The sequence below is a fragment of the Pseudonocardia sp. GCM10023141 genome (assembly GCF_042653605.1).
This window is the reverse complement of sequence record NZ_JBHSIR010000002.1, coordinates 1-56385: the sequence shown is the minus strand read 5'-3', so window position 1 is coordinate 56385 and position 56385 is coordinate 1. Positions and strand designations below refer to the sequence as shown.

Sequence of the window (56385 nt, the reverse complement as noted above, 5' to 3'; positions counted from 1 at the left end):
GCGCGCCGCCGACGCCGCGGACATGCCGGCGGCACCTCCGCCGACCACCACGAGTCTCCTGGGCACCTGAGGAAAGCTAGGGCCCGTGCTGTGGCGCCGGACACATCCGCGACAGCCAAAGATCTGCCGGCTCTTTGGCTGTCCGGGACGAGGCCCGCAGAGCCGCCCGGCTCGTAGCGTCTGCGGAATGTGGGATTGTCCGAGCTTCCTGCGACTGCCGGCCCGTACCTCGAAGCCGAGGTCGACCGGGCTCACCCATGTGCTCGACAAGGGCATACCGCCGGCCGCTCTGGAGGGGGTGCTCTCCTCGGGCGGCGCGTACATCGACATCGTCAAGATCGGCTGGGGCATCGGCTACGTCGATCGGGGCCTCAAACAGCGCATGGCCGTGTACCAGGACGCCGGGGTGCGGGTCTGCCTCGGCGGCACCCTGCTCGAGATCGCCGTCGCCCAGGGGAAGCTGCCCGCGCTGACCGCATGGGCGACCGGTGCCGGCATCGAGGCGCTCGAGGTGTCCAACGGGCTCGGCTGGCTCGAACCCGATCACAAGCAGCGGCTGGTCGCGGAGCTGTCGCGCGACTTCGTGGTGCTCGCGGAGGCCGGGATGAAGGACGCCGCGCTCCCGGTCGCCGCGGCCGAATGGACCCGCGAGATGACCGGCGATCTCGCGGGCGGGGCCGTCTGGGTGATCGCGGAGGGGCGCGAGTCCGGCACCGTCGGGCTCTACGAGCCGAACGGCACCGTCCGGGTCGGACTCGTCGAGGAGCTCGTCGGCGCGGTACCGGTCGAGCGGATCATCTTCGAGGCGCCGACCAAGGCCCAGCAGACGTGGTTCGTGAAGCGGTTCGGGGCCGACGTCAACCTCGGCAACATCGCGATGGACGACGTGCTGGCGCTGGAGACCCTGCGCGTGGGCCTGCGCGCCGACACCGCCCGGCTCCCGTGATCAGGGGGCTGGCGTGATCGCGGGCCTGATCCCCGAGCCGCCGCCGAACACCCGCGCGCACCCGTACCGGGGACTGTCGCTGCAAGAGGTCGACATCCCGCTCACCGAGCGGTCGATCCTGTCCTATCTGGACGGTCGGGAGGTCTACCGCCGCACCGACTTCCTGGCCCTGCGCAACGGTGCCGACGTCGCGCTCGTGGAGGTCCGCAAGGCCAGCCTGGAGCCGCTGTTCGCACCCGTCGTCGACGCACGCGTGGTCTCCGGACCCGCCGAGACGGCGTGGGTCCACGACGCGGACGTCGACGTCGGCAACGCCACCGCGCTCGCGGGCGCCTGCGTGCCCGGCGCGCTGACCACCGTCGTGCTGGGCCGGTTCGAGCACGTGAACTTCCTCCACCGGCCGCAGCCGATCCCGGTGCGGGTCACCGAGGTCGTCCCGCCGGAGCCGCCGAAGCTGCTGGAACAGGCCCGCCAGGCCGTCGCGTTCGACGAGGACCTACCGCCGGTCGAGCTGCTGCTCGACGCGGTGCGGGTCGAGGAACTCGCGGCCGCACACCCGTCGGCGCAGTACCTCCTGCCGTGCCGCGGCTCCGGCGTCGAGCTGGGAGCGGCCGAACTGTCGTTCCTCGACACCCGCCCCGCCGAGCGGGCCGACTGGCTGCTCATCGGGTGCGAGCGCTCCCTGCAGTTCCACCGCCACTTCTACGGTGACGAACCGCAGCGCGTCGACCTGTGCCCGCGGTCGCGGCCGGCCGCGGCTGGCCGCGCGCTGATGAAGTGCTGCCTGCTGGAGCGCGGCCTCGAGCTGGGGGAGCAGACGGCGGTGGTGCCGTGGGGGGCCAACCTCGACGAGGTCCGTGAAGGCCTGCGGAAGCTGCTGCTGTGACTCGCACCGGGACGGGCGCACATCTCGCCGACTCGGTGATCTACGGGCACCTGTGGACCACCCCTGAGCTGCACGGGATGTTCGACGACGAGGGGCGGACCCGCTCCTGGCTGCACATCCTCGCCGAGCTCGCCGCTGCGCAGGCGCAGGTAGGGCTCCTACCGGTCGAAGCGGCAGCAGCGATCCGCGAGCACGCCGTGGTGGAGCGCCTCGATCTCGCTGCGGTCGGCGCCGGCACCCGTGCGTCGGGGCACTCGACGCTGGGCCTGATCCGGTGCCTGCGCGAGATCCTGCCGGAGTCCGCGCGCGAGTGGGTCTACTACGGCGCCACCGTGCAGGACCTCACCGACACCTGGTTCGGGCTCGTCATGCGCCAGGTCGCCGACATCGTCGACGCCGGGCTGGCGCGGTGCGAGGCGGCCGCCGTGGAGCTGGCCGTCCGACACCGCGACACGCTGATGTGCGGTCGGACGCACGGCCAGCCGGGGCTCCCGATCACGTTCGGCTTCAAGGCGGCGGTCTGGGTGGCGGAGCTGCGCCGCCACCGCGCCCGGCTGGCACAGGTCCGGCCGCGGTGCGAGGTCGTGCAGCTCGGTGGCGCGCTGGGCACGATGGAGTTCTGGGGCGATCCGGCGCTGGACCTGCTCGCGGCGTTCGCCGCCAACCTGGGGCTCGGCGTCCCCGAGACGCCGTGGATCACCGCTCGGGACGGCGTCGTGGAGTTCGTGGCGCTGCTGGCCATGACGGCCGGCACCCTCGCCAAGATCGGCAACGAGATCTTCGAGCTGCAGCGCCCGGAGATCGGCGAGGTCGGGGAGCCGATCATCGAGGGCACCGTCGGCAGCATCACGATGCCGCACAAGCGCAATCCCGAGCTGTCGGAGCACCTGGACACGCTCGCCCGGATCGTCCGCGCCGATGCCGGCGTCGCGCTGGAGGGCATGGTCGCGCTGCACGAGCGCGACGGGCGCAGCTGGAAGGCGGAGTGGCTCGTGCTGCCGGAGGCCAGCCAGCTCACGGGCGCGGCGCTGGAGTTCGCCGCCCGGCTGCTGGAGGGCCTGCGCGTCGATGCCGTCCGGATGCGCGCGAACCTCGACGCCCACCGCGGCTACCTGGTCTCCGAGCCGATGATGCGGGTGCTCGCCGGGCGGATCGGCAAGCACGCCGCGCACGAGGCGGTCTACGGCGCCGCGATGGCCGCGCTGGCCGACGGTGTCGACCTCGGCGACCGCCTGGTCGCCGACGGCCTGCTGGACGCGTCCGAGGTGGCGGCCGTGTCGGACCCGGCGGCGGCACTGGGCGCGGCGACGGTGTTCGTGGACCGGGTCGTCGGCGCGTGAGGGCCAGCCTGCTCGCACAGCCGCGCGTCGCGCTCGCCACGCTGCCGACGCCGCTGCTCCCGGCCACGCGGCTCTCGGCCGCGGTGGGCGCGGAGATCTGGTTCAAGCGCGACGACATGACCGGGCTCGGCCTGGGCGGCAACAAGGTCCGCGGCCTGGAGTTCCTCATCGCCGACGCGCAGCGACAGGGGTGCGACTGCGTGGTGACGGGCGGCGGCCCCGGGTCGAACTGGGCGATGCTCGCCGCGGTCGCGGCGCGCCTGCACGGCATGGACACCGTGCTCGCCTGCTACGGCGATCCGGTGCCGGCCGTCGGCAACATGGCGCTGGCCCGGGCCGTCGGTGCCGAGATCCGGTTCACCCGCGACACCGACCGGGCCTCGGTCGACACCGCCGTCGCCGCCATTGCCGACGAGTTGCGCGCCGCCGGCAGGCGGCCCTACCCGCTGGGCCGCGGCGGGGCCACCGCCGTCGGCGCGCTGGGCTACGCCGCGGCGAGCGTCGAGCTCGCCGAGCAGCTCCGCGCGGCCGGGCTCGCCGCCACCGAGCTGTGGACGGCGACCGGCTCGTGCGGCACGCAGGCCGGGCTGCACGCCGGTGCTGCCTGGCTGCGCGCCGCGTACCGCGTCGTTGGCGTGACGGTGAGCAGGCCCGCCGCCGAGTGCACGGCGCGGGTTCTGGAGGTGGCCGCCGAAGCAGGGCGCCTGCTCGGCTCGGCGGCGCCCGTGCCCACCCCGGTCGTCGTCGACGGCTGGATCGGCCCGGGCTACGGCTACCGGAGCGCGGCGGGCGAGGCCGCCGCGGCGCTCGTGGCGCGCACCGAGGGGGTGTTCCTCGACCCCGTCTTCGGGGCCAAGGCGATGGCAGCGCTGCTCGCTGCCGCCGGTTGTGATGCTGGTCCGGTCGTGTTCCTCGTGACCGGCGGCGCACCGACCCTCTTCACGACGGCACCCCTTTGTCCGCCGGGGATCAATTCGGGAGCCGAACCTATCTCGCCGAGACACACTGCCGGCGGGGACGGGAGCGGTATCGTCGTCGACGACGAAAGGGCTCAAGGATGAGCGTCCACGCCGACACCGCTGATCGCTACGTCGAGCTGGCGCTCGAATCCGCACTGCTGCGCGTCGCCGACCATGTCGGCGTGTTCTACCGTGGCGACGCCGAACGCGATGCCTTCGTCGTCCCGCTCGTCTCCGCGGCGCTCGCCGCCGACTGTGGCGTGATCTATGCCTGCGACGGTCCCACCCCCAAGCGGGTGGCCGCGCAGCTCGCCGGATCGAGCCCCGGCCTCCAGGCTGCGCTGGCCCGCGAGCAGGTGCGGATCGTGGCCTCGGGCGAGGTGTACCTCGCCGGCGGGAGCTTCGACCCCTCCCACACCGTCGGCTTCTACACCGATGCGCTCAACGGCAGCGTCGCTCGCGGCTATCCCGTCACCTGCGTGATCGGCGAGATGAGCTGGAGCCTGCGCGGCTGCCCCGGCACCGAGCGGCTGCTCGAGTACGAGGCGCGCTACGCCGAGGAGTTCGACGCTGCACCCGCGATCACGCTCTGTCTCTACGATCTGGAGAAGACCAGGGGCGAGCAGCTGTTCGACCTGCTCCGTTTGCACAACCGCGTCGTGCTCAACGGCATCGAGATGCAGAACCCCTGCGTCGACCCGCGGCTGCTGCTCGGCGGTTCCGGTCCGCGTCCCTGATCGGCCGTGCCCTCGATGAGACCCGACACGCTCGCCGCCGCCGGCACGCCGTCCGGTGCGCTGATGTCCGCGACGTTGATGCAGGAGACTGTCTCGGGGCTCAATGCCGTCGTCATGCTCGGGTCGTTCATGCATGCGGCCCCGACCGCCGAGCACACCGCGGAGCTCGCAGCGGGTGGTCTCGCGGCCGTCACCAGGCTGCCGCTGGCCGCCGTCGCGTGGTACGCCGAGGGTCCGGACGGGCCGCTGACGGTGGCCGGCCGCTGCGCGGGCGAGCCGGGGATCTCCGCACAGGTCGCCACCACCCTGCGCCGGCTCGGCCCGCAGCTCAACGTGTTCCGCCCCAGCCGGCGCGACGGCGACGACATGCCACGGGCGCTGCGCCGCAACGGCGTGGAGTCGCTGCTGGCGCTGCCCTTGCGGGTGTCGACGGAGTCGCTCGGGTTCCTCCTCGTCGGGGGTCGCCGCGACGCGATCCCCGAGGACCTCACGCTCGTGCAGGCGCTGGGCGCGCAGACCTCCACCGCCCTCTACGTCGCTCGCATCCGCGAGTCGGAGGAGCGTCGGGTACGGGAGCTGGGCGACCTCGCCGCGGAGCTGCGCACGCAGGGCGAGCTGCTGGCGCGGGCCCTGCACCTGCAGGAGGAGCTCATCGCGCTGGTGCTGCGCGGCAAGGACGCCCGCACGATCGTCGAGCATCTCGCCGAGCGGCTCGGTGCCCCGGTCTGGCTGCTGGACGCCGAGCGGCGCGCGATCGCCCATGCGAGCGGCGGCCCGGAGCAGGCGGCGGCACCGCTGCGCGAGTCCGAGCTCGACCGGGTGCTCGGGGGCAACCACCCCGACCACGACCCTCGTTCCGTCGAGGTCGCCACGGCCGCGGGAGTGGCCAGGTTCCTGGTGCAGAGCGTCGCGACCGACCGCGAGATCTTCGGCTACCTCATGGTCGGGTCGACCGCGCTGGGCCCCGTGGACCGCACGACGTTCCAGGGCGGCCGGCTGGTGCTGGCGTTGCGGCTGCTGATCGAGCGCAGCGTCGCCGAGGCCGAGGAGCGCCTGGGCCGTGACCTCATCCAGGACGCGATGCTGCGCAGCGGCGACGGCGCGACGCGAGCCGGGCTGGCCGTCCGGCTCGGCTACGAGGACGACGGTCCTGCGGTCGTGCTCGTCATGCGGGTCGAGCCCGGGGGGACCACGGCCACCGAACGCGGCAGGCGGCGGGGGTTCGCGCTGCTGCGCGAGGAGCTGCGCGGCAGCAGCCGCGGGCTGGCCGGGATGATCGGCAGCGACATCGTCGCGGTCATGCGCCCGGCGACCGTCCACGGATGCGCCAAGCGTTTTCTCGAACGGGTGACGGCCGCCGTGCCCGGGATGGACGTCGCGGTCGGGCTCAGCGATGTCCGTCCGGGGCTCGGCGAGCTCGAACCCGCCTTCCGCGAGGCGCAGGTCGCGGTCACGATGGCGCAGCGTTGCCCGGCCCGGCTGCTGCGCTTCGCCGATCTCGGGCTGCACCGGATCCTGTTCGACGTCGGTCACGTCGATCGCGTCGACGACCACATCGAGCGCTGGATCGGGCCGCTGCTGCGTTACGACGCGGACAACAGGGCGCGCCTTGTCGAGACGCTCGGCTGCTTCCTCTCCGGCGACGGGCACCAGGGCACTGCCAAGCGGCTGGCGATCCACCCGTCCACGCTGAAGTACCGGCTGGGCCGGATCCGCGAGGTGCTCGGCGTCGACTTCGCCCACCCCGAGGTGCGGTTCAACATCGAGCTGGCGCTGCGGCTGGCCGACGGCCTGCGCACCTTGGAGGAGACCTGAGCGCGATCCGGCACCGGCCCTGCGATCCCCGGACGCGGCGGCACGCGCACGCGACATGAGGCCAGCACCCCGGATCCACCCCTACCCCGGATCCATTCGCCCCTCGCGGATCGCCAGGATCTTGAGGGCGAGCTGCGCGTTGAAGCGGTCGGCCTGGCGGGCCACCGCGATGCCGCTCAGCGTCTCGATCCGGCCCAGCCGGTAGCTCATCGTCTTGGGGTGCACGCACATCGCCTCGGCGGCTCGCTGCACGTGGCCGTCGCAGCGCAGGTAGGCCGCCAGCGTCTCGACGAGGTCGGCGTCGTGCTCGCGATCGTAGGCGATCAGCACGCCGAGCTGCTGCTCGACGAACCGGTCGAGGTCCTCGCCGCTGGCCGGTTCCAGCAGGAACTGGACCGCGCCGAGATCCTCGAAGACGGCAACCGGAGCGTCCGGGGGGCGGGTCGCCGCCATCGCATACCGGGCCTGCCGGCCGGCCACCGGGTAGCCGGCGATCGAGCGCACTGCCGCGCTCACCCCGAGGGAGAGCTCGCGGTCGAGGTCGGCGCCGAGCCCGCACAGCTGGGAGCCCAGGCGGCGCAGCCGCGCCGCCGGTCCGTCGGGCACCAGCACCGCCAGCGTCTCGCCTCGCCAGCCCATCGGTGGCCGGGTGCGTCCGGACGCGAGCAGGCCGACCGCGCGCCGGACCAGCTCTGTGCGCACGTGGTCGACGTGTTCGGGCGTGCTCGCGCGCCGTCCCCGCGACGTGGCGGCCGCGGACAGCAGGATCACCCTGGCCGTGGGGGGCAGTTCCCGGCCGAGCTGACGGCTGCGCACCATCGCGTCGGTACGGTCGACGATCCGCCCGTCGAGCAGGTCCCAGACGAACTCCGACTCCAGCCTGCGGCCCGCGCCCGCCACGGCGTCCTGGCGCGAGAGCAGCAGCGCGCACGCCACGGCGGCCTGCTCGGCCGCCACCACGTCCCGCGTCGCGGCCGGGAGCCGCGTCGCGACCGCCAGCTCGCCCCACGTCAGCCCGACCGACCGCACGGCCGTGGCGATGGCGTGCCGGCCGGCGTCGTCCGGCCCGAGCAGGACGGCCTCCGCGCCGAGCGCCTCAGTCGACGTGCGGTCGGCCGCCATCAACCCCGCCAGCCAGCCACCCGCGCCGACGACGGTACCTTCCGTACCGACGAATCGGACCTCCTGGTCGGTGATGCTGTGCAGCACCTCCACGATGGACTCGAGGTCGGCCCCGTCGGTGACGACCGTCACGAGCCGCTGGTGGATCTCCAGCGCCTGCCGGGCCTCCTCGTAGCGCTGCGACAGCTCGGCGTTGGCCGCGAGCAGCTGCGTGGACAGGTCGCGCAACCGTTCGTCGTCGACGGCCCGTTGCACGCCGAGCGCGGCGAGGTCGGCGAGCGTCGCGATGAGGTCGACGTCGTCGTCGGTGAACAGCGACCGGCGCCGGCGCCACGCGGCGATCACCCCGGTGCGGTCCTCGCCCACCCGGATCGGAGCGCCGATGCACGCCTGGCTGCCCTCCGCCGACCCGATCGGCAACAGCGCCGGGCTCACCACCGGGTCGGTGGTCCAGTCCTCGGATCGGTAGATCTCGCCGGTCGCGAAGACGTGCCCGACCATGCTCTCGCCCCTGGCCAGCCGCAACCGGGCGGTGCCGACGGACCGGTGCCCCACGACGGCCTTGGTCTCCACGTGCTCACCGTCGGGCGTCGCGAGGAACACCGCCGCGATCTCGGCGCGCAGCACGTCGGCCGTCGCCGTGGCGAGGCCGAGCAGCATCTCCTCGCGATCGCCCGCGGCGAGCAGCCTGCGCGCGACCGCGTAGAGCGCCGAGAGCGTGTCGGCGGCGCGCCGGGAGGCCGTCGCGGCCAGCGCGGCGAGCACGCGCAGCTCCTCGAGCTGATCGGCCGATGGCCCGTCACCGTCCCACCAAACGACCAGATCGACCTCGCCCTGCACTACCAGCGACGCGATCGAGAGCAGGCCCGAGCGCGTGACGCCCTCGGCGAAGCGCCGGTCCGGCAGGTCCAGCTCCGGCCCGCTCACGGCCAGCGCGAGCGCGCCTGCCGGCTGCCAGCCCACCACCGCGGCCCCGCCGGCCCCGGTGAGCGCCCTCGCCGTGCGGGTCAGCACGGCGAAGACGCGGTCGGTGCCCCCGGCCCCCGCCTCCAGGATGCGCAGGCAGGAGTCCGCCAGGTTCGCGTGGCGCTTTGCGGACATCCCGCCATCTTCGTGCACGCAAGGGGCGATCGGGGCGCGATCCTCGATCAGAGGTGCACGAGCTTCGCCTTGCCGGCCCGCAACCGGGACAGCTGGACGAAGTGCTCGGGGTTGAGGAACAGCTCGTTCATCCACCCCAGCGAGTCGATCGTGAGACCCTCCGGGCGGTGGATCAGGTGGTCGAGGTACTGGAACGCGTCCTTCGCCCCGTAGCCGACGTGGTGAGCGCCCAGCACCTTGCGCGTCTCGCCGTCGACGACGAGCTTCTGGAAGCCTGAGAGCTCCGGCTTGCTGAAGGCGTAGAGCATCGTGCCCTCGGCGCACGGCAGCGGGAGGTTCGGGGTGTCGAGCCCCTCGACGTAGGGCGGCATCTGGATGATGATCACTTCGTCATGGGCGGCGCGCGCCTCGGCCTCGGTGAGCCCCACCCAGGTCACCTCGTAGGTGGTGTGCAGGAAGTCGGGGAACTCGGTGAAGTCGAACTCCAGGTCCTCGCCCATGATGTTGCGGGCGGCCGTCACGCCGGACTTGCGGGCCTTGAACATCTCCATCGGGCCGTCGATCATGTCGCCGATCGCGTAGACGCCGGGCACGTTCGTCTGCATCCGCTTGTTCGCGACGACCCGACCGGTCGGGCCGACCTCGATCCCGAGCGCCTCCTGCGCCTGGGCGAAGTTGGGCCGCTCCCCGGTGCCGAGAAACACGAAGTCGGTCTCCAGGTCGACCTGCTCGCCGCTCGCCAGCCGCACGGTCACGCTGCTGACGGTGCCGTTCGTGCCGTTCACCGAGATCGGCACGGCTTCCTCGAGGATGGTCATCCCGCGCTTGCGCATGCCGCCGACGACGTACTGCCGCAGGTCCTCGTCGACGTGGTGCAGCGCCTTGGTGCGCATCAGCGGCGAGCGCGAGACGATCGTGGTGTCGCAGCCGGTGGCCTGGAAGAACGAGCCGTACTCCATCGCGACCTTGCTACCACCGATGATCACGCACTTGGTGGGCTCGTAGTCGAGATCCTCGACGAGGCTCACGAAGTCGTAGACGCCGCGCAGGTCGAGGCCGGGAATGTCGGGGTTGACGGGGCGAGCGCCCATCCCGAGCACCAGGTTGCGGGCCCTGAACGTGCGCCCCGCCGCCGTCACCGTGTTCTTGTCGATGATCGTGGCGCGGGCGTTGAGGATGTACTCGACGTCGAGCTGCTCCTTGGTCTGCCAGTTCATGAACGCGTGCGCGCTGCCGCGTCCGGCGAGGAACAGCTTGACCAGGTCGAGGATGTTGGCCCGCGACGCGTCGAACTTGGGGAAGAACAGCTCGTCGGAGAACCACCGCATCCGGTCGAGCTCCTCGGCCGCCTCGGAGAACAGGTGATGCGGGACGCAGGCCTGGTGGGGGCACGAGCCGCCGAGGAAGGGCCACGCGTCGATGATGAGCGGCCGTCCGCCCATGGCCTTCATGTAGGCCGAGCCGAACCGGCCACCGGCACCGCCCCCGACGAAGATCGCGTCATAGACCGGGTTCTCGTCGCGTTCGAGGTTGAACAGCGGCTCCGAGTCGGGGTCGGCGAGGGACTGCTCAATCAGCTCGTTCCACTCGCCGAGGTTGAGGTGCTGGTCACGGATGTCCATGAGTCCACCGTTCTGGCCGTCAATGAGTCCCTTCGACGGTAGACACGGCGGCCGCAGCTGGCTTCACGTCTGCGGATGACATCTGACGGATACGTTGTCCGTCCCGGATATGCTCCGCCCGCCCGCCCAGTGCGAGGATCTTGCAGGCCAGCTGGATGCGGAAGCGATCTTCTTGATCATCCAGGCGTAGCCCGGTCAGATCGGTCATGCGCTGTATCCGGTAGGACACCGTGCGGTGGTGGATGCACAGCAGCGCCGCGGTGCGGCGTGTGCTGCAGCCGGCGTCGAGATGCGCCGACAGCGTCGCGAGCAGCACACTGCCGTGCTCGGCGTCGTACTCGATCAGCGGGCCCAGCTGGCGGTGGGCGAACTCGTCGAGGTCCGCGCGAGAGGTCGGGGCGAGGAGGAACTGCAGCACCCCGAGATCCTCGAAGACGCCAGGCTCGCCGTCCGGGCCGACGGCGGAGCGGGCCAGCTGCGCCTCCCGCCAGCCATCGGGGAACCCGATCATCCGCTCGACGTTGCCGCCCACGCCGACGGCGGCGCCCAGCCCGTCCGGCCAGCGGATCCCGGACAGCGTCGCGGCGAGCCGGCGCGTACCGGCGAGGCCGTCGCCGCGTCCGTCGGGGACCACAGCGGCGAAGACGTCGGCCCGCCGGGCGAGCACGGTACCGCCGAAGCCGGCGGCGTCGAGCCGCTGGGCGATGAGCCGCCCGCAGGCGGCGCGGGTGCGCTCGAGCAGCTCGGGATTCCAGCCCCGCGACGTCGACGGGTCGGCGAGCCCGTCGATCTGGATCGCGACGACCCGTGCGGGCAGGGCGAAGCCGAGCCCGAGGTGCCGGGCCCGCACCACGGCCTGCGCGGCGTCGGGCAGCCGTCCGTCGAGCAGGTCCCACACGAACTCCGACTGCACCCGCCGGTTCGCCGCCACCGCTGCCTCGGCCCTTGCCAGCAGCAGCGCGCACACCACCGCTGCCTGCTCGGCGGCAAGGGTGTCGGCGTCCGTCGGCGGGGCATCGAGGCAGAGCGCGAGGTGGCCGAAGGTGATCCCGGCCGTGCGGACGCGCGTCAGCAGGAGCGGTGATCCGGCATCGCCCCGGGGGACCGCGGCCACCACCTGCGCGGCCAGCTGTGCCCCACGCGGGTCGGCCGCGCCGCGGCCGGCCGCCGCGAGCAGCCGCCCCTCATCGGTGACGAGGGCGGCACGGCATCCGATCAGCTCGCTGACGGCGCGCACGACGGCACCGACGTCCTCGCCCTCCATCGCGATGCGGGTGAGCTCGGAGTACACGTGCAGGGTCTGCTCGGCGGCCTCGTGGCGGGCCTGCGCCGCCCACCGCGCCTGCTCGGACCGCTCCAGCCGGCCCCGCAGTTCCTGGTGCGCGCCGGCGTTGTGGATCGCTCCCGCACTCAGCTCGGCCACCGCGGCGAACAGGCTCTCGTCCGCGTCGGTGAACGCGGCCCGGCGCCGGCGCCACGCGCACAGCACGCCGATGGCCTCGCCGTCCCACCGCAGCGGGGTGGCGATGGCGGCGCAAGTTCCCTCCACATCGGACAGTGCCATGAACTCCGGGGCCGACCGGGGATCGGTCGAGTAGTCGTCGATGCGCTCCGGCCGGCCCGACGCGAACACCCGGCCGGCAAGGCCCTGGCCGATCTTGATCCGCAACCGGCCCGTGTCGAGCTTGGTGTTGCCGATGGCGCAGCGCATCTCGATCGCGGCGCCGCTCGCGTCGCGCAGCAGGACCCCCGCGATCTCGGCGTGCAGCAGGTGCGACACGGCATCGGCGACCGCGACGAGCACCTCGTCGGGCTCGAGGCTGGTGACGACGCGGGCGGCGAACCGGCGCAGCGCCGTGTCCGGGGCCCGATCGCTGCCGGCCCAGCCGATCAGATCGGCCAGCGCGTGCAGCGACTCGAGGTCGGAGCTCTCGAACCCGATCGGCGCGTCCCGCGCGACGACCAGGTCGGTGCGCGGATCCACCGAGACCGCGGCAAGCTGGCAACCGCCGGCGCGGCTGGCTCCTTCCGGTGGTCGCGACAACAGGATGCTCCCGATGTCGCCGCATTCGGCGAGCACCCCGGCGCAGCCGTCCTGCCAGCGCACCAGCGCCGCGGCGTCGGCGCCGAGGATGGGCCGGGCGGCCGTGACGGCGACCTCGGCCACCGCCCGCGACCCCGTCGGCACGGCCGCGGCGAGATCGACGATCAACCGCGACCAGCGCACCCTGGCGCGCTCGGACCGCGCGCCTTCTCGTGCCGTCGCGCTCCGCATGGCAGCCATGCAAGCACCGCCGAGTGCCCCCGCGGGACGTCTCGGATGGACAGACTTCCCCGTCCTGTGTGTCCGGGTGGCGCAACCCCGGGGCCATTGGGCCACCCGGGCAACGGTGGGCCGTCAGGATTTCCCGTCTGCACATGGGCCGGCGAAATCCGGGCTGCTTGCATGGCCCGCATGACCGCTTCGATTCTCGACATCAGCGTGGACTTCCCGGGGACGGGCCTGCTGCGCCCGATCTCCGACGCCGAACGTGCGGCTTACGCGCGAGACGGCGCCGCCATCGTCAAGGATGTGATCCCGCAGGACTGGGTGGTGTTCATGCGTGACGCCGTGACGCGGCTGATCGAGCAGTCCGACCCGTCCTCGCAGAACTACGCCGACGACGGCGACCCGCGCTTCTTCTCGCTCACCTTCCCGTGGATGTTCGACGACGCCTTCAAGGCGTGGGCGATCCACGGTCCACTGAAGGACGTCGCCCGGCAGGTCATGACCGACGCCCGCAGCGTCAACTTCTTCTACGACCAGATCTTCGCCAAGGAGCCGGGCGCGACCAAGGCCACGCCATGGCATCAGGACCTGCCCTTCCTGCCGGTGAAAGGGGACCAGCAGATCCGGATCTGGGTGCCCTTCGACACCGTGACCGCAGAAGGCGGCGCGGTGCACTACCTGCGCGGTTCGCACCAGTGGGGCGTGATCTACCACCCGGTCGGCTTCAAGAACATCCCGATCATCACCGACACGTACAAGAACTCACCGTATGAGGACATGCCCGACTTCCAGGCCGACTACGACAAGTACGACTGGCTCGTCGCGGAGGCCGAGCCGGGCGACCTGCTGCTGCACCACCCCCGCACGGTGCACGGCTCGCTGGGCAACCGCACGCAGAACTACCGGCGCGCGATCACCAGCTTCTACGTCGGTGACCAGGCCACCTGGAACCCGCACGTGGCGAACATGTTCAACAACAAGAGCCTCACCGGTCACGTCACCGCGCCCGACCTGGAGCCCGGCGGACCGATCGACTGTGCCATGTTCCCGCGCGTCTGGCCCTGACCGGGGCCACATCCGGGCAACAGGAGTGCGGCCGATTTGGTCGGACGGACATTCCCCTCGTCGGCGGCCGATGGTTCTGTGCACCGGCCGGATGCACCGAAGCAAGGAGGCGATATGCGCGTCGGAAACCAGGAGATGTTGCTGCCGACCACGATGGTCGGGAAGTATCCCGAGCCGCGGTGGTGGAAGGGGCAGGCGTTCGCACGCTATCCGGGGCGGCCGGGGAAGGTCGTGTTCGACGCCATCTCCGAAGAGTCCTACAACGACGTCATCCAGTGCATCGCCCGTGACCAGGAACGGGTGGGCCTCGACGTCGTCGCCGACGGGCGCGTCTTCGACGGCGAGGACTCCTACGGCCAGCTGCTCTACCACTACATCGAGCGCCTCACCGGCTACGAGCTCGACGGTCCCAACCTCGCGGTGCCGATCTACAGCATGCTCTACGCGCCGACGTGCGTCGGTGAGGTGCGGCGCCGCTACCCGTTCCACGTCGAGACGCTCAAGGCGATGCGCCGCTCCACCGACCGGCCGATCAAGATCTCCTACACCGGGGTCGGTGCCATGACCGCCGCGACCAACAACCTGTACTACGCCGACATCAAGGAGCTCGGGCTGGCGCTCGCCAAGGCGATCAACGAGGACCTCAAGGAGCTGGCCGGGATCGGCGTCGACGTCATCCAGCTCGATGAGTTCGTCTGGCCCTACGGGATGGGTGACTGGGAGATCGACTGCCTCAACGCCGCGATCAAGGACGTCGACGCGCAGATCTGGCTGCACGTCTGCTGGGGCAACCTCGGCCCGTCACCGGCCTACCTGCCCTACGAGGGCGACGATGCGCACAAGGAGCTCGGTGTCTACGACGTGGCCAGGCGCCCTCGCCACGCCACCGACACCACCGAGCGGGCCCGCAACATCTTCCCGAAGGTACTCGGCGCCGACATCGACGTCCTCAATTACGAGGTCGGCCGCGTCGGGCCCGACGACCTGAAGCCGTTGGCCGACAACAACTGGACCAAGCCGTTCGTGGCGGGCGTGATCGACGTCAAGAGCGTGGTCGCCGAGACCGCAGAGGAGGTGGCAGACCGGATCCGGGCGGTCATGGAGTACGTCCCGATCGAGCAGCTGGGCGTCACCACCGACTGCGGTCTGCCGAACCTCAAGCGGTGGATCGCGCAGACGAAGCTCACTGCGCTCGTGGAGGGTGCGGAGATCGTCAGGGCCGAGCACTCGGGCAGCTGATCGTGCCGGTGGTCAGGGCCGGACCAGGCCGTCCGCCCTGGCCACCACCTCCGCCTCGGCGGCGGTGAAGGCGGCGAGCCGCTGCGCCGCCGCAGCCGCCGCCGCCTCGGCAACGCCGATGCTCTCCTTCGCCATGGTGCGCACCACCTCGGGTGCGGCCCCGCCCTGTACGACCCTCGTCCGCACGATCGACCGCGGGTCCAGCACCTCGGCGAGGTCGGTCCCGGTCAGCCCCAGCGTCGCGCCGGTGAGCCGCTGCGCCTCCGCGTCGAGCATGGCCCCCGTGATGTCGATGCCGCGCAGCCCGGCATCGGCCGCCCGCTGCACGCAGGCTCCGACCAGCTCGTACGCGGTGCGGTAGTCGACACCGTGCTGGGTCATGACGTACTCGGCGAGGTCGGCGGCCTGCGAGAACCCCGACTCCAGCACCTCCTGCATGCGCTCGGCGTGCACGTCCAGGCCGCCGACGACGCCCGCCATCAGCCGGGTGGCCCGCGTGGCCATGTCGAGCGCGCGCGGCACCTCGCCGTAGGCGAAGATCAGGTTGTCGCTGCGCGCGGACGGGGTCCGCGACACCGTCAGCATGCCGGTGAGCCTGCCGATGAGGATGCCGGCCTCGCCGCGCACCATCGTCAGCGCATAGGGGTTGCGCTTCTGCGGCATCAGCACGCTCGTGCGGGTGTGCCGGTCGGCGAGGCTGACATAGCCGAACTCGCTGCTGCTCCAGATCTCGAGGTCCTCCGCGAGCTTCGACAGCAGCGTCACCAGGCCGGTCGCGGAGCTGAGGAGCCCGATCAGCCCGTCGGTCTGCCACATCGCGTCGCGGGTGTGCTCGATGACCCCGTCGAAGCCCAGCACCCCGGCCATCCCGACCCGGTCGCGCGTGAGCATGCTGCCGTTCACCCCGCCCGCACCGGCCGGGCTCCGGTTGACCCAGTCCAGGTGCGTGGTCAGCCGGTCGATCTCGCGCAGCACGGGAGGGACGAACGACAGCACGTAGTGGCCGAAGGTGGACGGCTGGGCGTGCTGCAGGTAGGTCTGGTCGGCCATGAACGTCTCGGCGTGGTCACCGGCCAGCTCGCCGGCCGCCTCCGCGAACCCGGTCGCGGCGTCGATCAGTGCGACCGCGTCGCGGCGCAGCCGCAACCGCATGGCGATCCGCACGGCCTCGCGCCGCGGCCGTCCCGCATGCAGCCAGCCGGCCTCGCGCCCGATCTGCGCGGCGAAGCGCCGCTCACGGCAGTTGTACATCTCTCCGTTCGTGGGGTCGTAGCCGAAGTCCTCGGCCGGGGTGCGCGTCGCCTCCAGCAGCACGCCGAGCAGGCGACGGGCCGCGACATCGGGGATGACCCCGTCCTCGCGCAGCATGAGGACGTGCGCGAGATCGGCGATGTTGAGGCCGTCGTGCAGCAGCGGGGCATCGGCGACCTCGACGGCGAACCCCGCGTCGATCAGTTCCTGCGCGTAGCGGCCGCTCACAGTTCGGCAGCCAGCTTCGCGAGCAGCGAGCGGGTCCGGGCCCTGCTGGCGGCGGGATCGTCCCCCGCGGGGAACACCACCGGCCACAGCTCGGTGACGCCGGCGTCGGCGTAACGGCGCAGCTGCTGCTCGACGGTCGACTCGTCCCCGATGATCGCGAGCTCGCCGACCGCGGACACGCCCTCGCGGGCATACACGCGCTGGTAGTTCTCGAGGCCGTTGTAGCGGCCGAACCGGTCCTCCGTGGCCCGCCGGGCGTCCCCGACGTCGTCGGTGACCGCGACAGGCAGGCCCGCGACCAGCCGGGGGGCCGGCCGGCCGGCGGTCTCGGCCGCCGCTCGCAGGGTCGGCGCGATCACCTCGGCGATGGTGCGGGGTCCGGCGAGCCAGGTGACGACGCCGTCGGCGAGCTCGCCCGCCGCCCGCACCATCTGCGGCGACAAGCCTCCCACCAGCACCGACACCGCCGAGGTGCCGGGCACGGTGAAGCCGCCGTGCACCCGGTAGTGCTCGCCGTCGAAGTCGACGGCATCGCCGTTCAGGAGCGGGACGAGCACCGAGAGGTACTCGCGCATGTGGGCCGCCGGTCTGGCGAACGCCATCCCGTGCAGGCCCTCGATCACCGGCCGGTGCGACACCCCGACCCCGAGCGTCAGCCGGCCACCGCAGAACGCCTGGGCGGTGGCCGCCTGCTGCGCGAGCGCGAGCGGATGCCGCGGATAGGTGGGGACGACGCCGACCCCGAGCTCGATCCGCTCGGTGGCCTGACCGGCGACGGCCAGCGTGGTCAGTGCGTCGACGGCGCGGGAGAAATGCACGGTCCACGCCGACCGGAAGCCCTCGCGCTCCCCCTCCACGGCCTCGGTCACAACCCCCGCCGGCGAGCTCGGGTTGCCGAGTACGTCGCCACCGATGTTCACAGCGATGCGCATGGTCCTCAGGGTCGGCCAGCCGCGAGGCCGCGGGCTATGTCCGGTGGGGACGAACCCGCGCCGATCTGTTGGCCCGCCGGGTGATGCCCCGGCGGGCCTGCCGTGGCGCAGGAGGTTGACGGTTCTCGTCGCCCGATCTGCTGCCCGACCAGCACCCTGCACCTCGTCGAGTGCGGCGACGCACCGGGCCGGTGACTACGCCCACCCGCCCATGCGGGCGATCTGCTCCAGGATCGGCACCGTGGTCGGTCGCGGCGCGGCGATCGTTGCCGATGCCCGTTCCGCCGGCGCTCCACTCGGCGGGGCGCTCTCGGCACTGATCGCGGGCAGCGCCCCGTACCACCGTTCGATCTGCACGAGCGTGCGACTGCCGGTGCAGCCCTGCGCGAGCCGGGACGTCCCGACGTCGCGGGTGAGGACGTTGACGTTGCCCGCCGCGCACAGCACGGGGTCGACGCCGTCGACGGGGGAGAACCACGCCCCGGTCGACATCTGCACGACGCCCGGCACCAGCCCGGCGTCGATCCGCACGCCGGCGAGGCAGGCGCCGCGGTCGTTGAACACCCGCACCACCTCCCCGTCGGTCAGGCCGCGCTGCCGGGCGTCCTGCTGGTGCATGCGCACGGGTTCCCGGCCCGCGACCTTGCCGGCGCGGCTGTGCGGGCCGAAGTCGAGCTGGCTGTGCAGCCGCGTCGCGGGGTTGTTGGCCAGCAGGACCAGCGGGAACGCGGCGACGCGGGCGGACCCGTGCCACTCCTGCGGCGGCAGCCAGACCGGGTGACCGGGACAGTCCGGGTAGCCGAACGCGGCGACGGTCGGTGAGTGCAGCTCGATGCGGCCGCTCGGTGTGGCCAGCGGATGACCGGCCGGGTCGGCGCGGAAGTCGCCGAGCAGCACCGCGGGCGGCGGGACGTCGATCGCGATCCGGCCGGCCCGCCAGAAGCTGTCGAAGTCCGGAGCGCGGTGCGGGCCGTAGGCCTCCCGCCAGCCCTCGTAGAGGTGGCGCAGCCAGCCCTCGGGGTCGCGGCCATCGGTGAACGTCTTTCCGACGCCGAGGCGGTCCGCGAGGTCGGAGAAGATGGCGTAGTCGTCGCGGGCCTGCGCGTACGGGACCGAGGTGTGCTGCATCGCCGTCAGGTACGGGTCGGTGCGGGAGGCGCCGATGTCGTCTCGCTCGAGCGTGACGGTGGCCGGCAGGACGACGTCGGCGTGCCGCGCGGACGCGGTCCAGTACGTCTCGTGCACCACGATCGTCGCTGCCGCGCGCCACGCCGAGCGCAGCCGCGCCAGGTCCTGATGGTGGTGGAACGGGTTGCCGCCGCACCAGTAGACGAGCTCGATCCGTGGGTAGCGCAGCCGGCTGCCGTTGTAGTCGTACTCGCCACCGGGGTCGAGCAGCATGTCCGCGATCCGTGCGACCGGGATGAACTCGCGCACCGGGTTCGTCAGCTGCGGCAAGGCGGGCGTGGGGATCGAGTGCGAGGGGAAGCCGTTGTCACCGATCGAGCCGTAGCCGTGACCGAAACCGCCACCGGGCGACCCGATGCGGCCCAGGAGGGCGGCAAGCAGGACGGCGGCCCACAGCGGCTGCTCGCCGAACTCCGCGCGCTGCAACGCATAGCTGACCGTCACCATCGTCTGCTGCCCGGCCATCGACCGGGCGAGCTCGACGATCGTGGCCTCGTCGATCCCGCAGATCGGTGCGGCCCAGCGCGGGGACTTGACGACACCGTCCACCGTCCCACAGAGGTAGGCGATCGCCTCGTCGGCACCCGCGCAGCAGGTGGCGAGGAAGGCGGTGTCGTGCCGGTCCTCGGCGACCAGCACCTGGCTCAATGCCAGCATCAGCGCCGTGTCGGTGCCCGGTCGCGCCGGCAGCCACCGCACGTCGAGCTCGGCCGGCAGGTCGTGGCGGTTCGCGCTGATCAGCACCAGCCGCCCGCCGCGGCGGGCCAGTTCCGCGAGGTGCCCCTCGGCGCGGTGCTGCGTGACCCCGCCGGGAGCGACCGCGCCGTTCTTGGCCGGCACCCCGCCGAAGCAGACGAGCAGGTCGGTGTGCTCGGCGACCAGCGGCCAGCTGGTGAGCGAGCGCAGGACGTCGGCGTCGCGGCCGAAGATGTGGGGCAGCACCACCTCGGCGGCGCCGACGCTGTAGGTGTTGACCGAGCGCACGTAGCCGCCGAGGCAGTTGAGGAAGCGGTGCACCTGGCTCTGCGCGTGGTGGAACCGGCCCGCGCTCGACCAGCCGTAGGAGCCGCCGAAGACCGCGGCAGGGCCGTAGCCGTCGTAGACGCGGTCCAGCTCGCCGGCGAGCCGGTCGAGCACGTCGTCCCAGCCGACCTGGACGAACGGCTCGGCGCCACGCCCGGCGTCGGGCCCCGGTCCGCGCTCCCACCAGCCCTGGCGCACCATCGGCGCCGGGATCCGCAGCGGGTGGCGGACCGACCCGACGACGTTGTCGAGAAGCGCAGACGGGGCCGGATCGAGGTCGTCGCCCCGCGCCGCGGTGACCTCACCGTGGCGGTCGACGGTCGGGCGGAAGGCACCCCAGTGGGACATGTGCACCTGCGGACCTCGCTCCACGCCGCGGCATCGGATCGTCCGGACGGCTCAGTGGTAGCAGCAGGGGGCGGGTGTGGCGCCGCTCCTTGGCCATGCAGGACAGGGCCGTTGTCCCGCAGGGCCAACAAATCCCCACAACGCTGCTGGCCGGCGCACCTCTCGGCTAGCTTTCGTCTCGGGTCGTCGCTGTGACCTGTCCCACATTGCCCCGCCGGCTCTCGCCGGGCGTGCGGCTCCGATGAGAGGAATCAGATGAGGGTCGGAGATCAGGAAATCCTCATTCCGACGTCCATGGTCGGCAACTATCCGAATCCCCGATGGTGGGACGCCGGGCCGGTGCGCGACTGGACCGGCGACCAGGAACCACCCGACTCGTTCAACCAGGAGGCGTTCCAGGACGCGATGTCGTCGATCGTCGCGGACCAGACGCTGGCCGGGTTGGACATCATCACCGACGGGCGGTTGCACGGGGACAACTACGCCGACCAGGCGCTGTACTACTACTACAAGCGCCTCGGGTACGACCTCAAGGGCGGCTACCTCGGGTTCCCGATCTACTCACGGCTGCACGCCGGCACCGCGACGGAGGAGATCAAGCGTCGCGGCGCGATCATGGTGGAGCAGGCCCGCGCGCTGAAGCGGGCGACGGACAAGCCCACCAAGATCCAGTACACGGGCATCCAGGTGCTCGCCCAGGCCACCAACGACCTGCACTACGACAACGCCCGCGACCGCGCGCTCGCCATCGCCGCCGCGATCAACGAGGACATCCTCGAGGTCGATGCGATGGGCGTCGACTTCATCCAGCTCGACGAGTTCACCTGGCCCTACTTCTACGAGGACTGGGCCATCGAGGCCTTCAACCGCGCCGTGCAGGGCGTGCAGCACGCGCAGATCATCTGCCACGTGTGCTGGGGCAACTGGGGCGGCACCCCCGCCTACATGCCCGACGACACCGCCGCTGCCGGCGAGATCTTCGACCTGACCCAGCGCCGGGGTGAGGCGCCGTCGGCGACCGCGTCGATCATCCCGAAGGCGTATGAGGGCAACATGAACGTGCTGAACCTGGAGAACTGCGGCCGTCGCTCCGACGACCTCTCCGGGCTCGACGTGATCAAGAACCACCCGCTGCCGGACAACATGATGTTCTGGGCGGGTGTCATCGACGTGAAGTCGACGATCACCGAGACCGCCGAGCAGGTGGCCGACCGGATCCACCGGCTGCTGGAGTACATCCCCGCGGAGAAGCTCGGCGTCACCACCGACTGTGGCCTGATCCTGTTGCAGCGCTACATCGCCGTCGACAAGCTGCACGCGCTGGCGGCAGGTGCCGAGCTCGTCCGCAAGCAGCTGGCTTCCTGAGCGCGGCATGCCCGTACTGGAGCTGCGCTGTCCCGACTGCGGGCACGAGTTCCGGTCACTGGTGATGGACGGGACCAAGGTCCCCGAGGTGTGGGTGTGCTCGGCGTGCGGTAGCCGCCGAGCACACCCCTTCCACGTCATCGAGGCGACCGAGCACCCGTGGTCGGGCGGGCGGTCCTGCGGCTGTTGTGGCTGAGCAGCCTGTTCGCCCCGGACGAAGGACGGCGCAATCCTTCGGCCGTCGCGGACGAAGAGTGTGACCCCGCTCACGGCTAGCGTTCAGGCGTGACCCAGGTGACCGCCGCTTCGCGCACGGCGCTGCAGAGCTACCGGCAGATGGTCCTCATCCGGCAGTTCGAGACCAAGATCGATGTGCTGTACCGGCAGGGCCGCGTCCGCGGGCCCGTGCACCTCGGCATCGGCCAGGAGGCCGTCGCGGTGGGGACGGCCGGGGTCCTGCGCGCCGGCGACAACTCGATCGGCACCTACCGCGGGCACGCGCACGCGCTGGCCAGGGGTGCCCCACCGGAGGCGGTGCTGCGCGAGCTGCTGGGCCGCGACGGCGGGATCTGCCACGGCAAGGGCGGCTCGATGCACATCGCGAGCGTCGAGCACGGCTACTACGGCTCCTACGCGATCATCGGCGCGCACCTCCCGATCGCGACCGGGCTGGCGTGGGCGAGCCGGGTCCGCCATGACGACAGGGTCACCGTCTGCTTCTTCGGTGACGGCACCACGAACATCGGGGCCTTCCACGAGGCACTGAACCTGGCGGCCGTCTGGCGGCTGCCGATCGTGTTCGTCTGCGAGAACAACCACTACATGGAGTACACCCCGATCGCGACGGTCATCCCGGTCGAGCGGCCGGCAGCCGATCGGGCGGCGAGCTACGGCCTGCCGGCCGTCGTGGTCGACGGAAACGACGTCAACGCGGTGGCCGAGGTGATCGGCGCGGCCGTCGACCTGGCGCGGGGTGGCGGGGGACCGTCGCTCGTCGAGGCCGACACCTACCGGCTGACCGGGCACTCCGCCGCCGATCCGGCGACCTACCGGTCGAAGGACGAGGTCGCCGAACGGGCGACCCGCGACCCGCTGCTGCGCCAGGCCGCCGTGCTGGCCGAAGCCGGAGTACCGGCCGCCGAGCTGGCGTCGATCTCCACCGCGATCCGCGCCGAGATCGACGCGATGACGGTCGTCGCGCTGGCCGCGCCGGCCCCTGCGCCGGCCACGGCGTGGACGGACATGTGGAGCGACGGGAGCTCCCAGTGGCGGAACTGACCTATCGCCAGGCCGTCGCGGCCGCATTGGCGCAGGAGATGGCACGCGACGAGCGGGTCGTGCTGCTCGGCGAGGACATCCGTCCCGGCGGGGTGTTCAAGACCACCAGCGGTCTGCTGGAGCGGTTCGGGCCCGAGCGCGTGTGGGACACGCCGATCTCCGAGACGGCGATCGCCGGTGCCGCGATGGGTGCGGCCATGGCCGGCCTGCGGCCCGTCGCCGAGATCATGTTCTCCGACTTCTATGCCGTCTGCTGGGACCAGGTGGCCGTGGAGATCGCCAAGACGCGCTACATGACCGGCGGGCAGGTGAGCCTGCCGCTGGTGATCCGCGGCGTGAACGGCGGCGGGCTCGGCTTCGGCGCCCAGCACAGCCAGGCGGTGGAGAACTGGGCGCTCTGCGTGCCCGGCCTGAAGATCGTGTCGCCGTCGCGCCCCGCAGACATGGTCGGGCTGCTGGCCGCGGCGATCCGCGACGACGACCCGGTGCTGGTCTTCGAGCACAAGGCGCTGCTGGGCACGAAGGGCGAGTGCCCGGACGGCGAGCACGTCGTCCCGCTCGGTCGGGCCGCCCGGATCCGCGAGGGCTCCGACGTCACGCTCGTCGCGCTGTCGATCACGGTCGGCGCCTGCTGCCAGGCAGCCGCCGAGCTGGCGTCTCACGGCGTGTCGGCGGAGGTGCTCGACCTGCGCTCGCTGGTGCCGCTGGATGCGGCCGCCGTGCTCGCGTCGGTGCGCCGCACCGGCCGGGCCGTGATCGTCGAGGAGAACCCCGGTCAGCTCGGCTGGGGCGCCGCGATCGCCGCGATCCTCGCCGAGGAGGCCTTCGACGAGCTCGTCGCTCCCGTCGTCCGGGTCACCGGCGGCAACGTGCCGTTGCCGGTGGCCGCTCCGCTCGAGGCCGAGGTCAGCGTCTCGGCCGACAAGGTCGTCACCGCGGTGACGAAGCTGCTCGACCGGCCCGCCCGGCGGGCCGGCTGACCTGATCCGAAAGGTGGGCATGATGGAGATTCGCGGCGAGGAAGTGCTGCTGCCGACGAGCGCGGTATCGGCCTTCCCCCGGCCCCACTGGCTGCAGGGCCGGGTGTTCGGCAGCCGGGAGGAGCCCTACTACCGCAGCCACAACCTGCGGATCACCTACGAGGACGCGGTCGCCCTGTGCGCGCATGAGCAGGAGCGGGCGGGCCTCGACGTCCTCACCGACGGCGCGCAGTACTACGAGTGGGAGGCCCCGGGCTTCCAGCTCGAGCCGATCTTCCACTTCATCCCGGAGATGCTCGGCGGCATCACCCCGTACGGCCCGCCCGGCGACGGCGTGAAGTACGCACCGTTCTACAAGGGCATCGTCCACGACAGGGTGACCTGGAAGCGTTCGATCTTCGAGGGCGTCGTCTACGCGATGAAGGCCGCGACCGACAAGCCCTTCAAGGTGGCCATGCTCGGCCCGGCGCAGCAGAGCGTCATCCTCGACGACCAGCACTACGGCAGTGGCGTCGAGCTGGCCTTCGACATCGCCCGCGCGCTCAACCAGGAGCTGAGGTTCCTGGTGAGCCAGGGGCTCGAGGCCGTCCAGCTCATCGACGTGCTGCCGCCGTACTTCCAGGACGGCTGGCAGATCGAGGCGCAGAACATCATGTTCGACGGCGTGGACGCGATCAAGTTCTGGCACGTCTGTTACGGCAGCGTCGACGGCCAGCGCGACGTGTTCGACGACAAGGCCGCGGAGATGATGCCGTTGTTCGGCCAGAGCCCCGTCGACGTGATCCATCTCGAGTTCACGAGCAAGGGGCTCGGCGAGCTGAGCGCGTTCGCCAAGTTCCCGACGAACAAGGTGCTCGGCATGGGCGTGGTCGACGCCAAGAACGTCATGGTGGACACGGTCGACGACATCGCTGCGCGCATCCGCAAGGGCCTGGAGTTCATCCCGGCCGACCGCCTGCTGATCGCCCCGGACTGCGGTCTGGGCTACTTCAGCCGCACGGTGGCCTATGCGAAGCTGCGCAACATGGGCAGGGCAGTGAAGCAGGTGCGGGCCTCCCTGTAGTCCGATCCCGGGCGGGGCGCCGGTCGTCGCGCTCGGGCGCCCGGTCAGCGGCTGTTCGCCGGCAGCGCGAGGATCGAGCGATGTTCGGCAGCCAGCGGTCAGCGACCCAGCCGGACATGCGTACCGGAGGTCCGCGACCCGGAAGCGGCGCCGGCGGCATCCACGGCCGGACCGGTGCGGACATCAGGCTGTCGCAGGACAGCCCGAGCGCCGTGGCCTGTCCACCCAGGACGTGGCGCGAGCGCTGGACGCCCTCGACACTGGCCGATCATCGGCTCGGCGAAGGGGCCTCGGATGAGCAGTGCAGGCCACGATGTGTTCACCGGCGACGTGTTCCTCAGGCGCCTCACCGCGGTCGCCGATCACGGCCGAGGGCCGAGGGACACCGCGCGCGGGATGGCCGTCCAGCTGCGGGGTGCGCTCGACGGGGGCCTGCTCGATGTCGGCCACCTCGACTCCGATGCGGACCGCTACCGCCAGCACCTGCTGCACGTCGACCCGCGCGGCCGGTTCTCCGTCGTGGCGCTGGTGTGGCGGCCCGGGCAGGCGACCGCGATCCACGACCACCTCTCGTGGTGCGTCTCCGGCGTGCACTCCGGCACCGAACGCGAGGAGCGCTTCGCGCTCGTCGATCGCTGCGAGGGCGACGGCCTGCTGCGCTCGACCGTCAGCGTGGTGAACGGGCCCGGAGTCGTTTCGGTCCTCGACCCGAGCAGATCCGACATCCACCGCGTCGTCTGCGTGAGCGAGGATCGCACGGTGTCCGTGCACATCTACGGCGTCGACCTCGCGCGTGCGGGGACCTCGATCAGGGTGGTCTATGACGACGGCCAGGTCGTCGATCCTGCCTCGGAGCGGCCGCAGGATGCCGTTGCGACTGGTGGTGTCGAGAGCGCCTGAGCGCCGATGGCGAACGTGCCCGGGCCCGACTCCACCCCGGGGGCCGGGGGCGACCATCAGCGGCCGGATGGAGCCGGCGTCAGTTCGATGCGTTGCGGTCGCTGCTGGCGGGTCGGGTCGGCGGTTGGCTCAACGGGGCGTTCTCGCGCCATCCCGCATGCTCGCCCGCCGCGGCGGCCCGCACGGTCTCCTCCGTCACCGGGATACCGGTCATCAGCAGGTCAGCGCGGATGCGCATGAACTCCGTCTCAGCGATCCCGAGCCGGGCCCCATGCTCGCGAATGCGGCGCATGCGCTGCGTGTGCTCGTGCGCGGTGAAGGTGGCTCGGGGCCGCGGGTCGTCCATCCCCGACGAGGCGACGGCCACCGCGACGCGGATCCGGTCGCTGGTCGCCGGGAGGCCAAGGTGCACAGTCTCGCTGCTGAACACGAACGCGTCGCCGGGGGCGAGCGCTGCGGTGTGCCAGGTGTCGCCGACCAATTCCGGCCCGATGCCGTGCACCGGGCTGTCGTCGACCTGTGGACGGCCGGTGGCCGGGCGGCGGCGGGCGTCCGGGAAGGGGCGGTAGGGGAGGCGCCCGCGGCGGTGCGAGCCGACGGCGAACGCCAGGCCCGCATCGCCGAACGCGACAGGGGTGATCGGGATCCACGCCCGCCGGTAGTCCCCGGTCGTGGTCATCGAGTAGCCGTCCTGGTGTGGAACACCGGCATAGGCCGGATCGTCGGGCAGGGTCAGGTGCAGGAACCCGCCGCGCCACACGTGCATCGGGGCCGGGCACACCTGATCCAGCAGCGACGCCACCTCGGCGCGGAGCGTGGCGTCGGTGTCGCGCAGCGCGGGGACGGCGTGCAATTCGTCTGGGTCGAGCAGGTCCGGGCTGCGTCCCGTCCAACGGATCTCGGGTCCGGCACCCGGACGGGCGATCTCCCAGCGCCGCAGCACCGCGGCGACCTGCGCACCGACGGCGGCGACCAGATCCCGGTCGATCGCGCCGCGGACGAGCAGGCAGCCGTCCTCGACGTAGCGGCGTGCCTGCTCCTCGCGGTCGCCGGCAGCGGGGGTCAGTTCGTGCAGCCGCACGCGGCCACCTCCTCGGTTCGGTGCCGTCGTCGGGTCGCTGGACCGACCCGGAGGCGTTCGGGTAGTTCGGGATCTCCGTTGGGAGCGCCTGTCCGCGAACACGGGTGCTAAGGGGCTGGTCGCCTGCACCGAGGATCCTCACAGCAGCGCGGAGCGCGCGGAGCGCGCCAGGAGCAGCATGAAGTACGGGCCAGCGATGATGACGGTGAACACCCCGACCGGCAGATGGATCGGCTCGAACAGGCGCTGCGCGGCATAGTCGGCGACGACGACCAGGGCGCCACCGACCGCGGCGGACACCGGCAGCAGGGCCGCGCTCGGGTTGCGGGTCAGCGCCCGGGTGATGTGGGGCGCGATGAACGCCACGAAGCCGACCGGGCCTGCCGCCGTCACGGCGGCCGCTGCCAGCCCGACCCCGACGACGATCAGGCCCAGGCGGGCGACGCCCGGTCTCGCCCCCACCCCGACGGCCACCTGGTCCCCGAGCTGCAGCACACGCAGGTGCGTGGTCAAGGCCACCCCGATGGCCATCAGCGGTATCGAGGACACGGCGGCATCTCGGACCGTCGGCCAGGTCGCGTCGGACACGTCGCCGAGCAGGTAGTGGTTGACGGTGAGAACCTGATCGAGGGAAGCCCTGGTGAGCAGGTAGGTGATCGCGGCCCCGAGCAGCGAGTTCATGCCGATCCCGATCAGCACGATGCGGAACGGGCAGTTGTCACGGCCCAGCGAGAGCAGGTAGACCGTCAGCGCGGCGGTCAGGGCACCGGCGGCCGCGAAGATGCCGGGTGGAGCCCCGCTGCCGATCACGACCACCGCGACCACCGCGACCGATGCCCCGGCATTGACCCCGATGATGTCCGGCGCCACCAACGGGTTGCCGGTGATGCCCTGGAAGATCGCTCCCGACATGCCGAGTGCGGCCCCGACGAGCACTGCCGCGAGGAGTCGAGGTAGTCGGAGGGTTCGGATGACGAGCTCGGGGTAAGGGTCTGCCTGGTTCAGGATCGCGCCGATGACCTCGGCGGGGTGCAGCGGAATCTCGCCGATGAACAGCGTGACACCCATCGCCGCCAGTGCCACGGCGCCGGCGAGGGCCAGCACCGTCAGAGCGCGACGGCTCAGCCGACGGGAGAGCGGCGGTCGCGCGATCCGCAGCACGAGTCGACCGCGCTCCCGGGGGAGCGCCGTCTCGCCACGGGTCACAGGCTCGCCACCGAACGCCTGCGCCGAGCGACCAGGATGAACACCGGTGCGCCCAGCGCGGCGGTCATGACTCCGACCGCGATCTCACCGGGTCCCGCGACGCGGCCCGCCACGTCACATAGCAGCAGGATGGCCGCGCCGAGCAGAGCGGACGTCGGGACGATCCACCGGTAGTCGGGGCCGACCACGAACCGGCACAGGTGCGGGACCATCAGCCCGATGAACGCGATCGGGCCGGCCAGCGCTACGGCGGTGCCGGCGAGCAGGATGACGGCGACGGCGACGATCACCCGCGTCAGCACGACACGCTGGCCATGGGACCGGGCGATCTCATCGCCGAGAGCGAGCCCGTTGAGCGCGCGACCCAGGGTCACAGCGAGCCCCAGTCCGATCACGAGGGACGGCGCGACCTGCGCGAACTCCGCAAGGCTGACCCCGGTCAGCGCGCCGGCCAACCAGTACCGGGAGAGATCCGCTGCTGCGGGGTTCAGCAGGTTGAGGGAGGCGGTGACCGTGCCGATGAACGCGGTGACGATGGCGCCCGCAAGTGCCAGCCTGGTGGGCGTGGCACCCCCGCCGATCGATCCCGTGGAGTACACGAGAACGCCCGCAGCGATCACTCCGGCGAAGGCGAACCACGGGTAGGCCTGATATGACGGGGCCAGGAAGGTGATGGCGGCGGTGATCGCGAAGGCGGCCCCGGCGTTGACACCGAGCAGGCCGGGGTCCGCCAGGGCGTTGCGCGTCAGGCCCTGCATGAGGCTGCCGGTCACGCCCAACGCCGCGCCCACGGCGAGACCGACGACCGTGCGAGGGATCCGCAGGTCGTGCACGATGATCTGCTCCGCTGTCGCGGCATCGGGCCCCGGATAGGCGAACAGGCCGGCCACCGCGTCCTGCCACGAGATCGGGAGCGATCCGGCCCGCAAGCTCAGCAGGCCGACGAAGCCCAGCAGGAGGGCGAGTCCGGCCAGCGCTCCCAGGCGGCGCCACGGTCCGACGCGATGATCACGAGATGACCGGGCTCCGGGTGGGGTTGCCAGGGACGTGGCTCGGCTCAAGGCCGTGGCAGGCTTCGCGCGGGGAGCGGCGGGTTCTCCGACAGCAGCGGCGCCGTGTCGAGGCCGAGCCAACCGGCGAGGACCAGCCTGCCGGCGAACAGCGGCTGCGTGACGGTGGAGGTTCCGGGGCTCGACAGCCAGTCGACGGCGAGGGACGTCCCGGCGACGGTGGAGCGGAAGTACTGGTGGATGCCGGTGTTCTGCGCCGCGTCGGGCTGCGGATCCGCAGGTTCGATCAGTCGGCGGGCCTGCAGGGTCTCGAAGGCCCTGGCCACACGGTCATCGGACTCGTCGACACCGAGCCGGCCCAGGAAACCACGTGGGTAGAAGGCGCCGCGGGCCTGCCAGGGGGTCGACGGTTGGACGGCGAGGATCGCCAGGGTGAGGTGCTCGACGTCGGTCAGCGCCCGGCTGGGGTCCAGGTTCAGCCCGGCCTTGACGGCCAGCGGCACGCGCGCGTCCTGGCCCGCGAACGCGAACGCCATGCGAAGCCACGGACCGGTGTTCGCGGCCGTGGAGTGGACGATGGTCGGGCAGAACGCCAGCGCGTCGCCGACCTCGAAGGTGTTCGCTCGCCACAGTGGCTCGAGCACGGCGGGGGACGGCAACGATCCGGTGCTGGTCAGCTGCTCGAGATGCAGCGGGTGCTTGATGGCGACCTCGCCGGGTCCGTCCGGAATGCGGTGCGACCCGGCCGCCACCGCCAGCCCGCCGTCACCGGGGCCGAGCCGGGTCAGCGGCACCCAGGCCTTGAAGTGCTCCTCGGGCGCGGCCGTGCCCATCTTGTGCCAGCCGTCGCGATGCACCCGCAGGGGACCGCCGGGCGCCAGCACGTACAGGTTGAGCGTTCCTTCCCACAGCACGGCCGGCCGGCCCCAGGTCGCCTCGATCGCGGCGGCGCCGAGACCCGTCGCGACCACCAGCGACTCGTAGGTGTCCACCAGCGCCTCCCACAGCGGGGTCCGGTCGACGTCGGGGTGTGCGCCCGTCCACCGGAGCCGGTCATGGTCGTCGACCCGCACGACCCCTTCGGCGACGAGGATGTCGACGAGCGGAGCGCGGACCTGCCGGAGGATCTCTGCCGGGAACACCTGCCGCCCGACGGCATGTCCCTGTGCGTCGAACGCGGCAGGCTCGCCGCGGAAGCCGGCCGCAACCTCGTACTCGCTCGCCAGTGCGACCTGCCGCACGTGATCCTCGTGCGTCGCCGCGCTCTCGACCGTGGCAGTCATGGTGGTTCCCTTCCGTCAGGATCGGCCGGACCGGCAGGCCTCGAGCGCGCACCTGCCGGTCTGTTCCGGCGCACGAGGATCAGGCTCAGGGCAGTGCGGCGAAGGCCTTGCCGACGACGGAGATCGCCGCCAGTTGCTCGATCGGCCCGCCGACGAACTGCCCGAACTCCGGCGTGGGCACGATGACCCTGCCTGTCGTCACCGCCGGCAACTTCTTGACCAGCGGATGGGCCAGGAACTGATCCCCGGACGCGTCCTTGATGAAGGCGTTCACGATGAGGTAGGGCGCTGTCAGGTCGCCGACCCGCTCGATGCTCAGGACGGAGGCGTCCGTTGGCCGCGAAGGGGTCAGCGGTTCCCCGCCGGACGGCAGCGGCGCCAATGTCAGGCCGAGGTAGGTGAGGAAGAGGTTCCCCTGGAAGGTCGGGCCGTCGTCGTAGAAGTTCTGGATCTTCGCCCCGGGGACGAGCAGCGAGTACACCTTGCCCTGCAGGATCGGACGGACCTTCGCTGCCTCGGCTTCGAACTTCGCGAGGAAGTCGTCGGCCGTTGCCTGCTGGTCGAACACCTTCGCCAGCAACTGGAGCTCCTCGTACCACGGGAGCCTGGCCAGGCCCTCGCCGGGACGGGCCCCGCTGATGTCGATGTCGATCACCGGGGCGATCGCCTGCAGCTGCGGAAGGTTGGCACTGCGCGTGCCGTTGACGCCCACGATCAGGTCTGGCTTGACGGCGGCGATCGCCTCCAGGTCCGGAGTGGACGGCGCGGCTCCCAGCGGCTTGAAGTCCGTCAGGTTGAGGGACGTGGGTATCCCGCGCCCGTCGGTCAGCGCGGTCGGCGGCTGGCTGTACACCAGCCCACCGAGCGGCGTGACCCCGAGCACGTGGAGCAACTGGGTCCCGAAGGTCGGGTTGTCGATCGTGACCACCCGTGTGGGGCGCTGGGGGATCGTCGCCGTGCTGCCGTCCGGCTGCGTGATCGTCAGCGGGTAGGTCGTGGCAGCGGGCGCGACGGAAGAGGAGCCTGACGGCGAGGACGCAGGACCGGTCGAGGCTCCGCCCGGCGACGAGCATCCGGCGATGACGGCCAACGCGGCAACGGTGGTGACGATCGCGGCGCGGAACCGGGCGCTGTGATGGGGCATCAGTGCTCCAGACATCGTGGGAAGGCCATCGGTCGCCGGTCGATCCGGCCTGAGTGCGACCCCGCTCGGTGGGGGTCGGGGCAGGTCAGCGCCGCGCCGGCACTCGGCGCCCGACACCGGGCGCTGCAACCGCCCGAACGCCCGCAGCGTGGTCGTGGTCGATCGACAGGTCGCGAGCCACCAGGAGCGTCGACGGGCGCTTCGACATACATCACCGTCCAGGTCAGCTGTGACACACGCGGGCTCCGACGGCCACGTGACCATCGGCGGGCGCAAGGTAGCCGGGTGGGCAATGCCTGACAAGGACGGATTAATCGATTGCTAAAGAGCATCGATCACGACGTCGGTCCGGTGCGAGAGGCCGACCCTCATGGCGGGTTCGACGGAGGCCACGATACCGCACCCACGCGCGTGTACGTCACGACCTCGACCTTGGCAAGTCGGCCGGAAGTGGGTAGGGGCCTGATTGTTGGGCAGATTCCGCTGACCCTTCGCCAACGGGTTGCCGGTCAGGAGGTCTCGAGCAGTTCGACCAGGTCAGCGAGGTGACAGGCGTGCTCGGCCGACCGGCATCGGCAACACGGATCGATCTTATCCACGCATCTGCGGAGATTTCGGTCTCGACATTCCGCGTCCGCGATGATCAGATGTCGCCCGGGGACAGCGTGGTGAACCCCTGAGGAGGTTGCGATGGCGGATCGCAGACAGACCACAACCCCTCCGCCTGGCCCTGAGTTCGATTCGAGTGGTATCGGCCAGCGCCGGCAGCGGACGTGATGACGCTGCCGGCCCCGTGTGGCCTGTCGCTCGACATCGCCCGACACGCAGGGCAGCGCGATCGTCGGTGCGAGCGCCTCCGACTCGAACGGGGCGGCCGGCCGCCCGGTCGTGCCGGTCCGGTACGACTTCGACCGGGCCTGCCGCTCGCCCCATCACCTCGCCCCATCACCTCGTCGCGCTGGGCGAGGGCGGCTCAGCTCGTCGGCGATCGGGTCCGCGACGACGTCGAGCTCGATTGCGTGATCATCCCCGATCCGTCGCCCCCGCACGCCCACTGAGTCCCGGACACCCGGCGCCGGCCCCGCGCCGCATCCCCCCGCACGGCGACGGGGACCAGCCATGACACCGCCCGCCCCAATCCGCCTGTCGTGATCGTTCGCGTTGTGATCCCGAGGAGTCTCCATGTCCGACCATCGAAGGTTCGCGGTCAGAGAACTGTGGGCAGCGCTGGCCGCAGGTGCCGTGCTCCTGGCAGGTTGCTCGTCCGCGACCGAGGCGCCGGCTAGCCCCGCTGCCACGAGCTCGGCGCCGGTCGAGCGCACGTCCTACCCGTACACGCTGACGCAGCCCGACGGCACGACCGTGTCGATCCCCAAGGCGCCCAGCCGGATCGTGGTGATCGATCAGCCCGGGATCACCTTGGACTATCCGATGGCTCTGGGGGTCGTGCCGATCGGCGGTGAGCTCAACACCGCGGAGTCGGGTTTCGCCGCGGGGGAGCTCGACCCGCGAGGTATCACGATCTGGAATGCGGACAAGATCAAGGACTTCACCTCGATCGGCGTCCCGTTCAAGCCCGATCTCGACAAGCTCGCCGCGTTGAAGCCGGATCTGATCGTCGGCTACGGCGGCGCAGGCACCGACAAGCTCGCGCAGCTCGAGGCGATCGCGCCGGTGTTCAGCATCCCGTCCGGCACCGCCCCGGCCGACAGCGTCCAGGGCATTGCCCGGCTGTCCTGGTACACCCCCGTGGCGGAGCTGGCCAAGGTGCTGGACCGGCAGGCGGAGTTCACGGCGTTCGTCGCCACGTTCGAGGCGGCCGCCGCGGCGGCGCGGTCGAAGCTGCAGGGCAAGTCTGTCTCCTACGTCGTGCCCTACACCGATCTCTCGGGTCTGCAGGTTCACGGCGCGAAGTACTACGGCGGCGTGACGCTGTCCTACCTCGGGCTCACCGTTGCGCCGATCCCGCCGGGTGGTCAGATCTACAAGGACTCCAACAACGACGGCGAGGCACTGAGCATCGAGCACGCAGGCGACATCAAGGGGGACTGGCTGGTGATGGCGACCTTCGGTCCCGGCGTTTCCGCGAAGTTCCTCGATCTTCCGCTGGTGAAGCAGCTGCCTTCGGTCAAAGCGGGCCATGTGGTCGACACCAGCACCAACACGCCCTTCTACGGCTTCCCGTCGGTAGGCCCGATCGGGCAGTTGCTGGCCATCCCGAAGCTCGCCACCGCGCTGGGTGGTTGATCGGCATGACGCAGTCGGCCGCCGCCGGGTCGGCCCACCGGGTCGACCCGGCACAGCCCGCGGCCCTGTCGCCCCGCCGGGCGCGCTCGCTGCCGGGGCGCGCGGTGATCCTGGTGGTGCTGGCGGCCGTTCTGGTGTTGGGCCTCGGGCTGAGCCTGCGGGTCGGGTCGTTGACCGTGTCGTGGCGGGAGGCATGGGACGCGATCTTCGCGTACCCGGGTGACGACCAGGCGACCAACGGCGAGATCGTCGTGCGCACCCTGCGCGTCACCCGGACGATCGCGGGCTTCGCAGCCGGGGTCTCGCTGGGCGTCACCGGTGTCCTCATGCAAGGCCTGACCCGCAACCCGCTGGCCGATCCCGGGATCCTGGGCATCACCGCCGGTGCGGCGCTCGCGATCTCAGCCACGGTGGTGCTCGGGCACGCGGGCGTGACGACCTACATCTGGTTCGCGTTTGTCGGTGCGGCGGTCGCGGGTGTGCTGGTCTACGTGCTCGGGTCGCTCGGTGGCGGCGCGACGCCCGTCAAGCTGGCACTGGCCGGAGCGATCGTCACCGCATTCGCGGGGGCGCTGAGCTCCGCCTTCGGCGTGATCAGCCCGAGCGTGGTCGAGGTCGGTCGCTTCTGGTCGGCCGGGTCCATCGCCACGATCGACCCGAACAACGTCGCCGCCGTCGCGCCGTTCCTGGCGGTGGGTCTCGTGCTGGCCATGGGCACCGGCCGGATGCTCAACGGGCTCGCGCTGGGCGACGAGATCGCCCGATCGCTCGGCCAGCGGGTCGGGACGACCCGGGCCGTCGTCTCGCTGGCCGTCATCCTGCTCGCCGGTGGGGCGACGGCGCTTGCCGGTCCGATCGCCTTCCTCGGGTTGATGGTGCCGCACGCCGCTCGCTTCCTGGTGGGACCCGACTACCGCTGGATCGTCCCGACGGCCGTGCTCCTCGGTCCTTGCGTGTTGTTGCTCGCCGATGTCACGGGCCGGATCGTTGCCGGAGCCAGCGAGATCCAGGTGGGGATCATGACCGCGGTCATCGGCGGTCCCGTCTTCGTGTTCCTTGTACGGCGTCGCGTGGTGGGCGACCTGTGACGGCGGTCGAAGGGACGACGAAGGGCGCGGTGGCCCTGCCTGCCGGTGGGCGGCGGCGTCTGACGGTGCGCGCCGGCCGGATGTCTCTGCGTTTCGAGATCCGCAACCTCGTGGTCTTCGTCGGGCTGGCCGCGATCGCCGTCGCGGGCATGGTCGTCAGCCTGGCGTTCGGTGAGCTGCAGCTGCCGTTGCACGACGTGGTCGATGCGGTGTTCGGACACGGTTCGGACACGGCGAACCTCATGGTGCGGACCCTGCGGATGCCGCGCGTGCTCACCGGGCTGGTCGTCGGCGCGGCGCTCGGCATGGCCGGGATGATCTTCCAGGCCATCAGTGGCAATCCGCTGGTCTCACCGGACATCATCGGGGTGAACCACGGAGCGTCGGTGGCCGTCGTCGTCACGGTGGTGCTCGGCGGAGGGGCCGCCCCGCCGGGGATCGTGGCCTTCGCCGGCGCGGTCGCCGCGGGACTGCTGGTGTACCTGCTCTCGGCGAGCTCCGCGCACTCCCGGTTCCGGCTGGTGCTCATCGGTCTCGGGGTGAACGCGACGCTCGGCGCGGCGATCTCCTTCCTGCTGACGCGGGCGTCGCTCGACCAGGCGGTGCGGCTGAACCAGTACCTGCTCGGCGACACGGGGTCGGCGACCTGGGCGACCGTACGTGGCCTCGTGCCGGCTGCGGTCGGGCTGATGGTGGTGGGAACCGCGCTGGGCCGGCAGCTGCGGATCCTGTACATGGGGGAGCCGGTGGCGATCGGGGTCGGCTCGCGCGTGGGCGTCGCGCGCGTGTCGCTGCTGGCCGTCGGCGCCGGGCTGGCCGCGGTGTCCGTCGCCGCGGCCGGGCCGGTCGGGTTCGTCGCCTTCATCTCCCCGCACATCGCCCGTCGGCTCACCGGGAGCGCCGGGCCGGGCGCGCTGCCGGTCGCCGCGGCCGTCGGTGGCGCGCTGGTGGTCATCGCGGACTACGCCGCGCAGCGGCTGCTGGAACCGATCCAGCTGCCGGTCGGGATCCTGACGATCGTGATCGCCGGCCCGTACTTCATGGTCCTGCTGTTGCGGGCGGCGCGGTCGGGGCTGCTGTGACCGGGAGGGTCCGCTCGCGGCGGATGTGGCCTTTCAGGCAGGCCACATCCCTGCTGCTCGGGCCCCGCCGCCCTGAGGCGCGCCACTGGCCGACCGGCACCATGAAAGCCCCGCGCCAGCTGTGGGCTATAGACAAGGCGACCAGGTCGACCGCCAGCATCAACTACAACTGCCGTCCCTGCGTCGCGGCGTACCTGGGGGGTTAGCTGCGGCGGCGGCCGCGACGACGTCGGCCACGGACAGCACGATCAGATCGTGCTCCCTCGCGAAGCGCCGCATCTCGGTACTCCGGGTCAGCGCGCCGGGCTGCTCACGCGACACGAGTGCGTTGAACGCGGCGGCCGCGGGCAGCCCTGCGAGGCGGGTGAGGTCGATGGGCCTCGGCGTGTCTGGCGTGTTCCAGCACCCCGCCCAGGTGGGTTGAGTGGGGGACGACGTGGCCGGGTCGGACGAAGTCGGTCGCCTGGGACTCCGGTGCGCCGAGGGCAGCGATGGTGGCGGCGCGGGCCTCGGCGGAGATCCCGGTGCCGGTGCCGACGAGATCGACCGTCACCCGGACGTCGGACTGCCAGTGCATCGGCGGGAGCCGCAGCCGTTCGCACGTCTCGGGTGGCAACGCCACGGACACGAACCCGGATCCGTGCCGCACCATGAACGCCGTGGTCGCCGTGGTCGCGTAGGTGGCGGCGACGACGAGCTCGGCGGACGTGCCGTCGTCGACGATGATCACCCGGCCCGTGGCGAGCGCCGTCACGGCGTCATCAACGCGGCTGCTCGCCACGATCACACCTTTGCCAGTCGTCGGAATGCGCTGCCGTGGAATACCAGTGGCGGGGTGGCCGGGTCGGCGCGGACGCCGTGGATCTCCAACAGGACGATCATGTGGTCGCCCGCGGGCACCTCGCTCCGGATGGAGCAGTCCAGCCATGCCGTCGAGTCGTGGATGAACACACTGCCCCCGACCGCGGTCCAGGCCGTGTCGGCGAACCGGTCGCCGGTCGTGCTGCCCAGCCGCGCGCACACCGCGTCGTGGCCCTCGGCGAGCACGCTGATCCCCAGCCGTGGTTGCTTGCGTAGGGTGAGCCAGGTCGTCGAGCTGTGCTGCATGCACACCGACACCAGCGGCGGGGACATCGACACGGACGTGAACGAGCTGGCGGCGACCCCGACGGGTACCCCGTCGACCTGTGCGCAGACCGCAGTGACCCCCGACGGGAAGCAGCCGAACACCGTGCGGAGTTGCGTCGTGGCCGTCACCGGCTCGATCCGGGTCATCAGGTCTCCCTCCCACGGGGCAGCTGTGCGGGTCGAGGGCCTGGTCGGGACGCGGCAACAGGCCGTCGCGCGCCACGGGCCGGACGGGTGGTGCGGTCACCCGCATGATGCGACCGGGACCGCTCCGACTCGCTGCGCCGCTGCCGCATCAGTCCGGGCGCTCGGTTCCATATGCCGCATCGAGCCGGTCCCGTCGTTGTCGGGTGAGGCTGCCCGCCAATACGGACTCGTGGCCGAGTCCCGTGTGCTGCCAGTCCATCACAAGAGTCCGAGAGGCGATCCGCCATTCCCCGCGACGCAGTTCGAAATGGTCGATGTATCGTCCACCGAACGAGTCGACCACCTGCTCGTGGGCCGCGTCGAGATGCCTGGTTTGAATGGCGACGACGTATGTCTCGGCGTGCGCTGTCGTTCCGAAAATCTCGATGAGGGAGCTCCCGAGCACGTGCTGCGTCTTTTCCCACCCGTCCCGGAGGCGCGCAATCAGCTGCCGCCGGTAGTCGGTCGCGGGTCCGGTGAAGTAGCCGTGGTGCTCGACCGCATCCGGATGGTAGACGGAGTCCAGCAGGGCGGCGTCGAGGCGGTCCACTGCCCTGCAGTATCGACTGAGGACGTCACGAATATCCTGCATCGCGACAATGTCGGAAATTCGGCCGGGGGGTGCGGGGTTCACGTCCGGCCCCGTTCGTTGCGAGCGCGGTCGAGGTTCTCCGACGTCTCCTCCAGGGAGCGGCCGGTGGTGCGGGGCCCGTACCCGAGGACGACCCCCGCGGCGAGGATCAGCATCGCTCCGCAGAAGATCAGGACCCCCGGGGCGCCCAGCGCAGCGAGGAGCGGGACGGCCAGGAAGGGCAGGAAGGCCGCGGCGATCCGGCCGATGCCCAGACCGAACCCGTTCGCCCTGTTGCGGACGTGGGCGGGAAAGAGTTCGGACATGTAGACGTGAATGGCTACTCCGAGCGTCTGGTTCGTGACGGTGAGGAGGAACCCGATGGACACGACGAGTGCGGTCTCGGTCGCGTACGCGAACCCGACACCCAGCCCGGCCGTCATGATGAGCAGTAAGACGATCAACGTCTTCCGCTCCATCCGGTCGGCAACGCCGGATGCGATGTAGGCGCCGAGCGGGAAGCCGACCGAGATCAATGCTGCATAACCCAGCGACTGGATGACCGTGTACCCCTTCGCGACGAGCAGCACGGGGATCAGCGAGCTGAAACCGTAGTAGCCGGCCGTGCCGAGGAACTGCACGGAGGTCATCATGGCAAGACGTCCACGCAGGTTCTTGGCGAAGACGTCGGACCACCGGCTCCGGGCAGCCACGTCGATGGATCGAGCGGGGCCGTCCTCGATGCTGACCGGAGGCAGTTCGCGGCCCGTCGCGGCGATCACCGCATCCTCGATCCTGCGCAGCTCCGTGTCGGCCTCGTCGAGGCGTCCCTGCGAGGCGAGCCACCGGGGCGACTCCGGGAGGTTGCGGCGGACCCACAGGATGAGGACGACGCCGGATCCGGCGGCGATGAGCAGCCAGCGCCACCCCTCGAACAGGAACACGGTGTTCGTCAACAGCGCCCCTGCCATCGAGACGACGGGCACGGCGAGAAACCCGAAGGCCAGCGCCCGGGAGAGCAGCCTCCCCCGGGAGTGGCCCGGAAGAAGTTCCCCGAGGTAGGAGTCGATGAGGACCGACTCGGCGCCGACCCCCGCGCCGGCGATGATCCGGCAGACGACGAGGAACCAGATGTCCTGGGCAGTGGCTGCGACGAGCGCGGCCACGAGATACACGGTCAGGTTCAGCGTGAACATCCTTCGCCGACCGATCCGATCCCCCAGGACGCCCAGACCGATCGCGCCCAGGGCCATACCGATGAAGACGGAGCTGATGAGCATCCCGACCTCGACGGGCTGAAGGTTCCACCGGACCTTCAGAATTGGTGTCAGCACGCTTCCGAGGAACAACTCGAATGCCTCGTAGAAGACGCCGGCCCCGATGATGAGGAGAAGTTTTCGATGCCACGACGACAGTGGCAGTCGCTCGAGCCGAGCTGCGATGACTGCGGTCGTGCGAGTATTCGGCCCAGGAATGTTTCGTTCGGGCATGACTCTACTCCTCCGCTGGAGCAAGTTGGAGATACGTCGGCACAGTTGTGCCACCTGTCGCCACCGAGGATCGCGGCAGGGAATTCAGGACAGGGATCCACATCGGCGAGGCGGTTGCGCGCTGTCGGTCCGATGATTCTTACGACAGATCACCTCACAATGGAGGCTGCTTACCATTGGAGAGCGTTCTCGAGCTCGCTCCGTCGGTACAGTTGGACATACGGTGGCGTACCCCGCTGGAACCGCTGTCCTTCCCGTAGCAGGCCCGCATCCACGTGGTCGAAGCCGGCGTCGTCGAGGAGCACCGCGACCGTTGCCTTCGCGCCGGAGTCGTTGCCGGCCATCGGTAGCGCGAGCCGGCGCGGGTCTCCCGATTCGACCCCGCGGTCACGAAGATGCTCCCAGAAGATGCTGTTGACGGACTTCACGACGACACTCGTCCGAAAGCGGCGCTGAACGAGTTCGGACGACGTCGACACACCCTCCTCGATCTCCGCTACCCGGCCGTCTCGCTCACGCACGTAGTTCATCGCGTCGATGACGATCTTGTTGTCGACGAGCAGCGGATCCAGTGTCGGGTATTGGCCGAACGGGATGGCGAGTACGACGACGTCTCCGTTGTGGACCGCGTCGAACACTGTGCTGGGGTGGACCGCACTCCACCCGCCGTCGAGATGATCCATCGAGGACGGCGTCCGGCTGTTCGCGATCCAGATGTCGTGGCCGCGCGGTGCCCACAGACCGGTGAGCGTCGTGCCGATCTTGCCGCTGCCGATGATGGCGATCTTCATGACGTCGAGGCCCGTGGACCCGCCGCGCGCCGCGGTGACGGGCCGCTGGCGTCGAGCGGAGGCCGGGTGCAGTCCGGTCGTGCTGCGATCAGCGCCCGGTCCACCTCCTCCGCGAGGAGAGGAAGCCCCACCTCGGCCGCATGGAACCCGATCAATGTGACGATGCGGATGACGGCAATGACCTGTTCCCTGGTCGCGCCCGCGGTGAAGGCACGGCCGAGGTGCAGGCGGATCCCGGGTTCGTAGAGATGCGTGCTCTGGACGTCGATCGCCAGATAGATCAGTTCCTTGAACCGGGCGGGTATCCGGCCGCTACGCCAAGGAACGGAGGAGAATGTGCCGTAGGCCGCCAGCAGCTCCGGATCGAGCGCGAGGATGTCGTCGAGCGTCTCGTTCCAGCCGCCCCGCGCCGCTCCGAACGCAGTGCGTATCTCCGTCCGGCGAGCGTCGAGGTCGGGATCGGCTTCGGCTTCGGACAGGCCCGCCGAGGCGAGTTCGGACCGCAGGATGGGCAGACCCGAGTACGCCGCGTGGATCCCGAGCACGCTGCTCTGCGCGATCGCCTCGACCACGTGCTCTCGTGTCGCGCCGGCTGCGAGTGCCTCCCTGATCGCCGCGCGCAGACCTGGCAGGTAGAGGGTCGTGGTCGATGCACACACGGCGACCTTGACCAGGCCGGGCATGTAGGGAGGCCAGTCGACGTCGCGGGTCGCCAGTTCCTCGACCGTCCGGCGGAGCTGCTCCAACTCGGGGTCGACGGTACCGGCCGGGTGCGTGTCGGCACGCGTCGCGTCGGTGGTCATGGGCGGACTCACCGGGCGCTCACACTGCTCGGAGCGGGTTCGGTCACTGTCGTCGCCTTCCTTGGTTGATGAGCTGGGAGGACGGCGACGTGGTCGCCGCGGCCGCTTCGGGCCGTCATGAGCTGGCGGATCGGGTCGATCGATGTGGCCCGGTACTGGCGCTGCAGCGGTCACCGGGAGATCGGGACCCGGGCCGCGAGATCGGCGAGCGCGCGCCGCAGCCCTGCCCGATCACCTTCCGGCAGGCCGAACACGACGCGGTCCGCCCCGATCCGGGCGTACTCCTCGACGAGCTCCGGCCGGCCCAGTACCACCGTCACCTCGGGGTCCGGGCGTCCCGCCGCGGCCGCACGCGCACGCAACTCAGCGACGCGAGCACCCAGTGCGCCCAGGTCGCGCTGATGACCGGGCATCCATCCGTCGGCGTACTGCAGGACGCGATCGAGCACGGTGGGTCCGTTGCCGCCGAGCAGCACCGGCGGGTGTGGCCGCTGCACCGGCTTGGGCCAGGAGTGGATCGGGGCGAAGTCCACGTACCGGCCGTGGAACTCGGCCTCGTCGTGGCGCCAGATCTCTTGCATCGCCCGGACCCGCTCGCCCAGCACCGCGGTGCGCCGTGTCGGGTCGACACCGTGGTTGCGGGTCTCCTCTAGATTCCAGCCCGCCCCGACGCCCAGGACCACCCGGCCGCCGGCGAGGTGGTCCAGCGTGGCGACCTGCTTGGCGAGGACGATCGGGTCCCGCTCGGCGGGCAGGCAGACGGCGGTCCCCAGCAACAGCCGATCCGTCACCGCCGCGGCCGCGCCGAGGCTGACGAGCGGGTCGGCGATCCGGTAGTAGGGCCGCGGGAGCTCCCCGTAGGGCGGATGCGGGTAGGGCGTGGCCCGCTCGACCGGGATGTGGGTGTGGTCCGGAAGGAAGAGCGACTCGAAGCCGCCGTCCTCGACCAGCCGGGCCAGGTCGGTGACGGCCAGCGTCTCGTCCGTCACGAACGTCTGGACGCCGAGCCGCGGCGCCGCGCTCATCGGACGACCGCCGGGGCCGTCAAGGCGGCGTCCCAGTGGTCGACCGCCACCACTCGGCCCCCACTGGGCACGGTGGCGACGAGGGTCCGCCGGTCCGGACCGGCGAGGCAGACGCTGGTCGGGTTCATCCCGGGGAGCTCCAGCATCCCGGCCGGGCTGCCGTCGGGCTCCAGGACGGCGACCGCCCCGCCGACCACGAGCGCGACCAGTACGCGACCCCGCTCGTCGACAGTGAGCCCGTCGGGGCGAGCCGATCCGAGATCGGTGTGCCGCGCCGGACCCAGCGATCCGTCCGGGCGGACCGGGTAGGAGCAGATCCGGCCGGCTGCGGTCTCGGCGACGTGTAGGACGTCCTCGGCCGGCGAGAAGCCGATGCCGTTCGGGAACAGGCAGTTCGCCACCAGCACCACGACGGTGCCGGCGTCCGGGTCGAACCGGCAGACCCGCCCGCCGGCCGGGCCGCCGGCGAGCGGCGATCCCGACGACTCGGTGAACCAGATCCGGCCCTGCCGGTCGGCGGTGCAGTCGGTGGGTGCCGGCCCCCCGCGCGTCAGGACCTGTTCTGTCGAGTTCCCGCGCCGCCGGAGCAACCCGGGCCGGTCAGGGCCGTGGGAGACGATCCAGAGGTCGCCCGGCAGCGCTTCTGCCAACCCCGTGGGCCGGCCGCCGACGCGGATGGTGACTCTGGCGGCCCCGCCGTCGAGCCCCAACTCGTGGATCTCGCCGCGGGAGGCGCTGGTGACCAGCAGGCGCCCGTCGGATGTCCAGAGCGGGCCCTCGGTGAAGCCGATCCCGGAGGCGAGAACGCGCAGCGGGGTACTGCGTTCGGCGCGGCTAGGGCTCTGTCGCTGCATCGACCGGTCCTCCGGGAGTCGGCACCGCGGCTACTCGGCCCGCGGCGACTGCGGCGAAAGAGTAAGGCGACTGTGGACAGGCTGTCAACGAGTCGTTGATGGGCCTCGGCGATGCTCCATGCCCTCGGTGACGATCGTGGCGAACATGTCGCCCAGTCCGGCACCGTCGAGCTCGCCGTTGGGATCGAACCAGCGGTGCGTCCAGTTGATCATGCCGAGGAAGCCGTTGGCGACCACGCGCGGCGGCAGGTCGGCGCGGAACGCCCCGGTGGCGACACCCTCCTCCACGATGGCGAGCAAGGCCTGGTCGAACGCCTCCACCAGGGCGAGCAGCTGACGTCCCACCGCCCCTTCGCGACTGAGGCCGGCAGAGGTCTCGGAGAGGAAGGTCTGCAGGTAAGGTCGCTGCTGGTAGCTGGCCATCAGCATGGTGGCCAGCCTGTGCAGCTTCTCCTTTGGCGTGCCGGGGCCCGCCTGGATCGATTCCGCGGACACGGCGGTGACCTCCAGGATGTCCCGGACGACGTCGTAGAACAGCTCCTTCTTGCCGGCCACGTAGTAGTAGAGCGACGCCCGGTCGGTCCCGGCCGCGGCGGCGACGTCGTCGAGGCTCGTGCGCTCCACGCCTCGCTCCTGGAACAGCTGCTGTGCGGCGTCGAGGACGGCTCGTCGACGCTCGACGTAGCGGGCACTCCCTTCGGCGCGGGCCGCCGCCCGTCGCCGCGCAATCGAGCTCGATGTCATCTGCCGCCCATCTCCACAGGTTGTTGGGGACCCGTCGAGCATACGGCTGACCGTTTATCAACGCGGTGTTGACAGAACTGGGTGGTGCGACCTAGCGTCGCTCTCGCAGCAACGCGAAAGGACCAGTCATGGACTTCGGCATCATCAACGAGTTCCAGGTCCCCCGACCGTGGGGGCCGCGCTCCGAGTACGACGCCTTCTGGAACGCCCTCGAACAGGCAAAGCTGGCGGACCGGCTCGGGTACAGCCACATCTGGGCGGTCGAACACCACTTCCTGGCGGAGTTCTCCCACAGTTCGGCGCCGGAGGTCTGGCTCGCGGCGGTCGCACAGCACACCGAGAACATCAGGATCGGCCACGGCGTGGCCCTGCTGCCGAACGGGTTCAACCACCCGGTCCGGGTCGCGGAGCGGGTGGCGCTGCTGGACATCCTGTCCAACGGCCGGATGGAGCTCGGCACGGGCAGGTCCGTGACGACCGAGGAGCTCGGCGGGTTCGGGATCGACCCCGGCGACAGCAAGCCCATGTGGCGCGAGGCCGTCGAGCTCATCCCACAGCTGTGGACCGCACAGGAGCCGATGACGTTCGAGGGCACCTACACCACTCTGACGGACCGGCTGGTGCTGCCGAAACCGCTCCAGCGACCGCATCCCCCCATGTGGGCGGCCTGCACCAGCCCGGACAGCTGGAGCCAAGCCGGTGAGCTCGGCCTCGGCGTGCTCGGGTTCAGCATCGGGTCCGGCCCGGATGCGCTGGCCCGGCGGATCGCCGTCCACCGCACGGCGCTCGACACCGCGGAGTCGGCCGGGCGTGTCGTCAATCGGAACGTCGCCGTCTTCATGATGACCTTCTGCGCGCCGACCGACGCGGAGGCACGCGTCATCGCCGAGGACGCCTTCACCACATACATCGACCAGACCATGCAGTACTTCCTGCAATGGGGCCGCGGCGGTGAGCTGCCACCCGGCTATGAATGGTACGCCGAGGCGGCCAGGTCCACCGAGAAGATCGCCGACCACCGCAAGTTCGACCATCTGCTCGAGAACGGGACCATCCTCTGCGGATCGCCCGACACCATAGCGCCGGTCGTCCAGCGCTACATGGACGCCGGCGCGACCCAGGTCATCCTCGGCACGCAGCTCGGGAGGATCGCCCACGAGGACGTGCTCGCGTCGCTGCGGCTGTTCGGTGCCGAGGTGCTTCCACAGTTCACCGGCACCCCGGCAGTCGCACGCACAGGCACATGAGCTCCGCCCGGGCCGCCCAACCACCTGGGCACGTCGACCTGGACCACCGCGTCGACGAGGCGCTGCGGGTCGTGCTGCGGCCCGGCCAGCAGATCGTGATCGGTCAGGGTGTGGGCGCGCCCACCCATCTCGTCGCGGCGCTGGGCCGCCACACGGACCTGCTCGCCGGCAGCACGCTGCTGGTGGGCCTGCTGCCCGTCGAGCTGCCCGAGTTGCCGGACACGACCGTCGAAACCTTCTACCCGGCCGGACGGCTCGCGGCCCAGGTCGCGGCCGGCGGTCGGGTGCGGTACGTGCGGCGGTCGCTCTTCGAGCTGTCCGAGGATCTGCGGACCGGGGCGCGCCCCGTGGACGTCGTGCTGGCGCAGGCAGGCCGGCCGCGGGCGGGACGGCGCTCGCTCGGGTCGACCGTCGACCTCGTCGCGCCGGCGCTGGACGGGTGTGCCGGCGCGGTGCTGGAGACCGGCGACCATGTCAGCTGGTCCGGCCCGCGGTCGACGGTGGCGGACCGGCCGCAGTTCCATCCCGTCGAGGTCCCCGCGCCGGACCCCGGGCCCGTCCCGGTCCGGCCGGAGCCACCCGACGCGCTGGTCCGCCTGGCTGCCACTGTCCTGCCGTGGATCCCCGACGGAGCCACCCTAGAGCTCGGCATCGGCCGCTGGGCCGCCGGCCTGACAGCCGCGCTGACCGCGCGCCGCGGCCTGCGGATCCACACCGGCGCGCTGGACGAGTGGGTCGACGAGCTCGTCAGGGCGCGGGCGCTGGCCCCCGGCCCGGTCGTGGCGACGGATGCGGGTGGGGCACCCGACCTGTTGACCCGCCTCGCCCGCGGCCCGGGCGTGGATCTCGCGCCTGCCCACCGCACGCACGCCCTCCCTACCCTGCGCGCGCTGCCCCGCTTCCGGGCGGTCAACTCGGTGTTCGAGGTCGACCTCGCCGGCCGGGCCAACGCCGAGCACGCCCCGGACGGGCGCCGGCGAGGCATCGCCGGCCTTCGCGACTTCGCCCGGGGCGCAGCCGCCAACCCGGATGGGCTGGCGGTGCTCGCCCTCCCCGCCGGGGCCGGGCGGTCGCGGATCGTCAGCAGGCTGCCGGACGACCGGGTCTCGCTCGACACCGGCGAGACCGACGTGGTCGTGACCGAGTACGGCAGCGCCTACCTGCGGGGGGCCTCGCCGGGCGAACGCCGTGAACGGCTCCTCGCCGTGGCCGATCCCCGACACCGAGCCGACCTCGCCTGCGGGCCCCCGGTTGGATGACCGAGCGCAGCTCCGCCCTTCGACGCTGCGCCCTTCGACGAGGAAGGACGACGGATGAGACTGAAGACGCACGTCGCGGACGTCACCACACTGCGCGACCTGGTCCGGGTCCGGGCCGCCGAACACGGCGACCGCGAGTTCGCCGTGGTGGACGACGAGTCCGTCACCTTCGCGCAGGCCGACTCGGAGGCCAATCGGCTGGCACACGGCCTGCTCGCGCGGGGCGTCGCGAAGGGCGACGTCGTGGCCACCTACCTGTACAACTCGGTCGACCACATCCTGGTCTGGTTTGCCTGCGCGAAGATCGGGGCGATCTGGGCGCCGCTGAACATCGCCTTGCGCAGCCACGACCTCGCCCACACCGTCTCGGACTCCCGGGCGACTGCCGTGGTCGTGGACGGTGAGCTGCTGCCGCGCTACCTGGAGGTGCGCGCGGGCATCGAGCCGCGGCCACGGGTCGAGGTGCTCCGCGGTGGCGGGGAGCCCCCGCCGGGCTTCGAGCGCCTGGCCGCCCTGCGCGCCGCCACCGCCGCCGAACCCCCAGCGGACGTGCGCTGGTCCGACCCGGCCGGGCTGATCTACACCGGCGGGACGACCGGGTTGCCGAAGGGTGTGCTGGTCGCGAACATGTGGTACTTCCCCGGGATCTTCCGGTACGCGGAGATGCTGCGGCCGGGCCCGGGCGACGTCCACCTCGGCAACGGGCAGATGTGTCACACGATCGGCTCCGCGGTCGATGTGGTCGCACCCCTGTACTGGGGGATGAAGACAGTGCTCACCCGCTGGTTCGACGCGAACCGGGTGTTGGAGCGCGCCCGCGAGCACGGCACCACGCTGTCGGTGGTCATCGGGCCGGCCATGGTCCCGATGCTGGCCCTGCCCGAGCTGCCCGACGACGCCGACAACCCCCTCCGGCTGGCCGCCACCGGGACCGGCGGCGCTCCGCGGGAGCTCGTCGACGGATTCTCCAGGCGCTTCGGGATCGACCTGCTCGAGCTGTACGGACAGACCGAGACCGGTCCGCTCGGCTGCGTCAGCCAGCGGCTGGACGACCGCCCCTACCACAGCCTGGGCACCGCCAACGGCTGGGCGGACGTCGCGGTGCTCGACACCGACGACCTCCCTTGCCCGGCCGGGGAGACCGGGGAGATTGTGCTGCGGCCGCGGTTCCCGCGCAGCTTCCTGCTCGCCTACTGGGGCTCGCCCGACCGGTACGTCGACGCCTGCCGGGAGCTGTGGTTCCACACCGGGGACCTCGGGCACCTCGACGAGCGCGGCTACCTCCACTTCGACGGCCGGATGGCCCACCTGATCAACCGCCGAGGCGAGCGGATCTCCGCGTTCGAGGTCGAGCAGGTCGTCGCCGCACACCCGGGGGTGGCCCGGTGCGCGGTGGTCGGGGTGCCCGTCGGTACGGACGAGGAGATCAAGGCCTACGTCGAGCCGGTGGCAGGGGTCGCCCTCACCGAGCCGGACGTCGTGCGGTTCTGCGCGGAACGCATCGCCCACTTCAAGGTCCCCAGGTACGTCGAGTTCGTCGAGGAGTTCCCCGTCTCCGTGACCAAGGGCGAGATCGAGCGGCACACGCTGCGCGCCCGGGGCGTCGGGGACGCCTGGGACCGCGAGGCCGTGGGTGTCAAGGTGCGAAGGAAGGTCTGACCATGTCCAAGCCTGCGGTGCTCCCCGCGCTCCGGCGCGCGGTCCACGACACGACGGTGACCCTGCGCGAGGTCGGGCTGCGGGAGGGTCTGCAGTCCACCACCGCCGTCCTGCCGACCGCCGACAAGGTCGAGCTGTTCCGCGGGCTGCGCGCCGCGGGGCTCGACGTCCTCAACCCGGTCGCGTTCGTCCATCCCGGCAGGATGCCGCAGATGGCCGACGCCGAGGAGTTCCTGCGCGCGCTGGGCCCGCTGCGGGACGGCGCCGTGCTCAGCGGGCTCACCCTGAACGACGCCGGCCTGGATCGGGCGCTCGTCATGCGGGGCGAGGGCCTGCTCGACGGCATCCTCACCGTGTTCTCCCACCACGGCGCGGGGATGGCCGCGAACGGGATCACCGCCGACAGCGACCGGCTGATCGACGAGATCGGCGGTCGCGCCGCGCGGGCTGCCGCAGCCGAGCTCGCGGTCACCGTCTTCCTCAGCGGCACCTTCGGCACTCCCGAGGGAACGCCCCACGACCCGGACCGGGTCCTCGCCGCCGCCGGGCGGATCGCCACGCTGCCCGGGGTCACCGAGCTGCTGGTGTCCGACTCCACCGGGCTCGCCGACCCGCTGCGGCTGTTGGAGCTGCTCGCGGCGCTCCATGACCAGCTGCCCGACGATCGGCCACGGATCGGGGTGCACCTGCACGACACCCGGGGTGCCGGGCTCGCCAACGCGCTCGCCGCGCTCGCCTCACCGTTCGAGGAGCTCACTCTCGACGCGGCGTTCGGCGGCTGGGGTGGGGACTACCCCTTCGTCGCCGAGTCCTTCGGCAACGTCGCGACCGAGGATCTGGCGGAGATGCTCGTTGGCCTCGGTGTCCCGCTGGCGGTCGACGTCGATGCAGTCGTCGAGGTCACTCGGCGCTACACGGCGCTGAGCGGCCGGATAGCCGGGTCTCGCCTGCCCTCCGCGAGCACCATCGCCTGGAAGCGCGGCGCCGGGATGCCGCGATGAGCGCCCGGGTACTCGTCGTGGGCGCCAAGGGGTACGTCGGCGCCGCGTTCTGCCGGGCGCTGCTTGTGCGGGGCCACCAGGTGGTCGCGCTCGACCTCGGCACGGAGCCGGGCCGGCTCGCCGACCTCGCGGACCACCTCGAGCAGGTCGACGGCGACGGGTCCGACCTGCAGACGGTGCTGTCCGCGATCGGCCGGCGGCCGATCGACGCGGTGTACTACGGCCCGTTCTACCGCGGCGAGAACGGTGGGCACAGCGTGGCCCGCGAGCTCGACGTGATGGCCGCGGGCGCCTGGCGGGTGTTCGACCTCGCCCGCGCGTTCCCGCTTCGCCGCGTGCTGTTCCCCAGCTCGACCGCCGTACACGGCGGGCAGCGGGGCGCGACGGTGGACGAGGACAGCCCGCTGCTGCCGGCTTCGACCTACGGGGCAGTCAAGCTGCTCTGCGAGCGGGTGGCGATCGAGACGAACGCGGCGATCGGGGAGCCCGTGGTCACCGCACTCCGGCTGCCTTCGGTCTACGGGCCCGGTGCCTCGGTGGCTAGCCGGCAGGTCAACGTGCCGGCAGTGGCGGCCGGGCGAGGGCGTCCGGCCGTGCTCGACGTGCGGGCGTCGGCGCGGGTGTGCGTCGCCCACGTCGACGACGTGGCCGCGGCGCTGGTCGCAGCCGTCGAGGCTGAACGGGTGCCGCGCACGGTCTATGAGATCGGCGGGCCGGACGTCACCTACGCCGAGATCGCCGCGGCCGTGCGGGAGACGGTGCCCGAGGCCGAGATCCGCTACGGCGCCCGGGACCAGGCGGTGCTGCCGCACGCGGTGGACCATCGGCGTGCTGCGCAGGATCTCGGGTTGCGGCACCGTCCACTCGCCGAGGGGATGCGCTCGGTGGTCGACTTCGAGCGCGCTCGTGCCGCCGCCAGGGTCGGTGCGACGTGAGCGGCCCCCTGGCGGACCTGCGCGTTCTCGACCTATCGGCGTTCCTGCCCGGACCGTTCTGTGCCGAGGTCCTCGCTGACCTCGGTGCCGACGTGATCAAGGTCGAGCCGCCCGGTGGGGAACCCGCCCGCAGTGTCACCGACGGGCTGCATGCCGTGGCCAACCGCAACAAGCGGGGCACGGTCGCCGACCTCAAGGATCCCGTGGACCGGGCGCGGGTGCTGGACCTCGCCGGTGGTGCCGACGTGCTCATCGAGGGTTTCCGGCCTGGCGTCGTCGCCCGGCTCGGGGTGGCCTACTCCGATGTCTGTGCCGTCAATCCCGGTATCGTCTACTGCTCCGTCACCGGGTACGGTCAGGACGGCCCGAAGCGGGACCGTCCCGCCCACGACCTCACGTTGCTCGCCGCCGCGGGCGCTTTGTCGTTCTCCCCGCACTGGCACGGCGCGCCGCGGCGCTCGGGCGTGCCGGTCGCCGATCTGGCCGGCGCCACCTACGCGGTGATCGCGATCCTGGCGGCGTTGCGCGACCGGGACCGCACCGGCCGGGGCTGCTACCTCGATGTCGCGCTGGCCGACGCCACGCTGTCCTTCATCGCACCCCGCGGCGGGCCAATGCTCGACCGTACCGACGCCGATCGGCTGGGGGTCTACCCCACCAATGACATCTATCCCACAGCGGACGGACGGCAGATCGCGATCTCGGCGGTGGAGCAGAAGTTCTGGCTGCGGCTGCGGGACGCTCTCGCCCCCGATGCGCCGGCCGTCGCCGATCCCTGCTTCGACACCCCCGGGCAGCGCCACCGCACGCACGGGAACGCGCTGGCAGCGCTGCTGACCGACGTATTCGCGACCCGGCGCGCCGACGAATGGATCGCCCGGTTGGAGGCCGTCGACGTCTGCGTCGAGCTCGTGCGGACCGTGCGCGAGGCCGCGGAGAGCCCGCAGGTACAGGGTCGCGGGATAGTGCAGACCCTGGCGGGCGAGCACCACGTCGTCTTCCCGGTCGTCCGCGACGGCGCGGTGATGGGTCGGCTGGATCGGCGCGCCCCCAACCTCGTCGAGGATCGCGTCGGCGTGCGCTGGGCCGAGCCAGGATCGACCACTGCCTTACGAGGGCCGGGGGTGGACTGAGCCTTTGCCGTGCTCAGTAGGCCGGAGACCGACCGTGTAGCTGTGTGATCTCGTGTTGTCAGCGCGCCACCGCGGGGGCGAGTCCGGTCCGCGGAGATGCCAGGGGCTCGTCAGCAGCCCGGCGACAGCGGCCCAGAAAACGGGCGGGCCGAGGCCCAGTGTCGAAACCCATTCCTGGTCAGCATGATCAGCACCGTCATGGCTCGCGGCCGCGAGCCAGAGAGCGTGGAGGAGACAGCGTGCGAGTTATCGCTTTCCAACGGTTCGGTGGTCCCGAGGTACTCGAGGTTCTCGAGATGGACGAGCCGCACGCCGGTGCCGGCCAGGTACGGATCCGGGTGAGCGCGGTGGCCGTGAATCCGTCGGATCTGGGAACCCGATCCGGCGCAACCGTGGCCCTGCGGCGCAAGGTCGACCCGAACTTCCGAGTCCCGGACCCACCGCACGTCGTGGGCTGGGACGCGGTCGGGGTAGTCGACGAGGCCGGCACCGGCGTAACGGACCTTGCGATCGGTGACCGAGTGGTCGCGGTGACCAACCCCCACTCGGGGAACGGAGCGTACGTCGAATCCCTCGTGGTGTCGGCCGAATCGGCGGTACTCGCTCCCACGAACGTTGACGACACGGCGGCCTGCACGCTGCCGATGAACGGGCTCACCGCCCGGCTGGCGCTGGACAAGCTCGCGCTGCCCACAGGCGCAACGGTAGCGGTCACCGGCGGGGCGGGCACCCTGGGGGGATACGTTGTCCAGCTGGCCAAGGCGGATGGCCTGCGAGTGATCGCGGACGCCGCTGAGGCCGACGAGGAGCTGGTCACCTCCTTTGGCGCGGATGTGGTGGTCAGACGGGGTCCCGAGGTGGCGAGGAACATCCTGGAAGCCGCGCCGGGCGGCGTCGATGCTGTGATCGACAACGCCGTGCAGGACGATGCCGTGCTTGCTGCGGTGCGCGACGGCGGCGCGATCGTGACCTTGCGCGCGCACACCGGGCGGACCGATCGGGGGATCACCTGGTATCCGATTCACGTCACCGAATACGTCGGCGAGCGTACCCGGCTGGATCAGCTGGCCCGGCAGGTCGAAGCCGGCGAGCTGATGCTGCGGGTGGCCGACACCTACTCCGCCGATCGCGCAGCGGACGCACACCGCCGGCTGGAAGACGGTGGCGTGCGAGGCAGGCTGGTCATCACGTTCTGACCCTGAGCCTGGCGGCGCGCGCACGGCCGACCGCGCATGCCGGGCGCACGAGCCAGGGTCCCTGGCGTCGTCGTTCACCGGCTACCCAGCCGGTGAACTCGTCACGTTCTACCACCAGCGGGGGGAGAACGAGACAGCGTTCTTCGAGTTGAGTCCACCCCCTTGAGGACCGGGTGCTGCGCGCTCGCATCCCGGACGGGGTCGACCAGGAAATCTATGCGTTGCTGGTCACCTACCAGGCGGTGCGCCTGGCGATCAGAGACGCCACCCTCGCCCAGCCCGACCGCGACCCGGACCGTGGCAGCTTCACCATCGCCCTCAACACCGTCCGCGATCAGCTCACCGCCGCTGCCGGGGTCATCACCGACACCGCCATCGTCGCGGACCTTCGTCGGCGTCCCGGTCGCGATCACCGGCACCCACACGGGTGACGAGCGGGCGCACGGTCGAGACGAGTGGTTTCGGCTGTTGCGTGCGGCCAACCCGGCATCCACGGAGTTGACGTAGTCACCGTCAACCCACACCAGCCCCAACAGCGGAAACCGTGCCCGAGGATCGGTCAAGACCCGGGCACCCGCACGATCCTGCACCGATGCCGAGTGCACCATCCCGACCGGCATCAACCCGAGCACATCAACCAGCACATGCCGCTTACGGCGGCCCCGCACCCGCTTGCCCACGTCGTCGCCGATGTGTTCACCCCTCGCTGGACTTGACCACTGCGAGTCCGACACCGCCACCGAGGGCCGCGGATCTCGGCCATCAGCGGCACGAACCGATCCCGCAGAACCTCGTGAATGCGCGCCCACGTCCCATCGGCGCTGCGGTCAGCGAACCACCGGCACGCAGTACTTCACGCCGCAAGATCGTGCGGCACCATCCGCCACTAATACTGCAACGGCAGTTACGGCGTGTCGTGGGATGCTGAGATCTGTCTAGCGGTGATGATCACCGCGTGGTGGATCTTGCAGGGTGGGTGGCGTCGTTGGATGCCGTGGTGGAACTGATCTCAGGGCGTTTCGCCAGGTCCGAGCCGCGTCACCGGGTCGGTACCTACCTGCGGGGGCTGCTCGCCGGTCTGGAGCGGAAGAACGGGTGGACGCTGGCTGAGCATGCCGGGGCGGTGTCGCCGGATGGGATGCAGCGGTTGCTGCGCACCGCGGACTGGGATGTCGAGGGCGTGCGCGATGACGTGCGCGGCTATGTCCTGGACCAGCTCGGCGACGACGCGACCGGGGTGTTCATCGTCGACGAGACGGGTTTCATCAAGAAGTGTGCGCTCGGCCGGGGTGCACGGGGAACGCCGCCACCACGGCGGCGATCTCAGCGTCCATCAGGCCGACACCTCCTGGTTGTCCGCGTTGCGTTCGTACGGGTTGTATCGCCAAGGGATCCCAGCGGACTGGGAACCAGTGCGGCCAGCGTCTCGGCGACGGGTGTCGCGCCGGTGAGCAGCTCGGGTGTCGGCGCGACGTAGACCAGCAGTACGCGCTCGCCGAGCGCGATGTCCTCCGGCGCCCACCGTTGCCGCTGTCGACGGAGTAACGCTGCACCGCGACCACGAACGGCACGATCGAGATCGCCGACCGCGCCGAGTTGTGGTGCGCTTCGTGGATCTCGAATGCCCAGAGGCAGTATGTCGTGATCAGCACCGTGGCCGAGAGCCTCACACGAACCGCAGGTAGGAGGTGGAGTGGCTCTCGAGCGACTTGCAGATCCTCGCGTCGGTGCGCTCGCTGAACATCATCTCGGCGTAGCGCCTGCCCGCCACCATGAACACCTAGTCGAAGCCTGCCATCAGCAGGAACCACTGAGAGCGCGCGATGCCGGTGGGCGTGCGACCGGCATCGCCCGGAGCAGGAAACCCGAGGCGACGATAGATGTCGAGCACCCGCTGGTGCCCGAGCCAGAAGCAGCAGGCCAGCTGCACCGCGACGTAGACCGCGAGCACGATCGTCGGCTGCACGCTGGCGAGCAGGCTCAGCCGGAGCGCGGCCAGGATGAGCACCCGGGCGACGGCCAACACCAGCCCTGGGGCGACGATGCCGGCGGCAATCGAACGGTTGCGCTTGGTTGGATGTGCGGTCGGCCTCAACGCAATTGGCGTCTTGACTAGGTAGACCGACGCTGCCGGCGATCAGGCTTCGAGCACTGGGCCGTCTGTCCAGAGGTCGCGTGCGAGGTCGCGGCGGGCTCGCCAGAGATCGGACTTCGCGGTGAACCCGGCGATGCCCGCTCCCGCATCGGCGTCCGGGACGCGCCATCCACCGTTAACCGCTCCGGTCAGACCGGCCGACAGCGCCTCGAACGCCTGCGCGGTGTGCAGGTCGGCCTCGACCCCGTTGTTGATGATGAACTTGAGCTGCCGGACGGCCTGCTGGTTCTTGCTGAGCAGCACCCGCACCAGGTGCTCAGCCTCGGCGTCGAGCCGGTCGTCGGGCACGACCCGGTTCCACAGCCCGAGTTCGGCGGCCCGCGCGGCCGGGTGCAGCGCGCCCAACAGGTTGATCTCCTTGGCCATTCGACGACCGACCAACCGGGCCATCCGGGTGGTACCGCCCCAGCCCGGGGTGATGCCAACATCGATCTCGGGCATCCCCCAACGGGCCGACCGCGCGGCGACGACGAAGTCCGACGCCATCGTGATTTCGAGACCGCCGCCGACAGCGAAGCCCTCCACAACCGAGATCGTCACCTTGTCGAGCTCCTCCAGGACGTTCGCCATGTGCTGATAGCCGTGGACTCGGCGCATCACGGCGTTGGCATCGCCCCACCGCGGCATCTCGGTGATGTCGTCACCGGCGCAGAACGTGCCGCCGGAACCGCGGATCACGAGCACCTGCACGGTACCGGAGTCGCGAACCCGTTCCAGGGCATGGGTGAGCTCGTCGGACAACTGCAGCGACAGGGCGTTGTGGACCCGCGGCCGATCGAGGGTCACTCTGGCCACCGGCCCGTCCTCGACGTAGATCAGCTGCTCGTATTCGCCGCTGACGTGGTGCGAGCTTGGCGGGACGGTCTCGGTGGCGATGGCGATGGCGCCGTCGGTCATCGTGGGATCTCCTCGACTGAGATTCGGTTCAGATGTGCTACCGAATCACCGTAGGACAGTCGGTATCGAAATGCAACCGAGTAGTAGTCCTAGGGAGTCGAGGACGAACGGTGGACCGAGGGACGGACTCCGTCGGGCCCGCACTGGAGCAGGTGGGCGAGCGGTGGACGTTCCTCATCCTGTGTGAGGCATTCTTCGACGTCCGCCGGTTCGTCGACCGGCAGCGCACCGCGGCGTCGCGCGCACCCTCCTGGCGGACCGGCTCAGCCGCCTGGATGCGAACCGCATCCTGAACGCCGGCGATGCCAAGACCTGGCCGGAACGGCACGAGTATCGGCTCACGGGCATGGGTCGAGACCGCTACGCCGTCACCGTGGCGATCATGTGTTGGGGCGATCGATGGCTAGATGACCAATTCCAAGGTGTTGGTGCGGCGCGGCGTGCGCCGGTGATGAGTGGAGGGTGCCCAGGATCAGCGCGCTGACCCAGAAGAGCAGGAGGCTCTCGTGGACGCTGACCTGGACACCCTCGCCACGGCACTGTACGTGCGCACCGACGATCTGCTGAAAGCCTCGCCCGAACGAGCCCCGTGGCGGCCCAGGGTCGGGATCACCCCGCAGATCAGCGACGCCGAGGTGATCACGTTGGCGGTGATGCAGGCGCTGCTGCGGTTCACCAGCGAGGCCCGCTGGCTGCGCCACGCCCACACCCATCTCCGTCATCTGTTCCGCTACCTGCCCCAGCAGTCCGGCTACAACAAGCGGCTGCGCGCGCTGGCCCCGACCATCGAGTGGTTGATCACCGCCCTGGCCTGTGACACCAGCCTGTGGACCGATGACGTGTGGGTGGTCGACTCGACCCCGGTCGAGTGCGGCCGCTCGAGGGAGACCGCGCGCCGGTCGGACCTGGCCGGGTTCGCCGAGTACGGCTACTGCGCCAGCCATTCCCGGTTCTTCTGGGGTTTGCGGCTGCATCTGATCGCGACCTGCACGGGCTTCCGGTCGGGTTCGCGTTGACCGGTGCGAAGGCCGATGAGCGCCACGTGGTGGTCTCGGTCCTGACCGCCGATCCCACCCTGTTGGCGGGCCGCCGGCGCCAGGTCATGATCGCGGACAAGAACTACTACGGCCGCGAGTTCGAGGCCATCATCGGCGCGGCCGGTGTCGAGTTGCTGCGCCCGGCCCGTAAGGGCGAACCACCCCGGCGCGGGGCCCGGTTCTTCCGGCCGCTGCGCCAGACCATCGAGTCGATCTTCAACACGGCCAAGGGTCAACTCGATCTGGAAGGCCATGGCGGGCACACGATCACCGGTGTGGCCGTGCGGGTCTACCAGCGGCTTCTCGCTCTGACCGCGGCAATCTGGCACAACGACCGCACCGGTCAATCCGTCAAACGATCACTACTGGCCTACGACCACTGACCCATCGACCTTGGAATCAGTCATCTAGTTGTACTGACCGGAGACGTTGGTTGAGGTCGTGTGACGACACGATCTGAATGATCTTGAGGTGGA

Annotated in this window: 51 protein-coding genes and 3 pseudogenes (1 of these 54 only partly in view); 29 read left to right on the top strand and 25 right to left on the bottom strand. The window is 71.1% G+C overall.

Annotated features, from left to right (window positions below; genetic code table 11):
- Window positions 1-66 carry the beginning of an FAD-dependent oxidoreductase gene (locus ACFPFQ_RS00290; protein WP_379613440.1) on the bottom strand. Its footprint begins 1236 nt before the window's first position, so the window shows 66 of its 1302 coding nt (coding positions 1-66); its start codon is at window positions 64-66; its stop codon lies beyond the left edge, outside the window.
- A 121-nt stretch (window positions 67-187) separates the two neighbouring features.
- On the opposite strand from ACFPFQ_RS00290, the gene ACFPFQ_RS00285 reads away from it, so the two are divergent.
- The 6 genes from ACFPFQ_RS00285 to ACFPFQ_RS00260 are packed head-to-tail and all read left to right on the top strand — an operon-like array spanning window position 188 to window position 6683.
- Complete coding sequence (locus tag ACFPFQ_RS00285; RefSeq protein ID WP_379613438.1) at window positions 188-946, top strand: phosphosulfolactate synthase; 759 nt, start codon at window positions 188-190, stop codon at window positions 944-946.
- A gap of 13 nt (window positions 947-959) precedes the next feature.
- Window positions 960-1832 (top strand): DUF7714 family protein, encoded by an 873-nt coding sequence (locus ACFPFQ_RS00280; protein WP_379613436.1) that lies wholly within the window; start codon window positions 960-962, stop codon window positions 1830-1832.
- The gene (locus ACFPFQ_RS00275; protein WP_379613435.1) at window positions 1829-3172 is read left to right on the top strand and encodes a class-II fumarase/aspartase family protein; all 1344 of its coding nucleotides are present in this window, start codon (window positions 1829-1831) and stop codon (window positions 3170-3172) included. Before ACFPFQ_RS00280 ends, ACFPFQ_RS00275 begins: the two co-directional genes overlap by 4 nt.
- The gene (locus ACFPFQ_RS00270) at window positions 3169-4233 is read left to right on the top strand and encodes a 1-aminocyclopropane-1-carboxylate deaminase/D-cysteine desulfhydrase (protein ID WP_379613433.1); all 1065 of its coding nucleotides are present in this window, start codon (window positions 3169-3171) and stop codon (window positions 4231-4233) included. Before ACFPFQ_RS00275 ends, ACFPFQ_RS00270 begins: the two co-directional genes overlap by 4 nt.
- The gene (locus ACFPFQ_RS00265; protein WP_379613431.1) at window positions 4230-4868 is read left to right on the top strand and encodes an MEDS domain-containing protein; all 639 of its coding nucleotides are present in this window, start codon (window positions 4230-4232) and stop codon (window positions 4866-4868) included. Before ACFPFQ_RS00270 ends, ACFPFQ_RS00265 begins: the two co-directional genes overlap by 4 nt.
- A gap of 15 nt (window positions 4869-4883) precedes the next feature.
- Window positions 4884-6683 carry a PucR family transcriptional regulator gene (locus ACFPFQ_RS00260; RefSeq protein ID WP_379613429.1) on the top strand — a complete coding sequence of 600 codons (1800 nt, stop codon included), beginning with the start codon at window positions 4884-4886 and terminating at the stop codon, window positions 6681-6683.
- 81 nt (window positions 6684-6764) lie between these two features.
- On the opposite strand, the gene ACFPFQ_RS00255 is transcribed toward ACFPFQ_RS00260, so the two are convergent.
- From ACFPFQ_RS00255 to ACFPFQ_RS00245, 3 genes are read right to left on the bottom strand one after another with little or no spacing between them, the layout of a single operon-like run.
- Window positions 6765-8906 (bottom strand): helix-turn-helix domain-containing protein, encoded by a 2142-nt coding sequence (locus ACFPFQ_RS00255; protein WP_379613427.1) that lies wholly within the window; start codon window positions 8904-8906, stop codon window positions 6765-6767.
- 47 nt (window positions 8907-8953) lie between these two features.
- Window positions 8954-10528, bottom strand: coding sequence for an FAD-dependent oxidoreductase (locus ACFPFQ_RS00250; RefSeq protein ID WP_379613425.1), 1575 nt, complete (start codon window positions 10526-10528; stop codon window positions 8954-8956).
- A 19-nt stretch (window positions 10529-10547) separates the two neighbouring features.
- Window positions 10548-12812 (bottom strand): helix-turn-helix domain-containing protein, encoded by a 2265-nt coding sequence (locus ACFPFQ_RS00245; protein ID WP_379613423.1) that lies wholly within the window; start codon window positions 12810-12812, stop codon window positions 10548-10550.
- A gap of 171 nt (window positions 12813-12983) precedes the next feature.
- On the opposite strand from ACFPFQ_RS00245, the gene ACFPFQ_RS00240 reads away from it, so the two are divergent.
- Complete coding sequence (locus ACFPFQ_RS00240) at window positions 12984-13862, top strand: phytanoyl-CoA dioxygenase family protein (protein ID WP_379613421.1); 879 nt, start codon at window positions 12984-12986, stop codon at window positions 13860-13862.
- Between the two features lie 114 nt (window positions 13863-13976).
- Window positions 13977-15101 carry a cobalamin-independent methionine synthase II family protein gene (locus ACFPFQ_RS00235; protein WP_379613419.1) on the top strand — a complete coding sequence of 375 codons (1125 nt, stop codon included), beginning with the start codon at window positions 13977-13979 and terminating at the stop codon, window positions 15099-15101.
- Between the two features lie 12 nt (window positions 15102-15113).
- Here the strand turns inward: ACFPFQ_RS00235 and ACFPFQ_RS00230 are convergent, their stop codons facing one another.
- The 3 genes from ACFPFQ_RS00230 to ACFPFQ_RS00220 all read right to left on the bottom strand — a co-directional run bounded on the left by ACFPFQ_RS00230 (window position 15114) and on the right by ACFPFQ_RS00220 (window position 20071).
- Window positions 15114-16580: an argininosuccinate lyase gene (locus ACFPFQ_RS00230; protein ID WP_379613417.1), complete on the bottom strand. Its 1467-nt coding sequence runs from the start codon at window positions 16578-16580 to the stop codon at window positions 15114-15116.
- Window positions 16577-17512: a TIGR03564 family F420-dependent LLM class oxidoreductase gene (locus ACFPFQ_RS00225; RefSeq protein WP_379613415.1), complete on the bottom strand. Its 936-nt coding sequence runs from the start codon at window positions 17510-17512 to the stop codon at window positions 16577-16579. Before ACFPFQ_RS00225 ends, ACFPFQ_RS00230 begins: the two co-directional genes overlap by 4 nt.
- Before the next feature lie 195 nt (window positions 17513-17707).
- Window positions 17708-20071, bottom strand: a complete 2364-nt coding sequence (locus ACFPFQ_RS00220) for a molybdopterin-dependent oxidoreductase (RefSeq protein ID WP_379613413.1) — start codon at window positions 20069-20071, stop codon at window positions 17708-17710.
- A gap of 255 nt (window positions 20072-20326) precedes the next feature.
- Between ACFPFQ_RS00220 and ACFPFQ_RS00215 the strand changes: the two genes are divergently transcribed.
- The 6 genes from ACFPFQ_RS00215 to ACFPFQ_RS00190 all read left to right on the top strand — a co-directional run bounded on the left by ACFPFQ_RS00215 (window position 20327) and on the right by ACFPFQ_RS00190 (window position 25657).
- Window positions 20327-21436, top strand: coding sequence for a cobalamin-independent methionine synthase II family protein (locus ACFPFQ_RS00215; protein WP_379613411.1), 1110 nt, complete (start codon window positions 20327-20329; stop codon window positions 21434-21436).
- Window positions 21437-21443: 7 nt separating this feature from the next.
- Window positions 21444-21632 carry a hypothetical protein gene (locus tag ACFPFQ_RS00210; RefSeq protein ID WP_379613409.1) on the top strand — a complete coding sequence of 63 codons (189 nt, stop codon included), beginning with the start codon at window positions 21444-21446 and terminating at the stop codon, window positions 21630-21632.
- A gap of 89 nt (window positions 21633-21721) precedes the next feature.
- Window positions 21722-22714 carry a thiamine pyrophosphate-dependent dehydrogenase E1 component subunit alpha gene (locus ACFPFQ_RS00205; RefSeq protein ID WP_379613407.1) on the top strand — a complete coding sequence of 331 codons (993 nt, stop codon included), beginning with the start codon at window positions 21722-21724 and terminating at the stop codon, window positions 22712-22714.
- Window positions 22702-23694, top strand: coding sequence for an alpha-ketoacid dehydrogenase subunit beta (locus ACFPFQ_RS00200; RefSeq protein ID WP_379613405.1), 993 nt, complete (start codon window positions 22702-22704; stop codon window positions 23692-23694). The genes ACFPFQ_RS00205 and ACFPFQ_RS00200 overlap by 13 nt, the downstream gene beginning before the upstream one ends.
- Before the next feature lie 19 nt (window positions 23695-23713).
- Window positions 23714-24757, top strand: coding sequence for a hypothetical protein (locus ACFPFQ_RS00195; RefSeq protein WP_379613403.1), 1044 nt, complete (start codon window positions 23714-23716; stop codon window positions 24755-24757).
- Window positions 24758-25051: 294 nt separating this feature from the next.
- The gene (locus ACFPFQ_RS00190) at window positions 25052-25657 is read left to right on the top strand and encodes a metal-dependent hydrolase (RefSeq protein WP_379613402.1); all 606 of its coding nucleotides are present in this window, start codon (window positions 25052-25054) and stop codon (window positions 25655-25657) included.
- Between the two features lie 79 nt (window positions 25658-25736).
- Here ACFPFQ_RS00190 and ACFPFQ_RS00185 read toward each other — a convergent pair whose 3' ends face one another.
- From ACFPFQ_RS00185 to ACFPFQ_RS00165, 5 genes are all read right to left on the bottom strand, one after another.
- A complete protein-coding gene (locus tag ACFPFQ_RS00185) occupies window positions 25737-26738 on the bottom strand; it encodes a phytanoyl-CoA dioxygenase family protein (RefSeq protein ID WP_379613400.1) in 1002 nt (333 codons plus the stop codon).
- Between the two features lie 138 nt (window positions 26739-26876).
- Entirely contained in the window at window positions 26877-27944 is a 1068-nt protein-coding gene (locus ACFPFQ_RS00180; protein WP_379613398.1) for a FecCD family ABC transporter permease, read from the bottom strand.
- On the bottom strand, window positions 27941-29005 hold the full coding sequence (locus tag ACFPFQ_RS00175) for a FecCD family ABC transporter permease (protein WP_379613396.1): 1065 nt from the start codon (window positions 29003-29005) through the stop codon (window positions 27941-27943). The genes ACFPFQ_RS00180 and ACFPFQ_RS00175 overlap by 4 nt, the downstream gene beginning before the upstream one ends.
- Entirely contained in the window at window positions 29002-30237 is a 1236-nt protein-coding gene (locus tag ACFPFQ_RS00170) for a phytanoyl-CoA dioxygenase family protein (protein WP_379613394.1), read from the bottom strand. Before ACFPFQ_RS00170 ends, ACFPFQ_RS00175 begins: the two co-directional genes overlap by 4 nt.
- An 85-nt stretch (window positions 30238-30322) precedes the next feature.
- Complete coding sequence (locus ACFPFQ_RS00165) at window positions 30323-31381, bottom strand: ABC transporter substrate-binding protein (RefSeq protein ID WP_379613392.1); 1059 nt, start codon at window positions 31379-31381, stop codon at window positions 30323-30325.
- Window positions 31382-32563: 1182 nt separating this feature from the next.
- On the opposite strand from ACFPFQ_RS00165, the gene ACFPFQ_RS00160 reads away from it, so the two are divergent.
- The 3 genes from ACFPFQ_RS00160 (at window position 32564) to ACFPFQ_RS00150 (ending at window position 35798) form a co-directional block, all read left to right on the top strand.
- Complete coding sequence (locus ACFPFQ_RS00160; protein ID WP_379613390.1) at window positions 32564-33628, top strand: ABC transporter substrate-binding protein; 1065 nt, start codon at window positions 32564-32566, stop codon at window positions 33626-33628.
- Window positions 33629-33633: 5 nt separating this feature from the next.
- Window positions 33634-34716 (top strand): FecCD family ABC transporter permease, encoded by a 1083-nt coding sequence (locus ACFPFQ_RS00155; RefSeq protein WP_379613388.1) that lies wholly within the window; start codon window positions 33634-33636, stop codon window positions 34714-34716.
- A gap of 80 nt (window positions 34717-34796) precedes the next feature.
- The gene (locus ACFPFQ_RS00150; protein ID WP_379613386.1) at window positions 34797-35798 is read left to right on the top strand and encodes a FecCD family ABC transporter permease; all 1002 of its coding nucleotides are present in this window, start codon (window positions 34797-34799) and stop codon (window positions 35796-35798) included.
- A 159-nt stretch (window positions 35799-35957) separates the two neighbouring features.
- Here the strand turns inward: ACFPFQ_RS00150 and ACFPFQ_RS00145 are convergent, their stop codons facing one another.
- The 10 genes from ACFPFQ_RS00145 to ACFPFQ_RS00100 all read right to left on the bottom strand — a co-directional run bounded on the left by ACFPFQ_RS00145 (window position 35958) and on the right by ACFPFQ_RS00100 (window position 43390).
- Window positions 35958-36119 carry a hypothetical protein gene (locus tag ACFPFQ_RS00145; RefSeq protein ID WP_379613384.1) on the bottom strand — a complete coding sequence of 54 codons (162 nt, stop codon included), beginning with the start codon at window positions 36117-36119 and terminating at the stop codon, window positions 35958-35960.
- The gene (locus ACFPFQ_RS00140; protein ID WP_379613382.1) at window positions 36109-36579 is read right to left on the bottom strand and encodes a 3,4-dihydroxy-2-butanone-4-phosphate synthase; all 471 of its coding nucleotides are present in this window, start codon (window positions 36577-36579) and stop codon (window positions 36109-36111) included. Before ACFPFQ_RS00140 ends, ACFPFQ_RS00145 begins: the two co-directional genes overlap by 11 nt.
- A 2-nt stretch (window positions 36580-36581) precedes the next feature.
- On the bottom strand, window positions 36582-37073 hold the full coding sequence (locus tag ACFPFQ_RS00135; RefSeq protein ID WP_379613380.1) for a flavin reductase family protein: 492 nt from the start codon (window positions 37071-37073) through the stop codon (window positions 36582-36584).
- 148 nt (window positions 37074-37221) lie between these two features.
- Window positions 37222-37704, bottom strand: coding sequence for a nuclear transport factor 2 family protein (locus ACFPFQ_RS00130; protein WP_379613512.1), 483 nt, complete (start codon window positions 37702-37704; stop codon window positions 37222-37224).
- 38 nt (window positions 37705-37742) lie between these two features.
- Window positions 37743-39227 carry an MFS transporter gene (locus tag ACFPFQ_RS00125; protein ID WP_379613379.1) on the bottom strand — a complete coding sequence of 495 codons (1485 nt, stop codon included), beginning with the start codon at window positions 39225-39227 and terminating at the stop codon, window positions 37743-37745.
- 116 nt (window positions 39228-39343) lie between these two features.
- Window positions 39344-39964 carry an NADPH-dependent F420 reductase gene (locus tag ACFPFQ_RS00120; protein WP_379613377.1) on the bottom strand — a complete coding sequence of 207 codons (621 nt, stop codon included), beginning with the start codon at window positions 39962-39964 and terminating at the stop codon, window positions 39344-39346.
- On the bottom strand, window positions 39961-40767 hold the full coding sequence (locus ACFPFQ_RS00115; protein ID WP_379613375.1) for a carboxymuconolactone decarboxylase family protein: 807 nt from the start codon (window positions 40765-40767) through the stop codon (window positions 39961-39963). Before ACFPFQ_RS00115 ends, ACFPFQ_RS00120 begins: the two co-directional genes overlap by 4 nt.
- A 170-nt stretch (window positions 40768-40937) precedes the next feature.
- Window positions 40938-41792 carry an LLM class F420-dependent oxidoreductase gene (locus tag ACFPFQ_RS00110; protein WP_379613373.1) on the bottom strand — a complete coding sequence of 285 codons (855 nt, stop codon included), beginning with the start codon at window positions 41790-41792 and terminating at the stop codon, window positions 40938-40940.
- Complete coding sequence (locus ACFPFQ_RS00105; RefSeq protein ID WP_379613371.1) at window positions 41789-42646, bottom strand: SMP-30/gluconolactonase/LRE family protein; 858 nt, start codon at window positions 42644-42646, stop codon at window positions 41789-41791. The genes ACFPFQ_RS00110 and ACFPFQ_RS00105 overlap by 4 nt, the downstream gene beginning before the upstream one ends.
- Before the next feature lie 84 nt (window positions 42647-42730).
- Complete coding sequence (locus tag ACFPFQ_RS00100) at window positions 42731-43390, bottom strand: TetR/AcrR family transcriptional regulator (RefSeq protein ID WP_379613369.1); 660 nt, start codon at window positions 43388-43390, stop codon at window positions 42731-42733.
- Window positions 43391-43518: 128 nt separating this feature from the next.
- Between ACFPFQ_RS00100 and ACFPFQ_RS00095 the strand changes: the two genes are divergently transcribed.
- The 8 genes from ACFPFQ_RS00095 (at window position 43519) to ACFPFQ_RS00060 (ending at window position 52251) form a co-directional block, all read left to right on the top strand.
- Entirely contained in the window at window positions 43519-44637 is a 1119-nt protein-coding gene (locus tag ACFPFQ_RS00095) for an LLM class flavin-dependent oxidoreductase (protein WP_379613367.1), read from the top strand.
- Window positions 44634-45896 carry an acetyl-CoA hydrolase/transferase C-terminal domain-containing protein gene (locus tag ACFPFQ_RS00090; RefSeq protein ID WP_379613365.1) on the top strand — a complete coding sequence of 421 codons (1263 nt, stop codon included), beginning with the start codon at window positions 44634-44636 and terminating at the stop codon, window positions 45894-45896. Before ACFPFQ_RS00095 ends, ACFPFQ_RS00090 begins: the two co-directional genes overlap by 4 nt.
- Window positions 45897-45950: 54 nt before the next feature.
- Complete coding sequence (locus tag ACFPFQ_RS00085) at window positions 45951-47555, top strand: class I adenylate-forming enzyme family protein (protein WP_379613363.1); 1605 nt, start codon at window positions 45951-45953, stop codon at window positions 47553-47555.
- A gap of 2 nt (window positions 47556-47557) precedes the next feature.
- Window positions 47558-48556: a hydroxymethylglutaryl-CoA lyase gene (locus ACFPFQ_RS00080; protein WP_379613361.1), complete on the top strand. Its 999-nt coding sequence runs from the start codon at window positions 47558-47560 to the stop codon at window positions 48554-48556.
- Window positions 48553-49491, top strand: coding sequence for an NAD-dependent epimerase/dehydratase family protein (locus ACFPFQ_RS00075; protein ID WP_379613359.1), 939 nt, complete (start codon window positions 48553-48555; stop codon window positions 49489-49491). The genes ACFPFQ_RS00080 and ACFPFQ_RS00075 overlap by 4 nt, the downstream gene beginning before the upstream one ends.
- On the top strand, window positions 49488-50624 hold the full coding sequence (locus ACFPFQ_RS00070; protein WP_379613357.1) for a CaiB/BaiF CoA transferase family protein: 1137 nt from the start codon (window positions 49488-49490) through the stop codon (window positions 50622-50624). The genes ACFPFQ_RS00075 and ACFPFQ_RS00070 overlap by 4 nt, the downstream gene beginning before the upstream one ends.
- Window positions 50625-50920: 296 nt before the next feature.
- Window positions 50921-51820, top strand: coding sequence for an NADP-dependent oxidoreductase (locus ACFPFQ_RS00065; protein WP_379613355.1), 900 nt, complete (start codon window positions 50921-50923; stop codon window positions 51818-51820).
- Between the two features lie 173 nt (window positions 51821-51993).
- Window positions 51994-52251 carry a hypothetical protein gene (locus ACFPFQ_RS00060; RefSeq protein ID WP_379613353.1) on the top strand — a complete coding sequence of 86 codons (258 nt, stop codon included), beginning with the start codon at window positions 51994-51996 and terminating at the stop codon, window positions 52249-52251.
- A 48-nt stretch (window positions 52252-52299) separates the two neighbouring features.
- Here ACFPFQ_RS00060 and ACFPFQ_RS00055 read toward each other — a convergent pair.
- Window positions 52300-52706: pseudogene (locus tag ACFPFQ_RS00055) on the bottom strand (transposase); the annotation flags it as partial.
- A gap of 69 nt (window positions 52707-52775) precedes the next feature.
- On the opposite strand from ACFPFQ_RS00055, the pseudogene ACFPFQ_RS00050 reads away from it, so the two are divergent.
- Window positions 52776-53136, top strand: a pseudogene (locus ACFPFQ_RS00050) (transposase); the annotation flags it as partial.
- A 464-nt stretch (window positions 53137-53600) separates the two neighbouring features.
- Here the strand turns inward: ACFPFQ_RS00050 and ACFPFQ_RS00045 are convergent.
- Together ACFPFQ_RS00045 and ACFPFQ_RS00040 are read right to left on the bottom strand one after the other, a co-directional pair.
- The gene (locus tag ACFPFQ_RS00045; RefSeq protein WP_379613351.1) at window positions 53601-53846 is read right to left on the bottom strand and encodes a hypothetical protein; all 246 of its coding nucleotides are present in this window, start codon (window positions 53844-53846) and stop codon (window positions 53601-53603) included.
- 111 nt (window positions 53847-53957) lie between these two features.
- Window positions 53958-54872, bottom strand: a complete 915-nt coding sequence (locus ACFPFQ_RS00040; RefSeq protein WP_379613349.1) for an enoyl-CoA hydratase/isomerase family protein — start codon at window positions 54870-54872, stop codon at window positions 53958-53960.
- 110 nt (window positions 54873-54982) lie between these two features.
- Here ACFPFQ_RS00040 and ACFPFQ_RS00035 point away from each other — a divergent pair, with 110 nt between their 5' ends.
- From ACFPFQ_RS00035 to ACFPFQ_RS00025, 3 genes and pseudogenes are all read left to right on the top strand, one after another.
- Window positions 54983-55165 carry a hypothetical protein gene (locus ACFPFQ_RS00035; protein ID WP_379613347.1) on the top strand — a complete coding sequence of 61 codons (183 nt, stop codon included), beginning with the start codon at window positions 54983-54985 and terminating at the stop codon, window positions 55163-55165.
- Entirely contained in the window at window positions 55123-55356 is a 234-nt protein-coding gene (locus ACFPFQ_RS00030) for a winged helix-turn-helix transcriptional regulator (RefSeq protein ID WP_379613510.1), read from the top strand. Before ACFPFQ_RS00035 ends, ACFPFQ_RS00030 begins: the two co-directional genes overlap by 43 nt.
- Before the next feature lie 22 nt (window positions 55357-55378).
- Window positions 55379-56292 (top strand): annotated as a pseudogene (locus ACFPFQ_RS00025) (IS982 family transposase).
- Window positions 56293-56385: the final 93 nt, after the last annotated feature.

What these genes read in the sequence shown, in the direction of transcription:
- ACFPFQ_RS00285 (WP_379613438.1), top strand. Translation starts at nt 188, where the DNA reads ATGTGGGATTGTCCGAGCTTCCTGCGACTGCCGGCCCGTACCTCGAAG.
- ACFPFQ_RS00265 (WP_379613431.1), top strand. Translation starts at nt 4,230, where the DNA reads ATGAGCGTCCACGCCGACACCGCTGATCGCTACGTCGAGCTGGCGCTC.
- ACFPFQ_RS00260 (WP_379613429.1), top strand. Translation starts at nt 4,884, where the DNA reads ATGAGACCCGACACGCTCGCCGCCGCCGGCACGCCGTCCGGTGCGCTG.
- ACFPFQ_RS00255 (WP_379613427.1), bottom strand. Translation starts at nt 8,906, where the DNA reads ATGTCCGCAAAGCGCCACGCGAACCTGGCGGACTCCTGCCTGCGCATC.
- ACFPFQ_RS00250 (WP_379613425.1), bottom strand. Translation starts at nt 10,528, where the DNA reads ATGGACATCCGTGACCAGCACCTCAACCTCGGCGAGTGGAACGAGCTG.
- ACFPFQ_RS00245 (WP_379613423.1), bottom strand. Translation starts at nt 12,812, where the DNA reads ATGGCTGCCATGCGGAGCGCGACGGCACGAGAAGGCGCGCGGTCCGAG.
- ACFPFQ_RS00240 (WP_379613421.1), top strand. Translation starts at nt 12,984, where the DNA reads ATGACCGCTTCGATTCTCGACATCAGCGTGGACTTCCCGGGGACGGGC.
- ACFPFQ_RS00235 (WP_379613419.1), top strand. Translation starts at nt 13,977, where the DNA reads ATGCGCGTCGGAAACCAGGAGATGTTGCTGCCGACCACGATGGTCGGG.
- ACFPFQ_RS00225 (WP_379613415.1), bottom strand. Translation starts at nt 17,512, where the DNA reads ATGCGCATCGCTGTGAACATCGGTGGCGACGTACTCGGCAACCCGAGC.
- ACFPFQ_RS00220 (WP_379613413.1), bottom strand. Translation starts at nt 20,071, where the DNA reads ATGTCCCACTGGGGTGCCTTCCGCCCGACCGTCGACCGCCACGGTGAG.
- ACFPFQ_RS00215 (WP_379613411.1), top strand. Translation starts at nt 20,327, where the DNA reads ATGAGGGTCGGAGATCAGGAAATCCTCATTCCGACGTCCATGGTCGGC.
- ACFPFQ_RS00210 (WP_379613409.1), top strand. Translation starts at nt 21,444, where the DNA reads ATGCCCGTACTGGAGCTGCGCTGTCCCGACTGCGGGCACGAGTTCCGG.
- ACFPFQ_RS00195 (WP_379613403.1), top strand. Translation starts at nt 23,714, where the DNA reads ATGATGGAGATTCGCGGCGAGGAAGTGCTGCTGCCGACGAGCGCGGTA.
- ACFPFQ_RS00190 (WP_379613402.1), top strand. Translation starts at nt 25,052, where the DNA reads ATGAGCAGTGCAGGCCACGATGTGTTCACCGGCGACGTGTTCCTCAGG.
- ACFPFQ_RS00170 (WP_379613394.1), bottom strand. Translation starts at nt 30,237, where the DNA reads ATGACTGCCACGGTCGAGAGCGCGGCGACGCACGAGGATCACGTGCGG.
- ACFPFQ_RS00165 (WP_379613392.1), bottom strand. Translation starts at nt 31,381, where the DNA reads ATGCCCCATCACAGCGCCCGGTTCCGCGCCGCGATCGTCACCACCGTT.
- ACFPFQ_RS00160 (WP_379613390.1), top strand. Translation starts at nt 32,564, where the DNA reads ATGTCCGACCATCGAAGGTTCGCGGTCAGAGAACTGTGGGCAGCGCTG.
- ACFPFQ_RS00155 (WP_379613388.1), top strand. Translation starts at nt 33,634, where the DNA reads ATGACGCAGTCGGCCGCCGCCGGGTCGGCCCACCGGGTCGACCCGGCA.
- ACFPFQ_RS00150 (WP_379613386.1), top strand. Translation starts at nt 34,797, where the DNA reads ATGTCTCTGCGTTTCGAGATCCGCAACCTCGTGGTCTTCGTCGGGCTG.
- ACFPFQ_RS00135 (WP_379613380.1), bottom strand. Translation starts at nt 37,073, where the DNA reads ATGACCCGGATCGAGCCGGTGACGGCCACGACGCAACTCCGCACGGTG.
- ACFPFQ_RS00130 (WP_379613512.1), bottom strand. Translation starts at nt 37,704, where the DNA reads ATGCAGGATATTCGTGACGTCCTCAGTCGATACTGCAGGGCAGTGGAC.
- ACFPFQ_RS00120 (WP_379613377.1), bottom strand. Translation starts at nt 39,964, where the DNA reads ATGAAGATCGCCATCATCGGCAGCGGCAAGATCGGCACGACGCTCACC.
- ACFPFQ_RS00115 (WP_379613375.1), bottom strand. Translation starts at nt 40,767, where the DNA reads ATGACCACCGACGCGACGCGTGCCGACACGCACCCGGCCGGTACCGTC.
- ACFPFQ_RS00110 (WP_379613373.1), bottom strand. Translation starts at nt 41,792, where the DNA reads ATGAGCGCGGCGCCGCGGCTCGGCGTCCAGACGTTCGTGACGGACGAG.
- ACFPFQ_RS00105 (WP_379613371.1), bottom strand. Translation starts at nt 42,646, where the DNA reads ATGCAGCGACAGAGCCCTAGCCGCGCCGAACGCAGTACCCCGCTGCGC.
- ACFPFQ_RS00100 (WP_379613369.1), bottom strand. Translation starts at nt 43,390, where the DNA reads ATGACATCGAGCTCGATTGCGCGGCGACGGGCGGCGGCCCGCGCCGAA.
- ACFPFQ_RS00095 (WP_379613367.1), top strand. Translation starts at nt 43,519, where the DNA reads ATGGACTTCGGCATCATCAACGAGTTCCAGGTCCCCCGACCGTGGGGG.
- ACFPFQ_RS00090 (WP_379613365.1), top strand. Translation starts at nt 44,634, where the DNA reads ATGAGCTCCGCCCGGGCCGCCCAACCACCTGGGCACGTCGACCTGGAC.
- ACFPFQ_RS00085 (WP_379613363.1), top strand. Translation starts at nt 45,951, where the DNA reads ATGAGACTGAAGACGCACGTCGCGGACGTCACCACACTGCGCGACCTG.
- ACFPFQ_RS00080 (WP_379613361.1), top strand. Translation starts at nt 47,558, where the DNA reads ATGTCCAAGCCTGCGGTGCTCCCCGCGCTCCGGCGCGCGGTCCACGAC.
- ACFPFQ_RS00075 (WP_379613359.1), top strand. Translation starts at nt 48,553, where the DNA reads ATGAGCGCCCGGGTACTCGTCGTGGGCGCCAAGGGGTACGTCGGCGCC.
- ACFPFQ_RS00065 (WP_379613355.1), top strand. Translation starts at nt 50,921, where the DNA reads ATGGACGAGCCGCACGCCGGTGCCGGCCAGGTACGGATCCGGGTGAGC.
- ACFPFQ_RS00040 (WP_379613349.1), bottom strand. Translation starts at nt 54,872, where the DNA reads ATGACCGACGGCGCCATCGCCATCGCCACCGAGACCGTCCCGCCAAGC.